Consider the following 57,136-nt stretch of genomic DNA (forward strand, 5'->3'; position numbering starts at 1 on the left):
CGCCGTGGCGACGGTCTCGTGCCACCACAGGTCGCGTGGTGAAGTCCAGGCGACGTCGGAGTCGGTGCGCTTGACGACGAGGACGTGTTCGATCGATGCCGCTCCGTCGACTGCTTCGTCGACGGTGTCCTTGATGGGGGCAGGTTTGCCGCGTCGCCACTGACCGTCGGTGGTGATGACGAGCTTGGCTTCGGCGTCGTCGATGCGGGAGCGCAGCGCGGTGGCGGAGAAGCCGGCGAAGACGACCGAGTGCGTCAGGCCGAGGCGTGCGCAGGCGAGCATCGAGACGATGGCCTCGGGGATCATGGGCATGTAGATCGCAACACGGTCACCGGAGACGAGGCCGAGTTCGGTCAGGGTGTTGGCGGCCTGGCTGACCTCGGCGAGCAGGTCGGTGTAGGTGACGTCGCGGCTGTCGCCGGGTTCGCCTTCCCAGTGGATGGCGACCTGGTCGCCGTGGCCGTCGAGGACGTGGCGGTCGACGCAGTTGTAGGCGACGTTGAGCTCGCCGTCGGCGAACCACTTGGCGACTGGGGCGTCGGACCAGTCGAGCACTTCGGTGAACGGGGTGTGCCAGTGGAGCCGGCGGGCCTGCTCGGCCCAGAACCCGAGTCGATCCTTCTCCGCGGCGGCGTAGAGATCCGCCTGAGCGTTCGCCTGAGCCGTGAACTCGGCCGAGGGTGCGTAGGAAGCAACCGCGGTCTCGTCGGTTCCGGAGGTACTGGTCGTCATCTCGAATAGCTCTCTTTCGTCCGATGCTTTTCGCCCATGAAACGGCACTCAACAGCCGGTCTCGAGCCCCTAGTGAGGGTAGTCACATGTGATGGCGATCGCACCGTTGCAATCGCCTGCAACCCCCTGATCTGCGGTGATCGGTAGTTTCTGCACGATGGGCGGTCATCAGGGCGCTCGGGGAGTCGGCTCGGCAAGGCTGGAGTCCGCACTGTGAGAAATCGACTTGCTCAAACGTTTCGATCATGTTTCCGACTTACTCGCGGGTCAGCAAAATCTGGGGGAGTTCACATGTTCGTTTCAGGATGTGTCTAAAGTCCATCCCATCAGATCGTTGGAACGGCTCACATGCCGTGCCATGCGGTCGCCCACGAAACCCCCGGGCGTCGCGCCCGAGGAACTGAGCACGGATGACCCCGTGTTCACATCTGGATGGAGGATTTCCTTGCGTATCAAACGTGCCGCGGTAGTCACCACGGCTGTGCTGATGAGTGCGAGCCTGCTCGCCGCCTGTGGCGGTGGTGGCTCGAGCTCCGGCGGCAGCGCCGACGGGATCTACAGCATCTACATCGGCGAGCCCGAGAATCCGCTGGTTCCCGGCAACACCACCGAGAGCGAAGGCAGCCAGGTCCTCAAGGCACTTTTCACTCCGCTGGTCACGTTCAACGACGAAGACAACAGCGTCGAGTACAACGGCGTCGCCGAGTCCGTCGAGTCCGAGGACAACGTCACCTGGACCGTCAAGCTCAAGGACGGCTGGACCTTCCACGACGGCACGCCGGTCACCTCGGAGTCCTTCACCAAGGCGTGGAGCTACAACGCATTGAGCACCAACGCTTTCGGTGCTTCCTACTTCTTCGAGAACATCGAAGGCTACGCAGATCTGCAGGGCAGCGACACCGCCGCGCCCGCCGCGACCGAACTGAGCGGACTGAACGTCGTCGACGACACGACCTTCACCGTCAAGCTCAACGGACCGTTCGCGATCTTCCCGTTGACGCTCGGCTACACCGCGTTCGATCCGCTGCCGGAGGCGTTCTACGCCGACCCGACGGCATTCGGTGCGCGCCCGATCGGTAACGGCCCGTTCAAGGCCGACTCGGACTTCGTCCCCGGACAGGGCTTCACCGTCACCAAGTACGACGACTACGCAGGCGACAACGCGGCCAAGTCCGCAGGCGTCAACTTCAAGGTCTACACGGAGCTGAACACCGGCTACAACGATATCCAGGGCGGTGGACTCGACATCATGCTCGATCTGCCCGAGGATGCTTGGGCCACTGCGCGTGATCAGTTCGGTGATCGTTACGCCGACCGCGCTCGTCCCGATATCACCTCGCTTGGCTTCCCGACGTACGACCCGCGGTTCCAGAACCCGAACGTGCGCAAGGCATTCTCGATGGCCATCGATCGCCAGGCCATCGCGACGGCGATCTTCACCGACACCCGCACCCCCGCAGACTCCTTCGCCTCTCCCGTGGTCGAGGGCTACCGCGCGGACGCGTGTGGTGCTACCTGTGAGCTCAACGCCGACGAGGCCAACCGTCTGCTCGACGAGGCCGGCTTCGACCGCAGCCAGCCGGTCGACCTGTGGTTCAACGCCGGTGCAGGCCACGACTCGTGGATGACGGCCGTGGGCAACCAGATTCGCGAGAACCTGGGCGTCGACTACGCACTGCGCGGCGATCTGCAGTTCGCTCAGTACCTGCCGCTGCAGGACGCCAAGGGTATGACCGGCCCGTTCCGCTCGAGCTGGATCATGGACTACCCGTCGATCTACAACTTCCTGTCCCCGCTGTACTCGTCCGCGGCACTGCCGCCGGCCGGTAGCAACGCCACCTTCTTCAGTGACCCGGCATTCGATGCCGCATTGGCAGAGGGCAACAACGCCGAGGACATCGAAGCTGCGACGGCGGACTACCAGAAGGCAGAGGACATTCTGTTCCAGCAGATGCCCGCTACCCCGCTGTTCTACGGCCTGAATCAGGCAGTCTGGTCCGATCGCGTCTCCGACGTCAAGATCGACAACACCGGCGACATCGTCCTCGAGGACGTCGTAGTCAGCTAATAACGGACACCGGTGGGTGGCAACGGATGTGACTCCGTTGCCACCCATCGGTTCGTTTCGGCGGTGGGCTCTACGCCCGCCGAAGACCTGCGTAAGCGAGACCCGATTCGCAGGATCGCCGCATCCAAGGAGAAACCACAGTGGGTCGCTACATATCCCGCCGATTGCTGTTGACGATTCCCGTCCTGATCGGCTCCTCTTTTCTCATCTTCGCCATGGTGTACGCATTGCCCGGTGATCCCATCCGCGCCCTTGCCGGTGATCGCCCGCTCGCCCCTGCCGTCGTCGCGCAGCTGCGAGACGAGTACAACCTCGACGACAACCTGTTCGTCCAGTACTTCAAGTACATCGCCGGATTCTTCCAGGGCAACTTCGGCACCGACTTCTCCGGCCGCCCCGTGCTCGACACCATCGAGCGGGCCCTGCCCGTCACCATCAAGCTGACGATCGTCGCCGTGGTCTTCGAGACGGTCATGGGCATTGCAGCCGGTGTCCTGTCGGCCCTGAAGAAGGGGTCGTTCTTCGACAACCTCGTGCTCATTTCGACGACGTTGCTGGTCTCCGTCCCGGTCTTCGTGCTCGGCTTCATCGCGCAGTTCACGCTGGGGGTGAAACTGGGTGTCTTCCCGATCTCCGGTATCAACAACGGGTGGTCGAGCTACCTGCTCCCCGGCCTGGTGCTCGCGTCGCTGTCGATGGCCTACGTCGCCCGATTGACTCGCACGTCCGTGGCGGAGTCGATGGCGGCGGACTACATCCGCACCGCAAAATCCAAGGGAATCAGCAACCGCCGCATCATCGTTCGCCATGCGCTCCGTAATTCGCTGATTCCCGTCGTCACCTTCATCGGTGCCGACGTCGGCGGTCTGCTGGGCGGTGCGATCGTGACGGAAACGGTGTTCAACCTGCCGGGTCTCGGCCGCGCTATCTACGACGCACTGGCGCGTCAGGAAGGTGCCGTCGTCGTCGGCATCGTGACGCTCTTCGTGTTCTTCTACATCTTCTTCAACCTCGTGGTGGACGTTCTCTACGCGGTTCTCGATCCAAGGATTCGCTATGAATAAGGAAGATACGAACGCAGCTCACCACGCCGCGGACGAGGGCCAGCCAGGCAACGTCATCACCGGCGAGGCCGTGGATCTGGTCGGCCAGGCCAGCCTGTGGGGCAACGCGTGGAAGTTCTTGCGCAAGAGCCCCTTCTTCATCATCGGGTCGTTCCTGCTCGCTGTGCTCCTGGTGATGGCAGTGTTCCCGCAACTGTTCGCTCGGGGCATCGACCCACGGGTGTGCTCGCTGTCCGACTCGCGCCAGACCCCCAGCGCCGAACACTGGTTCGGCACCGACATTCAGGGGTGCGACTACTACGCCAACGTCATCTACGGTGCGCGGATCTCGCTGTCGATCGGCGTGCTGTCGGTCATCGGCGTGCTCATCGTCGGTGTGCTGATCGGTGCTCTCGCAGGCTATTTCGGCGGTTTCATCGACAGCATCCTGGCTCGGTTCACCGATGTGTTCTTCGGAATCCCGCTGCTGCTCGGTGCTCTCATTCTGTTGACCGTGACCGCACAGCGCACGATCTTCACCGTCTCGCTCGCTCTGATCGTGTTCGGCTGGATGACGGCGATGCGACTGGTCCGATCGAGTGTCATCGCGATCAAGAACAGCGAGTACGTCCAGGCCGCCCAGGCGCTCGGCGCGTCCACGTACCGAATTCTGGTGCGGCACATTCTGCCCAATGCCCTTGCGCCGGTGATCATCTACGCCACCATCTCGGTGGGTACGTTCATTGCGGCCGAGGCGACACTGACGTTCCTCGGAATCGGACTGCAAGCTCCCGAGATCTCGTGGGGCCTACAGATCAACCTCGGTCAGAACGTGTTCCTGACGGCACCGTACCTGGTGCTGTTCCCGGCCGCGTTCCTCTCCGTCACGGTGCTCGCGTTCATCATGCTCGGCGACGCACTCCGTGACGCACTCGATCCGAAACGGAACTGACATGAGTATCCAGAAGGACACGGTTCTGACCGTCACCGATCTGACGGTCGAGTTCGAGGTCGAGAAGGTATGGCGCAAGGCCGCCGATTCCGTCTCGTTCACCGTCGCGGCCGGTGAAGTACTGGCCATCGTCGGTGAGTCCGGATCCGGTAAGTCGACCACCGCCATGGCCATTCCCGGTCTGCTGGCTGACAATTCGCGCGTCTCGGGCAGTATCGTGCTCGGCGACAAAGAATTGGTCGGGCTGCCGGAGAAGCAGCTGGCTCCGATCCGCGGCAAGAACGTGGCGGTCATTTTCCAGGAGCCTATGACGGCGCTCAATCCGGTGTACTCCATCGGGTGGCAGATCACCGAGGCCATCCGCGCGCACACCTCGCTGTCGAAGAAGGAAGCGAAGGCGCGGGCCGTCGAGCTGCTGAAGCTCGTCGAGATGCCTGATCCGGAGACTCGGGTGGACTACTACCCGCACCAGCTCTCCGGTGGTCAGCGTCAGCGCGCCATGATCGCCCAGGCGCTGTCCTCGGATCCGTCGCTGCTGATCGCGGACGAGCCGACCACCGCATTGGACGTCACGGTGCAGGCCGAGATCCTCGACCTGATGCGCGACCTGCGGAACCGCATCGACGCGTCGATCGTCCTGATCACCCACGACATGGGTGTGGTGGCCGACATGGCCGACCGCATCGCGGTGATGAAGGACGGCGTCATCGTCGAAACCGATGCTGCACGAACAATTTTCAAGAACGCGTCGCATCCGTATACGCAGCAGTTGCTCGCCTCGGTTCCGCACCTCGGCAGCAGCATCGAGTCGGTGGCCGCGGGGACCATCGCCGAGCCGAGCGCCGTCGAGGACACCCGCGCACTGAGCATCGTCGACGGCGTCATCGACTACCCGGGCCGCACGGTCTTCCGGGCTGTCGACGGGGTCAGTCTCGATATCGAGATGGGTGAGGTGGTCGGTCTCGTCGGCGAGTCCGGCTCGGGCAAGTCCACGATCGGCAAGGCCGTGGTGGGCCTGAACAAGCTCACCGGCGGCTCGTTGTCCATTGCCGGCGTCGACATCACCAACATGTCGAACCGCGAACTGCGCGCGGTGCGCAGCAAGGTCGGCATCGTGTTCCAGGATCCGGGTTCGTCGCTGAACCCGCGCTGGCCGATCGGTCAGTCGATCGCCGAGCCGATGCTGTTGCACACCGAACTCGGCGCATCCGAGCGGAACAAGAAGGTCGAGGAGCTGCTCGACCAGGTGCACCTGTCGCGAACCATGCGCAATCGGTACCCCCACCAGTTGTCCGGTGGGCAGCGCCAACGAGTCGGTATCGCACGGGCGCTGGCCCTGGAGCCGACGCTGCTGGTGGCCGACGAACCGACGTCCGCGTTGGATGTGTCGGTGCAGGCGAAGGTGCTCGAGCTGTTCAAGGAACTGCAGCGTGAGTACGGTTTCGCGTGCTTGTTCATCAGTCACGACCTCGCTGTGGTGGAGGTGCTGGCCAAGCGCATCGCGGTGTTGAACAAGGGCAAGTTGGCCGAATTCGGTACGACGGACCAGATCCTGCGTCGTCCGACCAACGAGTACACCAAGCGGTTGCTCGCGGCCGTCCCGGTGCCGGACCCGGCCGAACAGGCCAAGCGTCGCCAGGCCCGCGCCGAGCTGTTGGCGGCAGGCGCAAAGTAGGGGTGAGGGGAGGGGGTACCGTCGTCTGTCGTGACGGACCCCCTCGCCCCGCTGCTGGAACTGCCCGGAGTTCTCGACTCTGCCGAACGTGCGCGCGACGCTCTGGGCGCAGTGCATCGACACAAGACCAACCGTCGCGGCTGGCCGGCCAACGCGGCCGAGGCTGCTGTGCGTGCAGCTCGGTCGTCGTCCTCGCTCGAGGGTGGTTCGATGGATTTTCCCCGCGAGGGTGAAGAAGGCGACCCCATCCTTGCCGGCGCACTCCGCGTCGCCGCCGCCCTGGACGGTGACGCTCTGCAGAACACACTGTCGACCTGGAAGCGCGCCCCGTTGCAGACCCTTGCTCGTCTGCACTTGTTGGCCGCGGCCGACCTCGTCGACGACGCCTCCGCCCTCGGTCGCCCTCGCGGCGATGCGGGAGTCGGCGAGCGACTCGATCTGCTCGCTCAGCTGGTGACCGGTGGCACCTCTGCACCCGCCCCGGTGATCGCGGCAGTGGTGCACGGTGAGTTGTTGACGCTCAAAGCTTTCGGATCTGCCGACGGCATCGTTGCGCGCGCTGCATCGAGACTGGTGGCAGCATCGTCGGGATTCGATCCACACAACCTCGGCGTGCCCGAGGTGAGCTGGATGCGTCGAGCGAACGCGTACCGAGACGGCGCATCGGGATTTGCCGAGGGCACCGCGACCGGCGTCGGCAGTTGGGTGATCCTGTGTTGTGGAGCTTTCGAAGCCGGTGCGGCAGAAGCGACTTCGATTGCCGAGGCTGCGCAGTAGTGAGCACGTAAAAGGGCGGCGATGCCGACTCGCGTCGACGTCGCCGCCCGTTAGCACGGAGCGCCTGGTTACCAAGCGTGCACAGGTGGGCTGTGATGGACTACCACGTGGCCTCGGCGAGGATCCGACAGTGATGAGGTCATCCCTGCAACCGGTGCAGGGTTCTTGCTGATCATTGGCGAATTTCGCAGGCCCACAGCGCTTCTGCCATTAGGTGGCAAGCTCCGCGTGGGTGCCGGTGTCCGTGCTGGGAATCCCGGTCGGGAGAGCGAATCTTCTCTTCCGATTCGTTCTTGGCCTTGCGTTCTTCCGTACGTCCTTTGTACCCCGTGACGCGCCTCACATCAAGGGTTTGTGCCTCATCGTTTTCTACGAAGCAGCCCGTAGGTGATCACACCTGCGGCAAGAGCGCTGAAACTTGCTGCGGCACTGACCGCTACGGTCTTTCCGGACGGGGTCTGGATGCGCGATCGCAGCGAGACCGGGTTGGAGAACGTGAGAATCGGCCATCCGTTGGAGGCGGCTTCCTTGCGCAGTGCGCGGTCGGGGTTGACGGCAGTCGGGTGCCCGACAGCGCGCAGCATCGGTACATCGGTGATCGAATCCGAATACGCGTAGCTCGAAGCCAGGTCGTAATCATGTTGCGCTGCCAGGGAGTTCATGGCGTCGACCTTGCCCTCGCCGTAGCAGTAGAAGTCGACCTCGCCGATGTACTTGCCGTCCACGGTCACCATCGTGGTCGCCATGCTGTGGTCGGCTCCCAGCAGTTCTGCGATGGGATGCACGATTTCGTCGCCGGACGCCGATACGATCACGACGTCGTGCCCTCTGAGCTTGTGGTCGGCGATGAGGTCGGCCGCCTCGGCGAACACGAGGGGATCGACGATGTTGTGCAGGGTTTCCGCAACGACTGCACGTACCTGTTCGACGTCCCACCCGGCCGTCATGCTCGCGATGTGGGCGCGCATGCGTTCCATCTGGTCGTGATCGGCCCCGGAGAGCAGGAACAGGAACTGCGCGTAGCTGCTTTTGAGCACTGCCCGCCGGTTGATCAGACCTTGGTCGAAGAACGGCCTGCTGAATGCCAGCGTGCTGGACTTCGCGATGATCGTTTTGTCGAGGTCGAAGAATGCCGCGACGCGCGCTGGGCGTCGGCCGGCGGGGGCGTCGTCGTTGCTCGCGCTCTGGGTCACGTTTGTCACCATAGTGGCAGGTGGTGACCGGAGGATGTCCTGTGGTGGCACTGGCGGACTCGGCCGAAGTTCGTCCAGAAAATCCGACAGTTGAACTTGCAAACAAGGACATCCACGGGTGTAGTATTTTCTATGAGCCCGGTTCATCCCGGGCGGTGTTCAGCCCGACCCCCCGGGGCTGAACCAGACGACCCTCGCCTCCTCCCCCCCTGGCGAGGGTCGTCCTCTTTTCAGGGGTAGGTCGAAAAGTGGTACAAAGGTACCGGTATTCATCCACAAGGCCGAATCTATCCACATTTCCCCAAGTCGCGCGCATCTCGAGCAGATTCTCACGCAGGCTTGGCTCATGAAAACGGACCGGTTACAGCACAGCGCACACTCGTCCGTCGCGATGTCGATCGAACTTCGCGGTCTGCGTGAGGACGTGTATCGAATTGCGGCGGCCGCGGATTGTGTTGTGGAAGAGCAGAACTTACTGGTCGGTATCGATTCGACACGGTCGATCTGGGATCACGCCGGGACAATTTTGATCGATTTCGCGTCCGCCGAGACCGCGCTGTCGATCGGATATTCGCGACGAGCGGGTGTCGTTCTCGTGACTGCTGCAACGCCGGCACTCGACGACTGGCGAACCGCCACCGCGCTCGGTGCCGAACAGGTGATCTCGCTGCCCTCGGACGAGGATGCATTGGTGCGCCTGCTGGGCGAACCGGCGTCCGCACCGACAGGAGACGGTGGCGTCATCGCCGTGGTCGGCGCGCGGGGTGGAGCAGGATCGTCGACGCTCGCCGCTGCGCTCGGTCTGAGTGGTAGCAGCGCGGGTCGGCGTGCATTGCTCGTGGAGGGCGACCGGTACGGCAGTGGACTCGATCTGTTGCTCGGCTGGGAGAACACGCCCGGTCTGCGGTGGTCCGGGTTGGTCGTCGAAGGTGGTCGAGTATCCGCCGACGCCTTGCACGGTGCACTGCCCTCCCGGGACGGGCTGTCCGTGTTGGCCCTCGGCAGATCCGAGAGCCGGAGCCTCGGGCTGACTGCCGTCGCTGTGACGGCTGTGCTCGACGCAGGACGCGCAGCGGGCGATCTGGTGGTGTGCGATGTCCCGCGTCATCCCGGCGACACCTCCGACGCTCTGTACGCCGCCGCGGACCTGGTGGTTCTGGTGCTGCCGGCCGAGCTGCGCGCCGTCACGTCCGCAGAAGCGATTGCAGCGCACGTAGCAGATCGAAATGCCAACGTCGGCATTGTCGTTCGAGGACCTGCGCCGGGCGGGCTGCGGGCCGATGATATTGCCGTTGCCCTCGATCTACCGCTGTTGACGTCGATGCGCGCCGAGCCGGGATTGGCCGAACGACTCGAGCGGGGCGGCCTCGTTCTCGGCCGGCGTTCTCCCTTGGCGGCAGCGGCGAGCGGCGTGCTGGAGACCTTCGCGCAGAAGCCCGGCGCACGGCGGTGGGCGGCATGAGTGCCGTCGTCACTGCGGATCTGTTGGACCGCGTCCGTGATCGCCTTGCGGTATCTGCCGCCGCTCCCGTTCCGGCGACCGTGGCCGCGGCCATCCGAGCCGAGGCAGGCGGTGTCATCGGTGACACGGATATGCTTGCGGCGCTGCGGGTTCTGCAGACCGAGCTGACCGGAGCGGGCCCGCTCGAGCCGCTGCTGTCCGAGCCGGGAGTGACCGACGTGCTGGTCACCGCACCGGATCAGGTTTGGATCGATCGTGGGCGCGGACTCGAACGCACCGAGATTCGCTTCGCCGACGAAGCGGCCGTGCGTCGGCTGGCGCAGCGGCTCGCACTGTCGGCAGGTCGGCGATTGGACGACGCGCAACCCTGGGTCGACGGTCGGCTGCCCGGAGTGGGTCGGGACGTGTTCGGGGTCCGGCTGCACGCTGTGCTGGCACCGGTGGCGAGTGGGGGAACGTGTGTGTCGCTTCGGGTTCTGCGACCCGCGACGCAGGGACTCGCAGCGCTGCGTGCATCGGGCGCCGTGACCGACGCCGGCTACGAGCTGCTGCGTCGAATCGTGTTCGGACGCTTGGCCTTCTTGGTCGTCGGTGGTACCGGCGCCGGAAAGACCACACTCCTTGCCGCGCTGTTGGGCGAGGTGGATCCGGCCGAACGGATCGTCTGCGTGGAGGACGCGGCCGAGTTGGCACCGGCACATCCGCACGTGGTGCGTCTGGTTGCCCGCGCGCCCAATGTCGAAGGGGTGGGGGAGGTATCGGTGCGACAGCTGGTGCGTCAAGCACTGCGGATGCGCCCCGATCGGCTGGTCGTCGGTGAGGTACGCGGTGCCGAGGTCATCGACCTGATGACGGCTCTCAACACCGGGCACGACGGCGGAGCCGGAACGATCCATGCGAACTCTCCCGCCGAAGTGCCGGCGCGTCTCGAAGCCCTTGCAGCGCTGGGCGGAATGGGACGCGATGCGCTGCACAGTCAGCTTGCCGCGGCCGTTCAGGTGGTGCTACACGTTCATCGCAGCGCGGACGGTACGCGACGGTTGCGGGAGATCGGGGTGGTCGACGTCGATCCGACCGGACGGGTGCACATCGTGCCGGCCTGGTCTGTGGACAGCGACGCACTGCCGGGTGAGAGACGACTGGTCGAACTGCTGGACCGACGCTGCGGCGATGCCCGATGACGGCCGTACTGGTGCTCTTCGCAGTCGCAGTTCTGTTGTGGCCGAACAGTTCCAGGGGACTGGCGCGAGGGAAGCGCAGGGTATCGACGGTGCCGCAATGGCTGGTGCCGAGCTGCGCTGCGCTGGTTGCGGTTGTCGCGGTGTGGTGGCTCGGCGGCGTCTGGGCCGTGGGCGCAGCGGCGGTGGCGGGAGGTACCGGGTGGAGTCGCTACAGGCGGCGGCTGGAGCGCGATCGGCGTGCGATCGAATTGCAGTGGTTGGCAACCGGAGTCGAGGTCATCGTCGGCGAGCTTCGCGTGGGATCCCACCCCGCCACGGCCAGTGCGGTGGCGGCCGACGAATGCGGCGGAATTGCCTCGGCTGCGTTGCGCGGTGCGGCATCGCGGTCCAGGCTCGGCGGCAGGGCTGCCGACGGTATTGCCGCGTCCGATTCGCTGCTGGACGCCGAGCTCGGCCGGCTGGCCGCAGCGTGGCACGTGGCCGACGAGCATGGGCTCGCGCTCGCTGAACTTCTGGACGCTGTTCGCGACGACATGCTGGGACGCAGACGGTTTCGCGAAAGAACCGAGGCGTCGCTGGCCGGTGCGCGGGCTACCGCGCTGGTGCTGGCAGGCCTGCCGATCCTCGGTGTTGCGCTCGGCCAGTTGATGGGTGCGAATCCGCTGCAGATTCTGCTCGGCGGTGGGGTGGGCGGCATTCTGCTGTGTATCGGAACGGCACTCGGCTGCGCGGGCCTGCTGTGGACCGACGCGATCACCGGCAAGGTGACCACATGATGTGGGCTGCAGTCCTCTGCCTGGCAACGGCGTTGGTCGCTGTCCCTTCGGTCGGCGGCGGACTACGCAGACATGCAGCCGAGCGCCGCGCCGAGACCGACACCGTCGATGTTTCGAGACCCGACCCACTCGCGGTGGCAACGACATTCGACCTGCTCGCCGCGTGCTTGCGATCGGGCCTTCCGATCGCAACGGCCGCTACGGCGGCAGCGCAGTCCGCTCCCGCCTCGTTCGGGATCGCGTTGCGCAAAGCTGCCGATCTGCTCGAACTCGGGGCCGATGCCGAGACCGCATGGGACGCCATCGCTCACGATCCGGAAACCGAGGCGTTGGCGCGAATGGCACGCCGATCTGCACGGGCGGGCTCGTCCATGGCGTCGGCGATGACGGAACTGGCTGCGACACAACGAACTCGCGCCGAGGACGCGTCGGCCGCTGCGGCCGAACGCGCGGGCGTGCTGATCAGCGGGCCGCTGGGTCTGTGCTTTCTGCCTGCCTTCATCTGTCTCGGGATCATCCCCGTGGTGATCGGACTGGCGGGCAACGTACTGGGTGGCGGTCTGCTGTGACCGCCGCGCCGACAATCTTCCGTTGCGGAACTGCCGCGTCGGAGAACAGGGAGGGGAATCGAGATGATCGAGAACGCATTGCAGGAGTTGAAGACTCGAATCGTGCTGTTCGGTGTGGAGGACGATGGCATGTCGACCGCGGAGTACGCGATCGGCACCATTGCCGCCGCGGCGTTCGGGGCGGTGCTCTACACGGTGGTGACGGGGGACAGCATCGTGTCGGCGTTGACGGGAATCATCGATCGAGCGTTGAACACTGCCGTCTGATCGCGACCGATGATAACGGTGCCGTGACGGTGGAGGCGGCGTTCGCGATCGCGTCCATCGTCGCGGTGATCGTGGTGTGCATCGGGGCGATCGTGTCGGTGACGATGCACATCGGCTGCGTCGATGCGGCCAGAGAGGCGGCTCGATTGGCGGCCAGAGGTGATGGGGCCCGGGCTGTGTCGGTGGGGGAGAGGGTTGCGCCGGAGGGGGCGCGCATCACGGTGACCGAGGATGGCGAGTTCTTCGTCGCGCGGGTGGAGGTGGAGAGTCCGCTGCCGGGACTGACGTTGTCGGCCGAGGCGGTTGCTGCTGCGGAACCGGTTGCAGTGGAATGAGAACGGGCCTGCGTGACGACCAGGGTGGCGCGACGGTGCTGGCGGCGCTCGCAATGTCAGCGTTGATTGCGGTCGTGGTGATGGTGATGCACGTCGGCTCGGCGGTGGGTGCTCGTCATCAGGCGCAGTCGGCGGCCGATCTCGCTGCGTTGGCGGGTGCGGGCGCACTGGATCGTGGGGTGGCCGACGCTTGCGAGTCGGCGCGATCAGTGGCGAGCAGGATGTCGACCGATTTGCGGAAGTGCACGATCGAGGAGTGGGACGTGATCGTGACGGTGGGGCAGCCGGTGTTCCTCGGGCGCTTCGGAATGTCCGACGCCATCGCCTCGGCGCGGGCGGGTCCGGGGTGACGGCTCGCCCGTCCGCCTGCTCGACTGCCCTAATCCGCAAACGCGCGCGCGTTTGCCAGGTGCGAGCGGAATCGCCTCGTCTGGCCAGCGATTTCGCGAGCGTTCAGCGAATGCGCGCGCGTTTGCCTCGAACCCCGGCCTCGACGTTCCGCCTGCAGCGTTCAGCGTGGCGTCACTGTGCGGGCCCCGGACTGCAGCGGGGCGAGCCGGGTGAGCTGGGTGACGTGCTCCGGGGTCAGCTCTGCAAGCGAATTGACCTGCAGCAGTTGCATGGTACGCACGATTTCTTCGCGCAGGATGTCGATCATGCGGTCGACGCCCTCGCGACCTCCTGCCATCAGGCCGTAGAGGTACGCCCGGCCGACGAGCGTGAACGACGCACCCATCGCGATGGAGGCGACGATATCGGCACCGTGCATGATGCCCGTGTCGACGGCTACTTCGAAGTCGGAGCCGACTTCCCGGACGACCTGAGGCAGCAGGTGGAACGGAACGGGAGCGCGATCGAGTTGTCGACCTCCGTGGTTGGACAGAATGATGCCGTCGACTCCCAGTTCGGCAAGACGTACCGAATCTGCCACCGATTGAACACCTTTGACGACCAGCTTGCCGGGCCAGATCTCCCGGATGACGTCGAGATCCTCGAACGAGATGGACGGATCCATCGCTGAGTTGACCAGCTCTCCGACCGTGCCGCCGGTAGAAGACAGTGACGCGAATTCGAGCTTGGCCGTGGTGAGGAAGTCCCACCACCACCACGGACGTGGAATGGCGTTGGCGATCGTCGACGCGGTCAACTGCGGCGGGATGGAGAACCCGTTGCGCTTGTCACGCAGTCGAGCTCCGGCGACCGGTGTGTCGACCGTGAACAGGAGTGTGTCGAAGCCTGCCTTCGCGGCGCGTTCGACCAGCCCGAACGAGATGTCGCGGTTGCGCATGACGTAGAGCTGGAACCAGTTTCGCCCATTCGGGTTGGTGGCCTTGACGTCCTCTATCGACGTGGTGCCCAGGGTCGAGAGGCAGAACGGAATTCCCGCAGCTCCGGCTGCGGCAGAGCCGGCGTATTCGCCCTCGGTCTGCATGAGTCGAGTGAAGCCCGTCGGGGCGATGCCGAACGGAAGCGCAGACGGCCCGCCGAACACCGTCGTCGAGGTGTCGACGTGGGAGACGTCGCGCAGGATCGAGGGATGGAACTCGACGTCGCGGAAGGCCTGACGAGCTCTCGACAGCGAGATCTCGGCGTCGGCGGCACCGTCGGTGTAGTCGAATGCCGCGCGCGGGGTGCGTCGACGGGCGATGGTGCGGAGATCGTCGATGGTGAGTGCGGCGTTCAGGCGTCGTCGACGCAAATTCAGATCGGGCTTCTTGAACGATAAGAGGTCACGGAGATCGGAGGGGTTGGGTATCTGCCGGGTGATGGGCATGTGACGGTCTCGATTCTGTGGGCTGATCCTCTCCCCACCACACCACCCGAGGTGTTGGCAACGACGAGCAGGGTGGCGTGCCCGTGCCGCGGCCCGTCAGCTCCGCATCAGCTTGTGCAGCGCATCGGCGATGTCGGGATCGGTGTATCCACCGGTCCGGGCCACGAAAGTCGTTCGGGTGACTGCCAGTACGTCGCCTCGCTGATCGGTGAGGGTGTTACTGGTGACCATCACGTCGCTTCCCGAGGATTGCCGAAACGATTCCAAACACAGGTCGGAGCTGACGCGGTCGCCGACCTGCATCGGTCGGCGGATCAGGATTTGTTGATCTGTGTGCAGAACGTCGCTGACGGAATAGCCGATCAGCAGGTGGGCGAACAGTTCGGGCAGCAATCGGGTGCCGATGACGCTGACGAAGGTGACCGGAGCGATCAACGTGGCGTAGCCGAGCGCAGCGGCCGCGATTTCGAGGCGATGGGCGGGATGGTCGTCGTGGACGGAACGGGCGAATTCGCGAATTTGTTCGCGACCGACCTCGTAATCGTGCGGTGGGAGGTAGTGGTACCCCACTTTTTCGACAATGGCCGGAACAGTCACTTGGTCGATCACCGTCATGTCGAACCTCCAGAGGCTCCGAGCCTGTGCCGAGTCACCAGAATTGGAACAGCCTCAGAACTGACACGCCGTCAGAGTTGCGCATATTTGCGATCGATCACAGTCGAGTCGACGGTGTGCTGGAGATTCGCCAGGGCTCCTCTTGTTGCCGGGTGCGGATGACAGCGCGCGTCGCCTCCAGACCTCTGACAAATGCGCGCGCGTTTGCCAGAGGCGCGCGGAATCGCTCCGTTCTGGCCGCAACTTTGCGCGCGTTCAGCGAATGCGCGCGCGTTTGCGGGCGAACCCCGCACTCCGAACCCCGCACTCACACCGAAGCGCTCGGGACCCAAGCCGGGTCAACCCTCTCGAGTGATGGCCGCCAAGACCGCGGTCAACACTCGAACAGCACCGTCTTTGTCCAGTGGATCGTTGCCGTTTCCGCATTTGGGGGATTGCACGCAGGATGGGCAGCCGGTCTGGCATTCGCAGGAGACGATGGCGTCTTTCGTAGCCGCGAGCCAATCGGCGATGGCCACGTGACCGCGGTCTGCGAATCCGGCTCCGCCGTCGTATCCGTCGTAGACGAAGACCGTCGGCAGCCCGGTGTCGGGGTGTAGAGCCGTCGACACTCCGCCGATGTCCCATCGATCGCACGTTGCGACCAAGGGCAGCAATCCGATGGCGGCGTGTTCGGCTGCGTGCAGAGATCCGGGGAATCGTTCGTACGGAACCCCGCTGTGCTCCAACAACTCCGGGGTGATGGTGTACATGACGGCTCGGGTGTCGAGGGTCTGTGCAGGCATATCGAGTTCGATGGAATCGAGAACCTCGCCCGAGAGCAGGCGTCGGAGATATCCGACGACCTGATGGGTGACGTTCACCTGCACCAGCGCGACGCGCACCTCGCCGTAGTCGACGGATTCGTGCACCGCAGTGATCGAGATGTCGGTGATCTCGCGGGCCGAGGTGTTCCATTCGGGTTGCTCCGCGTGCACCAACGCCAGGCCGGCGTCGAGATCGAGTTCGTCGACCACGAACGACTCGCCCTGGTGGATGTGGACGGCACCGGGATGTGCAGTGGCGGGCGCTCGTCCGCCGTCGACCGTACCGAGCATGCGGCCGGACTCACCGTCGACAATGGCGACCTGCACACCGGTGCCGCCGCGGATGTTCACCGCACCGTGCGGCGAGAGTTGCTGGCCCTCGGGCGTGATGAACCATCCGTGCGGCCGCTTGCGCACGTAGCCCTTCAGCTCGAGCTCTTCGAGCACCGATTCCGCGCTCAGTTCCTCGGCCTCGGGCAGGGTGATCGGCAGTTCGACTGCAGCGCAAAGCAATTGCGGAGCCAGAATGTACGGGTTCGTGGGGTCGGTGACGGTGGCCTCGACGGGCTTGTCCAGCAGGGCCGCCGGGTGATGCACCAGATACGTGTCGAGTGGATCGTCGCGCGCCACGAGCACCAGCAGCGATCCTTCTCCGCGACGTCCGGCGCGGCCGCCCTGCTGCCAGAACGACGCGACGGTGCCGGGGAAGCCGGCGACGATCACCGCGTCCAAACCGGCGATGTCGACGCCCAATTCGAGTGCGTTGGTGGTGGCGACGCCCAACAACGTGCCGTCGGACAGATCCGATTCGAGTTTTCGCCGGTCCTCCGCCAAATACCCTGCGCGATAGGCGGCGACGCGTCGCACCAATTGCGGGTCGACGTCGGCGAGAATCCTCTGAGCGCCCAGTGCGGTGACCTCGGCTCCGCGCCTGGAGCGTACGAATGCCAGCGTACGGGCACCTTCCACCAACAGATCGGCCATGATGCGCGACGCCTCCGCGCCTGCGGATTTCCTTACCGGAGCACCGTTTTCGCCGGTGATCTCTTTCAGCAGCGGTGGTTCCCACAGTGCGACGGTGCGGGCTCCGTGCGGGGAGCCGTCCTCGGTGACCTCTTCGCACGGCGCTCCGATGAGGCGGCTCGCAGCCCGCCCTGGCTCGGACGTGGTGGCGCTGGCGAGCACGAACACCGGGGATGCACCGTAGCGAGCGCAGAGGCGTCGTAGCCTGCGGAGCACCAACGCGACGTTGGATCCGAAAACGCCGCGGTAGTAGTGACATTCGTCGACAACCACATAACGAAGATTGCGGAGAAACCGAGACCAGCGCTCGTGCGAACCGAGAATGCCCAGGTGCAGCATGTCGGGGTTGGTGAAGATCCACCGCGCATTGGTGCGTGCCCACTGGCGAATCTCGATCGGAGTGTCACCGTCGTAGGCGCTGGGGAACACCTCTGCGAGTTCGCCTGACAGTTCCCGCAACTCGTCGGTGATCGAGATGGTGGTGCGTAGCTGATCGGCACCGAGGGCCTTGGTGGGAGCCAGGTACAGCGCCGTCGCCCGAGCGTCGGCAGACAGCGTCGTCAGAATGGGAAGTTGATACGCCAACGATTTGCCCGACGCGGTGCTCGTCGAGAGCACCACGTGATTGCCCTCGGCGGCGAGCGTTGCCGCACGTGCCTGATGCGTCCACGGTTGTGCGATCCCACGAGAGGTGATCACCTGCACCACTTCCGGGCCCACCCACGACGGCCAGGAGGCGAACTGCGAGGCCCGTGCCGGCAGTTCGGCGACGTGGGTCAGCGGGCTCTCGTTCGCGGGCGAACCCGCCTGTACCCGATCCAACAAACGCTGCCCGTAGCTCGCGCCATCCGCACCGTCCAGCGGATGCTTCTCGCTCACTGCCAGTCTCCATGCATTCGTTCGATCTACAAGCGCCGTCGGGCTCTTCGCGACCTGGGATCCCCATGCTATCGCGGGCCATCGACGGCTCGTTCGTGCCCTGGTGGGAGCCGCAATTCATCCGTCTCGTGTTGTGCGTTTCCACAAGTCTCGTGTTGTGCGTTTCCACAACATGGGCAAATTGTTCGAAAAGGGTCGGTTTTCGACTGTTGCGAACGTGGAGTTCATGGTTCACTTGACGCGGTCGCAGCTTCTGTGTTCGTTCTACGCTTCGCAGGATCTCATGTTGCGGGCGCGGTACTGGGAGAGCTCGTCCATCAGGGGGAATCCTGAGGGGGATTCGTACAAGTGCAGCGGTCGGAACCGGCCCGATGGATCGAAAGTGCGCTCCATCGAATCCGGTGTTAGAAAGAGAAGGAAAAGCATGGCACAGGGAACTGTGAAGTGGTTCAACGCCGAAAAGGGCTTTGGATTCATCGCACCAGAAGACGGCTCCGCTGACGTTTTCGTCCACTACTCCGAGATTCAGGGCAGCGGTTTCCGCACCCTCGAGGAGAACCAGCGCGTGGAGTTCGAGGTCGGCCAGGGCACCAAGGGTCCTCAGGCAACGGGCGTTCGCGCAGTCTGATCCGAGTCGAGAACTGTCATCCCCCTTTCGCGGTGGGCTCCGGTGGAGTCGATCGTGGGAGGGGGATGACTCGTATCCGAACCACCCGAGTGCGGCGAAAGCCGTGAGCGTGGCCGCCGATGTCCTAATGTCCTTGCTGTGAACCAGCTGTCCTTCTTCTCCGCCGAATCGTTGCCGCCCGCGGTGACCGATCTCAGTGGGCTGCTGGCTGCCACCGGCCACGTCGTCACCTCCGCGGGCTCGGCCCGTATTTCTGTCGTCGTCGACGCGCAGTGGCGCGCGGAGGCCATCGCCGAACTCATCGCGCAGTGCGGTTTGACTGCAGAGTTGGGGCGATCGGAGGAGAACCGGCCGTTGGTGCGTACCGCGTCGGTGCCCGAACTGTTCGCACTGGCGTCTCTGTGGACCAAGGGTGCTGTCAAAGCCGTCCCTCCCGGGTGGATACCGGGTTCGCGCGAGCTGCGCGCCTGGGTGCTGGCGGCCGGTCGTCCCGAGGCCGAGGGTGAGCGGTACGTGCTCGGACTCGATCCTCACGCACCGGACACCCATTCCGTCCTCGCGCAGTCGTTGATGCGTGCTGGCATCGCGCCGACGCTGATCGGCACTCGCGGCTCCAATCCGGGGCTGAGAATCACCGGTCGACGACGGCTGTTGCGTCTCACCGAGAACGTCGGTGAGGCTCCCCGGAACGTGGACGCACGTACCATTTGGCCGCGCGCGGAGTAGGCCGATATGTGACTGATCTGCGAGTATTTGGTCGACGTATGTCAGTCTGTTAGTAGTGGGACAGGCAAATCTGCCTGTGAAAACGCACTAGGGAAGGTTCGGCAGCAAGGTGGCAGCACGTAAGAACGGCACGGGGGACAGCTCCGCCGAGCCGCGTCGTCTGGTCATCGTCGAGTCTCCGACCAAGGCAAAGAAGATCGCCCCGTACCTCGGGAGCAACTACGTCGTCGAAGCCTCCGTCGGCCATATTCGCGACCTTCCCCGCGGTGCCGCGGACGTCCCCGCCAAGTACAAGGGCGAGCCCTGGGCGCGTCTCGGTGTGGACGTCGACCACGATTTCGAGGCCCTCTACGTCGTCTCGCCCGAGAAGAAGGGCAAGGTCGCAGAGCTGAAAAGCCTGCTCAAAGACGCCGACGAGCTGTATCTCGCCACTGACCCCGACCGCGAGGGTGAGGCCATCGCCTGGCATCTCCTCGAGACCCTGAACCCCAAAGTCCCTGTTCGACGCATGGTCTTCCACGAGATCACCAAGCCGGCGATCCTCGCGGCCGCCGCCGACACTCGCGACCTCGACCAAGACCTGGTCGACGCCCAGGAGACCCGTCGTATCCTCGACCGTCTCTACGGCTACGAAGTGAGCCCGGTGCTGTGGAAGAAGGTCATGCCGAAGCTGTCGGCGGGCCGAGTGCAGTCCGTCGCCACCCGCATCATCGTCCAGCGTGAGCGCGAGCGGATGGCATTCCGCAGCGCCGAGTACTGGGACATCTCCGCCACGCTCGACGCCGGTGCCGAGGCGAGCCCGCGCAGTTTCGGAGCCCGGCTGGTCAACGTCGACGGCAATCGCGTCGCCGCCGGTCGGGATTTCGGTGCCGACGGCAAGCTCAAGACCGAGTCCGTCACCGTGCTGGACGAACCGCGTGCCCGACGCCTCGCCGAGGCTCTCGAAGGCGTCGATCTGACGGTCGCGTCGGCGGAGGACAAGCCGTACACCCGTAAGCCGTACCCGCCGTTCATGACGTCGACGCTGCAGCAGGAGGCCGGCCGCAAGCTGCGCTTCAGTTCCGAACGGACCATGCGTGTGGCGCAGCGTCTGTACGAGAACGGCTACATCACCTACATGCGTACCGACTCGACGTCGCTGTCCGCGTCGGCGGTCTCCGCGGCACGGGCGCAGGCAACCGAGCTCTACGGCCCCGAGTACGTGCATCCGACTCCGCGGCAGTACACCCGCAAGGTCAAGAACGCGCAGGAGGCGCACGAGGCCATCCGCCCCGCGGGTGACGTGTTCCAGACTCCCGGTCAGCTGCACTCGGCGCTGCAGACCGACGAGTTCCGGCTGTACGAGCTGATCTGGCAGCGCACGGTGGCGTCGCAGATGGCGGATCTGCGCGGCACCACACTGACGCTGCGCATCACCGGAACCGCAGGCACAGGCGAGGAGTGCACGTTCTCCGCATCGGGTCGCACCATCACGTTCGCCGGCTTCCTCAAGGCCTACGTCGAGAGCGTCGACGACGAGGCGGGCGGTCAGACCGACGACGCCGAGTCACGTCTGCCCGCGCTGAAGGCCGGCCAGGCAGTGACGGCCACCAAGCTCGATCCCGACGGTCACACCACCAATCCGCCGGCTCGATTCACCGAGGCATCGCTCATCAAGACGCTCGAAGAGCTGGGAATCGGTCGGCCGTCGACGTATTCGTCGATCATCAAGACCATTCTCGACCGCGGTTACGTCTACAAGCGTGGCAGTGCTCTGGTGCCGTCGTGGGTGGCATTCTCGGTGATTGCTTTGCTGGAAGCGCACTTCGGGCGTCTGGTGGACTTCGATTTCACCGCCGGCATGGAAGACGATCTCGACGCGATCGCGGGAGGCCGTGAGCGACGCGGCGATTGGCTGCAGAACTTCTACTTCGGCGGCGAGACCGGTGCCGAGGGTTCGGTTGCGCGCTCCGGCGGCCTGAAGAAGATGGTGGGTCAGAATCTCGAGGAGATCGACGCGCGCACCATCAACTCGATCCGTCTGTTCGACGACTCCGAGGGTCGCGAAATCCATGTGCGCGTTGGCCGTTACGGTCCGTACCTGGAGCGGATGGTCAAAAACGACGACGATCCCGACGGCGACCCGATCAGCCAGCGCGCCAACCTGCCCGACGATCTGCCGCCGGACGAGTTGACCCTCGACTTCGCCGAAAAGCTCTTCGCCACACCACAAGAGGGCCGCAAGCTCGGTGTCGATCCGTTGACCGGCCACGACATCGTCGCGAAGGAAGGCCGTTTCGGCCCGTACGTCACCGAGATCCTGCCCGAGCCGGAACCCGAGCCGACGCCGCCTCAGCCCGACATCGTGCCGATCCCGACCGGTAACGACGGTGATGGGGGCGGTGGCGTCAAGACTGCGGTGAAGAAGGCTGCAGCCAAGAAGGCACCGGCCAAGAAGGCCGCCGCGAAGAAGGCCACCGGCCCCAAGCCGCGGACCGGCTCGTTGCTCAAGTCGATGGATCTGGCGACGATCACGCTCGAGGATGCCCTCAAGCTGCTGTCGTTGCCGCGCATCGTCGGCGTCGATCCCGAGTCCAAGGAAGAGATCACCGCGCAGAACGGTCGCTACGGCCCGTATCTGAAGAAGGGCACCGACTCTCGCTCACTCGCGGACGAGGATCAGATGTTCACGGTCAGTCTCGAAGAGGCTCTGAAGATCTACGCCGAGCCCAAGCGTCGCGGACGTCAGGGGGAGGCCAAGCCGCCGCTGCGAGAGCTGGGCGTCGACCCGATCAGTGAGAAGCCGATGGTGATCAAGGACGGCCGATTCGGGCCGTACGTCACCGACGGCGAGACCAACGCGAGCCTGCGCAAGGACGACGAGGTCGAGTCGATCACCGACGATCGCGCGTCGGAGTTGTTGGCGGACAGGCGTGCTCGCGGCCCGGTGAAGAAGAAGGCACCGGCCAAGAAGGCGGCCGCCAAGAAAGCCCCGGCAAAGAAGACTGCGGCGAAGAAGGCGCCGGCCAAAAAAGCTGCTGCCAAGAAGACCGCCACCAAGACCACTGCCGCGAAGAAGGCCCCGGTCAAGAAGGCTCCTGCGAAGAAGACCGAGAGCGAATAGCCCGACGAGCTCGAAGTTGTGGACGGAAAGACAGCCGAAAGCCGCCGTAACTTCGAGTTCGGCGATCGGCGGGAACATTCGGTCGACGGGATGCGTCGAACCGTCGTGAAGCGCGGATTGATCGGCCTCGTAACCCTCGGATGCGTCGTTGCAACGTCGACGGGCTGCTCTCAGGTGGTCCAGGGCCGAGCGACGGCAGCCGAGCAGGGTTCGGTGACTCCGTCGGTGTCCAGGCCGGACGTGCCGGCAGGTGAGCTGTTCGATCCGTGTTCGTTGCCGCTCGCGAGCTTGGATCCGAAGGGCGCGCTCGAGTTGAAGGACTCGCTCACTCCAGGGATACCCGATACATCCGGCGTCTGTGTGTGGTCGAGTTCGGACTACTCGCTGTCGGTGACCATATCCGTTACCGAATTCCTGATCTTCTCCGATCCGAAGTCGACTCCGGATTTGGAGGACGTGCGGTCGGAGAAGGTGGGTGCCTTCACCTTCGACGTGTTTCGAATCGGTTCGACCCTCGACGACGACGGGAAGAGTCAGTCGTGCAATGCACAGACCACGACGTCCGGGGGAAACGTGAGCTTGAATGTGTTCGAGATCGACTTCGAGCCCACGGAACCGATCGATGCATGCGCGACGACCGAGAAGATTCTTCGGTCGCTCGAGCCGTACCTGCCCGCGCCGAAGTAGTCGGTCCCAACCATTAGGGTTGGCGTCATGGCGGGTGTGTTCGATCGGTTGGTCGGTCAGGAAGATGTCGAGGCCGATCTGACGGCTGCCGCGGTGGCTGCTCGTACCGGTGTCGACTCCTCGGCGATGACGCATTCGTGGCTCTTCACCGGCCCTCCCGGATCGGGGCGCTCCGTAGCTGCTCTGTGCTTCGCTGCGGCCCTGCAGTGCACCACCGAGGGTGTTCCCGGGTGCGGTCACTGTCAGGCGTGTTCGACGACGATGGCCGGTACCCACGGCGATGTGCGACGCGTCGTACCCGAGGGCCTGAGCATCAGCACCAAGGAGATGCGCGACATCGTGTCCATCGCCTCGCGTCGTCCCAGCACCGGGTTGTGGCAGGTGGTCGTGGTGGAGGACGCCGACCGTCTCACCGAGGGTGCCGGAAACGTGCTGCTGAAGGTGGTCGAGGAGCCGCCTGCGCGGACGGTGTTCCTGCTGTGTGCACCGTCGGTCGATCCGCAGGACATCTCTGTGACCTTGCGCTCGCGATGCCGTCATGTCTCGTTGGTGACGCCCACGGTGCCCGCGATCGCGCAGGTGCTGCAGACCCGCGACAAGCTCGACGCGGAGACGGCGGAGTGGGCCGCGTCGATCAGTGGCGGGCACGTGGGCAGAGCGCGTCGGCTCGCCACCGACGAGGACGCGCGAGCGCGGCGCAAACGGGCGCTGGCTCTGGCGTCGGCCGCGGCCCGGCCCAATCAGGCCTACCTCGCGGCCGAGGAACTGGTGAAGGCCGCCGAGGACGAGGCCAAGGAGATGAGTGCCTCCCGCGACGAGGCCGAGACCGAGGAACTGCGAACGGCTCTGGGTGCTGGCGGAACCGGCAAGGGTGCAGCGGGGGCGTTGCGCGGGTCTGCCGGTGTGCTCAAGGACCTCGAGAAGCGGCAGAAGTCTCGGGCCACCAGAACCGGTCGCGATTCACTGGATCGGGCATTGATGGATCTCGTCGGCCTGTATCGAGATGCACTCGCCCGCTCGTACGGATCGACCGCGACGGCCACTCACCCCGACATGGCCGAGCAAGTCGAGCGGATGGCGAAAGCTGTCTCGCCCGAGGCATTGCTGAAGAGCATCGAGGCGATCCTCGAATGCCGAGAGTCGTTGGCGGTCAACGCGAAACCGAAGTTCGCGATCTACGCGATGGTGGCGACTCTGGGCGACGTGCTGCGTTAGTCCTTCGCTCTTTTCCGTGCCCGCGAAGCACGAAGATTGGCAACGTTGCCGCAGGTCTTGACGTCGTGCCAGACGCCACTGTTGTTGCGGGAGCGGTCGTAGAAGGCAGATCCGCACAACTCGTTCTTGCATCGCTTGAGCCGACGCCACGTATCTGCCTTCTGTGCGAGAAGCACTTCGGACCAGATCTCCGACGCGATGTACTGGGCCCCGCTGCCGGTGGGCGAGAGTCGGATGGTGCCATCGGTGTCCGCTATCAATTCGACGCTCACCGCTGGGATCGGCGGTAGTTCTCCGGCGAGGGCTGCTTCGACGTTCGCTCGCAGCGTTCGGAGGGCCGCCGCGTCGTCGTCCGACAGCGGCGTTTCCCAGGTTGTGGACGCTGCCTCACCGTCGGCGATGAGGTCGGGAAGTCCGTACACGTCGATAGCTCGCGTGTTCAACAGATTCTGAACCACCTGCAGGCCGTCGGGTGCCGGTGCGAGGTGAAAGCGCTCTGTCGGCGACTGTGACATAAGTGAACAGTATTTGACTATGTCGAACTGGTCAACTAAGACTGACATAGTCAAAAGCTTTTAACCTCTGTCGTAAGGATGAGTTCGATGGTGTCGATTTCGGGAGCAACAGTGTTGGTGACCGGCGGTCAGCGCGGTCTGGGCAAGGCGACGGTCGATGCGTTGCTCGAGCGTGGGGCAGCGAAGGTGTATGCGACTGCGCGGAACCCACGCGAGGACTCGGATCCTCGTATCGTCCCGGTAGCACTCGACGTCACCGACGCGGATTCTGTTGCAGCGCTTGGTGATATCGCATCCGATGTGTCGATTGTGTTCAACAACGCAGGCGCTCCAGGAACAACACCGTTGCTGACGACATCGATCGACGACGTGCGTGCGGTGTTCGAGACCAACGTGTTCGGGGCCCTGCGGATCGCGCAGGAATTCGCGCCGATCCTGAAAGCCAACGGCGGCGGAGCACTGATCGACATCCACTCGGTGCTGTCGTGGCTGGGCGGTGCGGGCGCGTACGGGGCATCCAAGGCGGCGATCTGGTCGGCGACCAACTCGCTGCGGCTCGAGCTGGCCCCGCAGGGGACGCTGGTCGTCGGAGTCCATCTGGGATACACCGACACCGACATGATCGCCGAACTCGACGTCCCGAAGAACGACCCACGTGACGTGGTGCGCCAGGTTCTCAACGCCGTCGAAGCGGGCGAGACCGAAGTGCTCGCCGACGACCTGACCAGGCACGTCAAGTCGATCCTCGGCGGACCGGCGGAGGGCCTGGGCCTCGCAGGCTGACCGCCGAGGGGAGGCGATTTTCGTTTCGATGTGATGCTCCGTTAGACTCACCAACGCCGAAAGGCACGCCGCCTTAGCTCAGTCGGTAGAGCATTTCACTCGTAATGAAAAGGTCAAGAGTTCGATTCTCTTAGGCGGCTCCACCAGCAGGCCCCTGACATGCAACAGCGTGTCGGGGGCCTTTTCTGTTGCTCGATTCGGGCCGGATCGACCTGGTCCACGCGTCGATCCTGCAAGATCGGTTCATGCGAACCGACGAGGTACACGGTGCCGGGCTGATGACAGCGGTCGTCACCACCGGCACCGGTGGATACGACAAGCTCGTCGTCTCCGAGGTGCCGAGACCCGTGCCGGGTCCGGGTGAGGTGCTCGTTCGAGTGTTGGCGGCAGGGATGAACAACACCGAAATCAACACGCGCATGGGCTGGTACCAAGACGGTGGGTGGAACGACACGACACCGTTTCCGCTGATTCAGGGCACGGACTGCTGCGGGATCGTATGTGCGGACGCCGAGACCGACGAGTCCATCGTCGGTCGCCGTGTCCTGGTTCGATCGTGCATGCGTGTCGACGGATTCTCGTCGGGCGAGACGCGCTGGTTGGGATCGGACATGAACGGTGCGTTCGCCCAATTCGTCGTCGTTCCGGCGAGCGAGGTCTTCGCGGTCGAGTGTGGGTGGGCCGACGGCGAGCTGGCGACGATCCCGTGTGCGTACGGCACGGCGGAGAACATGATTGCTCGCGCGGGAGTCCGTCGAGGGTCGACGGTGCTGATAACCGGCGCGTCGGGCGGGGTAGGTTCTGCCGCAGTGCAACTCGCCGTTCGGCGAGGCGCGCGCGTGATCGGTATCGCGAGCCGTGCCAAGCACGATCAGCTCCGCGAACTCGGCGTCGACGAGGTCTACGGACGCGACGTGGACGTGGTGGACACCCTCGGCAAGCGCAGCGTCGATGTGGTGATCGACAACGTCGCAGGCACAGGGTTCGGTCCGTTGCTCGATCTTCTCGTTCGTGGGGGAACCTACGTGTCGTCGGGTGCGATCGCAGGGCCCCTCGTCGAGTTGGATCTACGGACGATGTATCTGAACGACCTCACGCTCCTCGGGTGTACAGCGTGGGGCGAGGACGTGTTCCCGAACCTCGTGTCGTACATCGAAGCCGGTGAGATTCGGCCGTTGCTGGCCGATTCTTTTCCGCTCGAGCAGATCGCGGCGGCGCAGCAGCGCTTCGTGGAGAAGGACCACGTCGGAAAGTTCGTGCTCGTTCCGCCCGCGGTTCTCGATCAGGCGTGATCGGCAGCCGCGCCGGCACCGTGGCAATGCAGTATTCGCCGTGCACGCCCGAAACTAGCTCACCAGCTCGAAGTCCGCGCGGCCATAACTCACGCCGTTGATCTGGAGCTCGATCGCGTGAGGGCCGGGGTAGTACTTGCGTGTGGTCAAGGTCCTGAACGAATGGTTCCGCCGGACGTCGATGCTCTCACCGGGCGCGATCGTTGTTGTCTTCAGTTTGAACGTCTTTCCTGTCACCCCACCGTTGGCCTTCGTGTGGTGAACGATGTAGTCGATCACTACCTTTGCGGGTTCGAGGCCGAGGTTGCGGATCGATGCGCTGAATTCCAGGCTTTCCCCGATGGGCAGCTCCGCGACGTCGAGGGCCGGGCCTGTCACTTCCAGTTCGGCCGGCGCGAACCCCAGTAGAGCAAGCGCATCGGTGTTTCCGTTCTTGATCACCGTCCGAAGCGCATGTCGAACGAGCCGGCCGGTGTTCGCATCCGGGTCGTCGAGCCACCGCGCTGCGGCCTGGACGACGATGTCCGGGACATCTCGGCTGAAGTCGTTGAGATGGTTGGCAACCGAACGCCGAACGTACTCACTGTCGTCTCGGTACAGCCTGTCCAGAATCGGCACCGTGACGCCCGGACGCTCGAGGATCTCGGGGACCCGCACCGACCACGGAAGGTACGGGCGGGTCCCTTCCGATGCCAGACGGCGCACGTGCTCGTCCGAAAATTGCGTCCATTCGAGCGCGATGGCGAGAGAGCGATCCAGATCGGCTCGGAGGAAAGTGCGGATGGCGAATTCCGAACTGAGTCGGCCGGTGAGCTCGGCGAGCAACGACATCCCGTCGTCGAAGGCGCTCGAGGTCTTCTCCTCGACGGCCTTCGACGCAACAGCGCTCGTGACGGGCCAGACCAACCAACCCTGGAAGTCCGGATCCGTGGCTGCCCGTCGGATGGTGCCGGCGAACTGGACGTAGGTGCCAGGCAGTCCGGTCAGAAGCGCATCACGCAGCAGATCGGCGCGCGCTCTGAGCGCGAGTGGGCCCAGCAGACCTGCCGCAGCATCGAGTAACGACAGATCAGCGCTCGGTGCAGCGCTGTGTATGGCGCGGAACAGCGAGCGGGCTGTGTCCGGTCCGATGAGTTCGTCGGCAAAGGGCATGAGAGGTTCTTACCCTGAAGCAGTGACATCGTAGGGATGCTAGCTGTTTGCGGTAATTGGGCTGAGGGGCGAGATCGGCTCCGATCGTCGTCGTCGGGCACATTGAGGTCCGAAATGACCGAAGCGACACCCAAATTCGGGCCGCGCGAACATCAGCGCTTCGAATCGGACTGGGATAACCTTCGCGGATCAACATGCGCTGGGCTGCTGGTCGACTGGAGTTCTCCGGCTGGACCGGCCCCTGTGCACCATGGGCCATAACCCTGGGGGGTCGCGTCGTGCCCGTCGTCCGTGTCGAGTTGCATCGGGGTGCGTGTTCCCGGCACCGTTCCGGAGAACGTTCACTGTGAGCGGGTGGCTTTCGGTGGTGATTCTCAACGGAATCACCGCTGCTGCGTATCTGGGGATCGTGCTGTTCATCGTCCGGGGGCTGCTGCGAACAGGGCAGCTCCGAACCAACCGGTTGGCGGTCGCGACGGCAGCGATCTTTCTGACGTGCGCCGCTCATCACCTGGTTCATGCGCTGCACTTGCTGGCGGGGTTCGACAGTCATGCCTCGCATCTCGCCGCAGGCTCCGACACGGGCATGCTCGACGCGATGCGCGAGTCGATGGGAGGAAGCGTCGACGTTGCGGTGACGGCGTCGACCGCGCTCGCCGGTGTGATCTACCTGGGGATGCGTCGCTTCTACGGTCCGTTGCTCGGCTCGCCGGCGATGTTCGACCATGCGAGCGAGGCCCGGTATCGGCAATTGGCGGCGAACTTACCGCACACGTCGGTGCTGCTCGTGGATTGTGATCTGCGGTTCGTCCTCGTCGAAGGTGGCGGACTCGTCACGGAGGGTTACGACCCGCAGCGGATGGAGGGCCAGCTGTTGCGGGATGCGGTGCCACCGGACGTCTACACCCAACTCGAACCGCACTACCGAGCTGCGGTGGAGGGCAACGAGTCTTCGTTCGACACCGTCGGCCACCGAACGGGCGCGATCTTCCAGGTCAAGACCAGACCTTTGCGCGATGGTTCGGGCCGGATCGTCGGTGCGATGGTGCTCTCCGAGGACGTCACCGCCGAGCGGCAGGCAAGATCCGAGCTCGAGCAGGCGCGAGCTTTCCGTGACGCAGTATTGACGGCGTCACCGGACATCACCACGGTGACCGCTGTCGATACCGGCCGCGTGACGTGGGCTTCTCGTAGTCTTCGATCGCTGCTGGACGGGCCGAATGCGGACGGGTCGGTAGACGACGATCGGCCGTCGTGGAGCGGGCTCGGTAGGCCCGACGACGCGACCGAAGGGGACGATCGACTGGACGGGGTGGTGGAAGAAGATATCGATGTCGTTCGTGCCGCGGACCGGGAAGCGGCATCGCTGCCGGAGGGGGAAAGCGTCAGCATTCGGTATCGGGTACGGGCGTCCGACGGCACCCTGCGGTGGCTTTCACGACGCACCACCCCGTTTCGGCACGGGCCATCGGGTGCAGTGGCGGAGGTGCTCTCGGTGGTGCGAGAGGTGACCGACGTCGTGGAGGCGGAGCGCGCCCTCGAGCGGGCAGCCTTGCAAGATCCGCTGACCGGCCTCCCGAACAGGATGATGCTGCTGGACCGAATCGGTTCGGCGATCGAGCGTGGCGCGAGTACGGGGGCTGCTGCGGCGGTGCTCTTCTGTGATCTGGACGGGTTCAAACGAGTCAACGACACCGGTGGGCATGCTGCCGGTGACGCGGTTCTGGTGGAGGTTGCCCGGCGTTTGCGGTCGGTGCTGCGAGCCGATGATTCGATCGCCCGAGTGGGCGGTGACGAGTTCGTTCTCGTCATCGAAGCGCTGCCCGCCGAAAGTGGATTCGACAAGCGAGTGGGCGGTGGATTGGCCGAGCGCGTCGCCGAGCGAATCCGGACGGTGCTCGCGGCACCGATCGTTCACCGCGGTCGCCAGTACGTGGTGTCGGCCAGTGTCGGGATGGTGCTGGTTCGCAAGGGTGCCAGTGCGCAGGAAGTGCTGCGGGACGCGGACTCCGCGATGTACCGGGCCAAGCAGCTCGGCAAGGACAGGATCGAACTGTTCGACGACGCGTTGCGCGCGAACGCACTCGAGCGTGCCTACGTCGAGCAGACTCTGCGGAGTGCGCTCGATTCCGGACGACGTGGTGCCGCGACGCTGAGCGTGGCGTATCAGCCCGTCTACGATCTCGAGAGCCGGCAACTCGCGAGTTTCGAGGCTCTGGCCCGCTTGCGTGACGACAGCGGCGCAGAGATCACGCCCGACAGATTCATCCCGGTTGCGGAGGACACGGGGCTCATTTCGGAGCTGGGCGAGCGGGTGCTCGACGATGCGCTCAGAACTCTCGCGCAGTGGCGGTTCGCGAACCCGCCCACCTCCGTGTCGAACGCCCCCGTCACTGTCGCGGTGAACTTCAGTGCCCGGCAGGCTCAGCACGTCGACATGTCAGCGGCGGTGGGTGCTGCCCTCGCTCGGCACGACATGGCACCGGTGGATCTCGTCCTGGAGCTGACCGAGTCGGTGCTTCTCGAATCCGGTTCCTCGATGCTGCGTCAGCTGGGCGAACTGCGCGCACTGGGCGTTGGAATTGCCATCGACGACTTCGGCACCGGGTTTGCGAGCCTGCGGTACCTCGCCACTCTCCCGGTCAGCGCGGTGAAGATCGATCGTTCGTTCACGGCCACCATGACCAGCGATTCGACGAGCAGCAGCATCGTTCGGGCGATCATCAACCTCGCCCGCGATCTGAATCTGGGTTGTGTGGTCGAAGGCATCGAGACTCTCGACCAACTCGACGCACTGCCGAGTTCGGTTCAGGGACAGGGCTATCTGTTGGGCCGGCCTGCGAAGGTCCCCGCTGACACGTGGGGTTCCTGAATTTCTCGCCCGAGCTGCGGCAACCGGGAAGCATTGCGCTAGCCGGTGCGTTGAAGAGAAGTAATGGATGATCTTCTGGTTGCCGCCACCCGACTCTGGACGCCCTCTCGTGTCCTGGTCACCAAATCCGCGTCCGAATTACCGCACACCGCAGAAATTCTTCGCCGTTGCGAGGCGGCCGGGGTCGTTGACATCGACATCCTCCCAGGCGATCGCTTGACAGGGTTGCGCGGTGAGTCCGAACGAGAGACCTACGCGCGAGCCAAGACGACGATGGCCGTGGTGGTGGCACCGCCGAGTGTGTTGAAACCCCGACCCATTCCGCCCAGTGCGGACTGGCGCATCGATCTTGCGAAGGGGTGCCCGGCGCACTGCCAGTACTGCTATCTGGCGGGCTCGTTGTCGGGGCCACCGATCACCAGAGTGTTCGCCAACCTCGACGACGTCCTGGCCGGTATCGGCACTCATGCGGGCCGTGGTTCCATCACCTCCGGCACCGAGGAGCGGGGCCACGAGGGCACCACCTTCGAGTTGTCTTGCTACACCGACCCATTGGGGATCGAACACGTGACAGGGTCCCTTGCGGAGGCCGTTCGTAGAGTGGGCGCGGGTGTGTACGGCGACGACGTTTCGCTGCGTTTCACCACGAAATTCGACGACGTCAACGAGCTGGTGACGCTGGACCATGGTCGCCGCACCCGAGTTCGGTTGTCGGTCAACGCAGATGACATCGCACACCGATTCGAGGGTGGAACCGCCCGCATGCCGGCTCGGATCGAGGCACTGCGGCAGCTGGCGTTGGCCGGTTACCGAGTCGGGCTCACCATTGCCCCGATCATGCCCATCCCGGAGTGGCGAGAGCAGTACGGGCGATTGCTCACCGATGTCGCCGACGCGTTGCGTGATGTCCCCGATCTCGATCTGACTGCCGAAATCATCACTCACCGGTTCACGCCGTCGAGCAAAGACGTGCTGCTGAGCTGGTATCCGGGAACGAAACTGGAGATGGACGAAAATGCGCGCACCGCGAAGAGAAACAAGTTCGGCGGAGTGAAGTACGTCTACCCCAAGGACACGATGGCCGAGATGCGCAGCTGGTTCACCGACGAACTTCGCGGCGTCCTGCCCGACGCGCAGCTGCTCTACTGGACCTGAAGTACCGGCCGCGCTTGTAAGGCGCTGCGCTGCTTCATCTTTCCGGAGGTCGCCTTGGATAGGAGAGCGTCCCAGGTCGAGACTCCGTTGGCGGCGTGTTATGGTACGAAACGTGCCGTATCGTAATGGGAACGACGAACCTGAGCAGCCGCCCACGTCTGTCGGGCGTCCGCGGGACGCGGAGCGGGAAGCAGAAATCCTGAACGCAGTCATCGGCCTGCTGGGTGGAGTCGGCTACGACGCCGTGACGTTCGAGGGGGTCGCACGTCGAGCCGGAGCGTCGAAAGCAACTCTGTACCGACGCTGGAAGACCAAGCGCGACATGGTTATCGCAGCTGTCAAAGCCGGTCCGGCGCAGCGCGTCGACTCGGACGAGATCGACACAGGAACCTTGCGCGGTGACCTCCTGGCGCTGTGTGCACGCCTGCGGCACAGCATGACCGCCGCCGACAGTTCGTTGCCGTTACTACTCCTCCAAGCCGGGCTCGAGGACCCTGACCTGTGCGAGGAGATCGAGCGAGCGACCGGCCCCACCGGTTCGCGGCTCCCAAATTCGGTACTCGATGCTGCGATACGTCGCGGTGAGCTACCCGAGGGGGCAGACCCGTTTCCATTCGAGGAAGTGGTCGGCTCGGTGGTTCTGCTTCGGCGCCTCAATGGGCTCTCGATCGATGACAGCTACCTCGAATCACTGATCGATTCAGTTGTCATCCCCGCCTTGAAGGCCTCGGCACTCACGACCCGCCGGCTTCCACCCGGGATCTTCTCCGGCCACCCCGATCACAGAACGAACGAGGAGCAACGATGACCGACATGAAGATCGACGATTTCGACTACACGATGATTCCGGTCGACGAAGAGATCGAATCGAGCGTCGCCGTAGCAGGCAGTGGTCCCGCTTTGGTTCTGCTGCATGGCTTTCCTCAGACCCACTACATGTGGCGAGATGTCGCGCGTGAACTCGCGTCCCGCTTCACCGTCATCGTGCCCGATCTCCGGGGCTACGGGGCCAGCTCGAAGCCGGCCGAGCGCGATGCAGCGACCTATTCGAAGCGCACCATGGCGGGGGACGTCGTGCGGGTGACGCAGGCACTCGGGTTCGAGCGGTTCGGGTTGGTGGGCCACGATCGCGGCGCGCTCGTGGGCGTTCGTGCGGCACTCGATCACCCGTCGACGGTGCAGTACCTGGGCATTCTGGATGTGTTGCCGACGGCGGATACGTGGGAAGTTCTGCGGGGAATCGACGCGAAGGTGGCCTGGCATCTGTACTTGATGGCGCAGCCTGCGGGGATGCCGGAGCGAATGATTCGGGCAGTGGCTGCCGAATTCTTCGGTTCTTTTCTCGACGCGTGGGACCCCGACGGCTCGACGTTCTCGGCCGAAGTCCGTCAGCACTACATCGACAGCTCGGTGGCGGCAGTCGACTCCATCGTTGCCGACTACCGAGCGACTGCCGGCATCGACCTCGAGATGGATCTACAGGACCGCATCGACGGCAGGCGTCTCGCCATGCCCGTAGGGGTGATATCTCAGGACTGGGGTTCGCAACTGGGCTTCGACGCGGCCGCGCTGTGGGGTGCCTGGGCACCGGATCTGACGTACGAGGCCATCGACGCAGGCCACTTCATGGCGGAGGAGAAGCCTACAGAGATCGCGCGCTTCATCACCCGTTTGTCCGAGCGCGCCGAGGTGTCATCGGTGCCGTCATAGGGCATCGAATCGGTCTCGCGCTCGGTCTATGTCGTCCATATGCGCGGTTGCCCACGCCAGCAGTACGTCGACGGGGGCCCGAAGCGTTTTGCCCAGGGGGGTGATTCGATATTCCACCGCCACCGGGCGGGTGCTCAGAACCGTGCGTTCGATGATCCCGTTGCGTTCGAGCTTCCTCAGAGTTGCGGTGAGGGACTTCTGAGTCACCTCAGGAATCGCGCGGCGGAGATCGTTGAATCGGCAGGGGCGCTCGCACAATTCGTTCAGTACTTGCAGCGACCATTTGTCGAGCACCTGATCCAGCAGTTCACGATGCGGGGCGGTGATCGTCAGTTCTGCGTTGCCGTCGGCGGTATCGGTCATGAAACCAGGTTCCCTTGAAGTGTCCTTTGTGTACCAGGTATCAACGTTATACCTGAATTTCTACGACGAAGGGATCACCTTGAGCGTCACCCGATTCACCCCGTCCGGCATGATGCAACCCACCCCGTATCACCACGTGGCGGTGGGTCAGGGTTCTCGGCATATCCACGTCAGCGGCCAGATTGCGCGGAACGGTGACGGGTCGGCGGTCGCCGAGAACGACCTGGCCGGGCAGGTCGCGCAGGCGCTCCGCAATACCGCGATCGGATTGACCGGTGCCGGAGCTACATTCGGGGACGTTCTGCGGTTGACGTTCTACGTCACGCATTGGGCTCCCGAGCTGATCGGCGAGTTCATGGACGGCGTCACGCGCGTCGCCGACGAGATCGGACTGCCGACTCCGATGCCCCCGGCATCGCTGATCGGAGTGGACTATTTGTTCGAGCCCGACGTACTCGTCGAGGTCGAGGCGACGGCCATTCTGGACTGACCCGCCGACCGGTGACTTCTCGTCGGCGCGTAGGTCGATACTGACAAACCGACCCGACCTCAGGAGTGACATGGCCATTCTGACGTACAACATGATCGTTTCCCTCGATGGCTACGTCGAGGACTCCGCAGGCAGTCTCGATTACGCCATGCCCGACGCGGAGACACATCGATTCTTCAATCGTCAGACGGAGGAGACCGCGGCCTTCCTGTTCGGCCGTCGAATGTACGAGGCCATGGAGGACTTCTGGACGGCCCCGGAACGCGCCGACGGCGAGGATATCGAGGCGGAGTTCGCACGGCTGTACGTAGACACGCCGCGCACGGTCTTCTCCGACACCCTCGACTCCGTTGCCGACGGGTGTCGGTTGGTGCGCAGTGCCGATGCAGTCGCCGAGGTGCAGCGGATCAAACGAGAGACCGAGGGCACCATAGCCGTCGCCGGTGCCGCACTGGCGAAGTCGCTGGTCGACGAGATCGATCAATTCGAGGTCATCCTCCTGCCGACCATCCTCGGCGGCGGGAAGCCCTACTTTCCGGCCGGGCAGCACCTCGACCTGGCTCTGGAAGAGCACCGAGTGTTCGCGGCCTCCGGGTGGGTCTACATGCGCTACAGCGTCTCTCGCTGACTTCGGCCCAGTCCATCGAGCACAGCGCACAATGAACACATGAGCTCCGGACATCGTCGCACTTGGTGGACCCTTCCCTCGCATCAGTTGTGGCTCGACACCGAATCGTCTCGTCTTCTCGATTTCGGAACCTCACTCGACCACCCGGCCGGTGGCGCGGCGTGGTTGGACGACCGCGGGAACCCCGATCTCGATCACCCGGCGCTGACGTACATCACCGCACGGATGGCGCACGTGCACTTCCTGGCGTCGGTCCAGGGGTATCCCGGGTCTCGCAGGAAAGCCGATCGAGTGTTCGACGGCCTACTGACGACGTTGCGGGACAGCACGAACGGCGGCTGGTTCGAGTCCAGCGCCGACGCGACCTCGCCCGATGCTGTCAAGAACGCGTACACGCATGCATTCGTGGTACTGGCCGCTTCGGCTGCCGCCGCCGCGGGGCACCCTGATGGTCGGGGTCTTCTCGGCGAAGCCCTCGACATCGTGGCCGCACGTTTTTGGGACGAGAACTACGGAATGTGTGCGGACACATGGACTGCCGACTGGACCGAACTCGACGACTACCGCGGAATCAACGCCAACATGCACATGGTCGAAGCGCTGTTGGCTGCCGTCGATGCGGGTGCGCCCACGATCTGGCGTGAACGTGCAGTATGCATCTGCGACAACGTGTGCACGTGGGCTGCGGCCAACGACTGGCGCATTCCGGAACACTTCACTGCAGAATGGATTCCGCAGCTCGAGTTCAATTCGGACGACACCGCCAACCAGTTCAAGCCGTACGGGGCGACGGTGGGTCACGGATTCGAGTGGGCACGACTTCTGGTGCAGGCCAGCATGGTTGCGACCAGCGTCCACGGCCACGACTACGTCGAGTCGGCGAAGTCTCTGTATCACCGAGCGGCGCAGGATGGCTGGCAGCCGGGCCCGACCCCGGGGTTCGTGTACACCACCGACTGGTCCGGACGCCCTGTGGTGACCGAGCGACTGCACTGGGTGCTGTGCGAGGCGATCGCCGCCGCCGCGACGCTGGGTCGTCACACCGGAGAAGATCGGTACCACAACGACTATCGCGAATGGTGGGACGTTGCGGCCGACTCCTTCATCGACCACGTCGGCGGCTCCTGGCATCACGAACTCGATTCCGACAATGTTCCAGCGGCGACGGTGTGGAGCGGCAAACCCGATCTTTATCACGCCGTCCAAGCGACGTGGATCAGTCGATACGAGCTTCGCTCGAGTCTTCTGGCCTCATTCGGATAGCCTCTCGCCGCACGCGCTCGCGTCAGATCAGGGTGTTCCCGGATATGCGTCACCGTCGTGTCGGACCATTATGGAGGCATGGCTCGAATACTGCGTCCACGTACCGCGCATCGCACCGTCGCGTACTTTCTCGCACTGTCGAGCGCAGTCTTTGCCGCTGTGCACGTAGCGTGGGCTGCCGGTTGGCGCGGTGGTGTTCCAGCGGAGCTCGCGCCCATCGGTGAACGGCCGGTGTTCCTCGCCTACGACCTCGTCGCGACCGCGATCATCGCCATTGGAGCGGGGCTGTTCGCCTGGTTCGGAACCGGCATCGAATCGACCGTGTGGCATCGGCGAGTGACGTGGGCGATGTCGGTCGGATCGTGCTTGGCTTTGGCTCGCGGTGTCCCCGCGCTGATGCTCGATGTCTTCACGCTCGCACGAGGTGATCAGGTGCAGACAGTCGGGATCATCGCCGACCTCTGGTTCGGTGTAGTCGGCATCGGAGGATTCGTGATCGCCAGATCAGCGCGGAAGCTCCAGTCGACGCGCAGTTAGAACGCGCTGTCCAGAAGTGCACCGTCGGCACGTCTCGACCGAGAATGCATCAGCTGGACGTCCGGTGTTCAGATGTTGTTGTGTGCGCTCTATACCCTGGCGAGATCATCCCCCATCTCGAAGGGCAGATCATGGAGCTCAGGCATCTGACGGCGTTCATTGCCATCTCCGAAGAACTGCACTTCGGACGCGCCGCCGCCCGACTGCACCTCACCCAACCGTCGTTGAGCGCCCAATTGCAGAAGCTGGAGAAGTCGCTGGGAGTGACGTTGGTGGCCAGGACGTCGCACGAGGTGACGCTGACACGAGCGGGTCGCGAATTCGAGAGTCAGGCGCGGCTCATAGTTCGACAGATGGACACGGCGGCCAGGGTCACCCGGGCGGTCGCGACCGGTGAGGAACGGTCTCTCAACATCGGTTACAACTTGCCGGCCAGCCGGCACGTACTGCCCGACGCCCTGGCCCGGATGAATCGCGATCACTCGGACGTCGTGGTTTCGCTGTGGGAGAAGCGAACCGGCCCACAGTTGACGGCTCTGAAAGACGGCACTCTCGATGTTGCGCTCGTCTACGGCCGCCCTGGATCGGGGGAGTTCAGGCATCGCCGGGTGCTGCAGGGTTTACCGCTTGTCGCCGTGGTCGGCAGGAAACACAGTTGGGCAGGTCTGTCCCGAGTTCCGTTCGCGGACTTGGCAGGTCAATCCTGCATCTTGTTCGACCGAGAGCAGTGCCCGGCGATGTACGACTCCATTTTCGCGGCGGCCGCCGACAACCGCATCGGACTCCATGTGGCTCAGACTGCCGATGACCCAGGTGCGACGGCTCACGTGGTGTCGGTGAAGCCATTGGTCGGGTTCGCGTCGTGGTCGCGGGCGACCTCGGCGGGGATGGGAGCCGTTGGGTCGAACACAGTGGCCGTCAAGCTGTTCGATCCAGTCCCGACAATCGATCTGTATCTCGTCTGGCGAGGCAACGAGTGCAACCCCGCAGTCGACGCTTTTGTGCGTTGTATCGAACCGGCGTGATCACTTCAGGCCCGACCTGACGAACGCGTCGACGATGTGCCGTTGCAGAACGACGTAGAGCAGGAACACCGGTAGGCACGCCATTCCTGCGACAGCCATCATCGGTCCCCAGTCGGTGCCCTCGGTGCCCATGAAGCTACGCAGACCCAGTTGCAGGACGGCGTTGCTTCGCTGCAGTACCACTGCAGGCCAGAAATATTCGTTCCAGGAGTTGACGAACAACAGGATCGACAGGGCTGCGAGTGCGGGCCTGAGGTTGGGGACCACCACAGTCCACAGGATCGACCACGAGGAACGTCCATCCATTTGAGCGGCCGAGATCAGCTCTTTCGGAAAGCCTGCCATGTGTTGACGAAGCAGCAGCACGGCCAATGCTGAACAGAGTGTGGGTACGACGACGCCCGCGAGGGTGTTGATGAGCCCCAGCTGATACAGCAGAACGTAGTTCGGCAACATCGTCACCTGGAACGGCACCAGCCACGTGCCGACGAACGCGAGGTACAGCAACTTCTGGAACCGGAACGTGTACATCGCGAAGGCGTACGACGCCAAGACAGCGATCAGCAGCTGCGCCGTCGACGACGCGAGCGCAACGGCAAACGTGTTGCCCAACAGACCGAACAGGTCCACCTTGTTCGCCGCGTCGACATAGTTGGCCACTGAGAGGGGCCACGGCACGGGGGAGAGCGAATAGACGTCGTCGGGGCGGCGCAACGACGTCGCGAACAACCAGTAGATCGGAAACGCGCACGCCAGCGCGGTGATGCCAAGAATCAGATGTCCGCGTACGCGGCCGATATCAATCGTCATGAAAGGCAACCTTTTCCGACAACCACACGAGACCGCCGGCAAGCGCACCGAATCCCACGAACAGCACGATGCCGGCGGCCGCGCTCAGGCCGGCATCGAAAGTGCGGAAGCCGTAGTCCCACAGCAGGTAATAGATGTTGGTGGTAGACCGAGACGGACCGCCCTGAGTCAGGGTGTCGATGAGCGGGAACGTCCACTGAGCGCTCAACAACACAGTCATCAGGGCGAGGAACACCAACGTCGGCGACAGCAGCGGCAGCACGATCCACCGGTCGATCTGCCATTTGGACGCACCGTCCGACTCCGCAGCCTCCTGGTACGACGTGTCGATACCGGCCATCCCCGCGGACACCACCAGAACTGCGAAACCCAGGAAGTGCCAACCTGTGATCACGATGACGACGAACTGTGCGGTGTCGGCGTCCTGAATCCAGTTGCGATCGGAGCCGATGACGCGGTTGACGATGCCGGCACCTGGGTCGAGCAGCCACTGCCACACGGCCGCTCCGGCGACGGGCGCGATGAGGAACGGCGCGAAGACGATGCTCTGGTAGACAACCCGTGCGCGTCCGTTCACCTTTCGGGTGGCGAACGCGATGGTCACCGGAAGTACGATGGAGAACGGCAACAGCCCGATGATCAAAATCACTGTGCGCCGGAGGGAATCTCCGACGGCCGGTAGCTCGAGCAGTCGTCGATAGTTGTCGGCACCGACCGGAACCATCGGTGTGGTCGGCAGGAGGTTCCACGAGTAGGTCGACAGTTCCGCGGCCTGCACCAGTGGTCGGTACGTCCACACGATCAACAGGCCGACAGCCGGTGTCAGATACAAGTACGGCTGCGCCGACCGGATCACCCGCCGCCACCGGCCCTGGCGAAAGAGGGGCCCTGCATTCGTACCGACGACGGTCTCGAGCGGTCGATCCTCCACGGCGATGAACACCCCTTCTCACCCGGCCTGGTGTGAGAGATGGGCGAGCTTGTCGAGTACCGATTGCCGAGACTCGTCGTACACAGTGGCGGCAGGCGCCACCTCGACGGCGGTTGCGGTGAAACCGGATTCGAGCAGGTCTATGCGAGTGAAGCCGAACCCGGAGAGGCCTCGGTGCCGCCCGGCCGGGGGAAAGGTGTCGACACGGTACGACATCGCAGGACCGACCCACACCGGAACACCGCCGACGGACCCTGCAGCTGTGTGGTGGGCGTGGCCGCAGACGATCACCCGCACGTCCGATCCCGCAATCGCGCACTCGAGGTCAGCAGGGTTCTGCAGCCTCAGATAGTCGACCGTCACCACCGGCGACGAAATGGGCGGGTGATGCAGCACCAGGATCGTGCCACGAAGTGATGGCACCGCCAATACCTCTGCAAGCCAGAGTAGTTGATGTGGATCTATCCGGCCGTCGTGTCGCCCCGGTGTCGAGCTGTCGAGGACGACGATGCGAACTCCGTCGACGACCTGCACCGAGTCGAACGTGCGATCCGGGTCCGACGCCCGAGGGTCGTCGAGTAACTCGCGACCGAACGCCGCCCGCTCGTCGTGATTTCCCATCGCGTAGATCGTTGCTGCACCCAGTGATTCGGCCACCGGATCGACAGCACCCCGCAGTCGACGGTACGCGGCCGGATCACCGTCGTCGGCCACGTCACCGGAGAAGATCATCGCGTCGATGCGCTGCCCGGAGGCCGCGAGCATGTCGAGAACACACGTCAGATTGGCAAATGTATCGACACTTCCGTGGACAAGTTCTCCTTCGGCCCGCAGATGCGTGTCGCTCAACTGCACGAGCGTGAATCCTGCCCCCTTGGGTCGTTCCGCGGGCTCCACTCCTGCCTGCTGGGGTCGTTCCGCGGGCTCCACTCCCAACCCCCTCATGACGCGGGCAAAAGTGTCGCGGCCTGCTCGCGAGCGGCAGTCAATGTCGCAGCCGGGTCTGCATCCTGGTACACGATCGATTCGACGGCGTCCATCATGCCGTCCCGGATCTGCAGATAGTCGTTGCCCGGCATCGACACCCACGGCTCCATCGTTTCCAGCTGCGTCAGGTTGGGTTCGATCAATGGGTTGGATTCGGCCCACTTCTTCAAACCGTCGGGATCGTCGACGAGACCGGTACGCAAGGGCAGGTAGCCGATACCCTTCGAGATCGCGATGTAGGACTCTTCGCTGGTAAGGAACTCGATCAGCTCCCAGGATGCACGCTGCTTCGCGGGGTCGGAGGCGAAGGTGAACAGTGACGCCCCGGAGTTGGTCGGTACGACGGGCTTCGAGCCGAACGACGGCATCGTGGTGGCCCGCAGGTCCCACTTGTCCTTCGCGCCCTTGATGAATGTGCCTTGTATTGCGCTCGTTTCGAGGATCATTCCCATGTCGCCGCGGGCAAAGGCTTCGTACCCCTGTTGCTGGCTGAGCTTCGGCGTGGCCCCGGCGTCGACGAGTCCGCGGGCCATGGCGGTGGCGTCGACGGCAGGTTCTGCATCGAACTCGAGCGTCGACCGGTCCTGCGATATCGCTCGACCGCCGTTGGACCGAACCAGGCTCTGGAAGCACCAGTCCTTGGCCGATTTGGTGAGGCAGTCCAGATACACCCCGCCCTTACCGGTCTTCGACGCGATGGTCGATGCGGCAGTGGCCACCTCGTCCCACGTGGTCGGCGGAGTCGCCGGGTCGAGACCGGCCTGCTCGAACAGTGTTGCGTTGTAATAGAAGACAGGCGTGGAGAAGACGAACGGCACTCCATATGTCGTGCCGTCCCAGTCGGCAAGTGCTCGCGCAGTAGGGGCGTACGGGTGCCGTACGCCGTCGAAGTTGCGCTGTACCTCGTCCTTGCCGACGAGATCGTCGAGCGACTTCGCGCCCAGCTGGTGGATGGTGAAGTCGAGGTCACTGAAACCGAGCTGCGCCACGTCCGGCGGTGCCCCGGCGACCATCTGGCTCTGGATACTCGACACGGTGTCGGTGGCGGGATTGGGGCTGTTGCCCTGAGGCTTTTGCGCGGTGACGGTGATGTTCGGATGTTGCTTCTCGAACTCGGAGATCAGGGCGTCGAACGTGTCCGTCCAGGCGCCGGCCAGCCCGTAGTTGTAGCTCTCGAAGACGACAGATACCGGTTGATCAGGGGCGAGTTCTGGAATAGATGCCGGTACTGCTGTCGAGGTGGGGGCGGAGGTACTGCCGAGTCCTCCGCAGGCAGTCAACAGCAGAGCGCTCACTGCCAGCGCTCCCGATCCGATGAGAATGCGTTTCACTGTCTGCACTTTCCGTTCGATGAGACGAGAGGGATGGTCAGGCGACGTAGAGCGGTGATCGGTCTCGGGCAGGTGTGTCCTCGGGTGCCCAGATCAGGCGTCGCCCGGTTTCGGGGTCGAACAGATGCACGTCCGTGGGCTCGACCCGGATGGAGATCGGGTTTCCCACGCAGGCCTGGGACGGGCGAGATGCTCTGATGCACAATGTGTTCAAGCCTGCTAGAACGTGGACGAGCTCCTCGCTGCCGAGGTTTTCCACCGTCGTGACGTCGGCATGTAGGCGAGCGGGTGCGTCCGTGATGTGCATCTTCTCCGGCCTGATGCCGACTGTGACCGGCTGATCGGTATGTGCGCCCGCCTCGATCCCCAGGGGAATGTTCACTCCTGGAGCCACGGCGTGAAGTTCGCCTCGATGCGCCGTGACGGTGGCGTCGAACAGGTTCATCGGCGGGGCACCGAGGAATCCGGCCACGAAAACCGATTTCGGGGTGTCGTAGAGCTCGGAAGGTGTGCCGACCTGTTCGATGCGGCCGTTGTCCATCAGTGCGATTCGCGTCGCCATCGTCATCGCTTCGACCTGATCGTGTGTGACGTAGAGGAAGGTGGTGCCGATCCGCCGATGCAGTTCGATCAACTCGGTGCGGGTGGCGCTGCGGAGCTTGGCGTCGAGATTGGACAGGGGCTCGTCCATCAGAAATGCGCCTGGATCTCGAACCATGGCCCGCGCCAAAGCAACTCGCTGCCGCTGCCCGCCGGAGAGCTCGGCCGGTCGTCTGTACAACAGCTCACTCAGATCGAGGGCTGTGGCAACGGCGGCCACCGAATCCGCAATACGGCTACGGGAGAATCTGCGTGACCGAAGCGGGAAGCCGATGTTCTTGGCAACGCTCAGGTGCGGATAGAGCGCGTAACTCTGAAACACCATCGCAAGGTCTCGGTCACGCGGCGGCACGACGGTGATGTCTTTGCCGTCGAGCAGGATTCGGCCGCCGGTCGGCTGGGTCAGGCCTGCGACCAGTCGAAGCAGGGTCGACTTCCCGCAGCCGCTCGGTCCGAGTAGAACCAGGAATTCGCCGTCGGCGATATCGAGATCTATCTCCGTCAACGCATCGCTGCTGCCGAACTTTTTGGATACGGACTCGAGCTGTATACGGCCCACCGCACAACCCCTCACCTAGTGCTGTCGAATCGATGGCCATATGCCAACACCCGCTGGTGTATCGGAGGTGAACGCAACGCGGTCGTCGCGGCGAGCAGAACGCAGAGCAACCTCGTTGAGCCGGAACGATAGGTTGTCGCACTCAACCGATCGTCAACGCAACAGCGCCGAAACCTTCCTCTGGGTCTGGATTGTCGTCTCGTGCCCGACAGTAGAAGATACAATGCGATCATCCAGATCTCTGTCATCGTCACGGTGGTGGCCCTCGGGTGAGCGCGGCCGGCCTGCTTCGATCACCGGAGTCGGCTGTGTAGTCAGTGATTCCGATGTTGTGTCCGAGCCGATCGACGTATCCGGTGAAATTCCCGGGCTGTTCGGAGGTCGGGCTGCCCCCGTCGAGTGAGGGTGCAATCTCGATCCCTACGATCCAGAGTCCGCGTACGGCCCCGAAAGCTATGACGCCGACATAATGAACAGCTTCGTCTCCGAGGACGGCACCACACAGCTCACGCGTTCGGTGACGGTGACACGACCGTCCGGGGTGCAGGTGTCGGTCCGCTCGACGGTCGACCTCGACCCCACCCAGTACGCACCGCTGGTGTTGCCGGAACCACTGTCTTTCGAGGTGCTCGATGCTGTGGCGCAGGCTCCGATTGCGCAGTGGCCATGACTGATTCGCAGAGAAGGTCCACCATCCGCGCCGGAGTTGCGGTGGCTGTTGCCGCCGTATCCGTCGTCGCCGCAGTCGTCGTGGTATCGATGCAGGATGTTCCCGTCGAACAGCCGTCGGACGTCCAGGCTATGACACCGACGTTCTCGGAGGAGACGACAACCACGCAGGCATTGGCCGGGCCCGTCCTCGAACCGACGTGGCAGATCGATGCCGAGGCCGTCTACGGACGCCAATTCGCCGCATTCCGTTCTCCTGCATCAGATCTGCAATTCGATTCGAGTGTCGCCGAGGTGATCGACGCCGGTGATGTTCTCGTCACTGCCGCGGGACTGCCGAATCCTCGGTCGTATTCCGTGGATTCGATCGAGTTCGTGGCCATCGATGCCGAGGACGGGAGTATCCGGTGGTAGAAGTCACCCGGCAGTGTCGACCAGTGCGCAAGCGAGCCCGTGGGTAACGACATCGTCTGTCTGGATTCGTATTCCGACGTCCCGTCGATCGTGAGGATCGGTGTGGACGACGGGGAGGCACGGAGAACGCCGATCTCCGAAGCCTGGTTCCCGTACGCCATCGAGAGCGACGGGCAGTCCGTCTTCCTGCTCGAGGGCAACCCCGAGGACGGCGAATCGGTATTGCACGGTGGTTCGCCGGACGCTCTCGATCGAACGTGGTCGCGCCCGATCACGTCCTTCGCGGGCTGGGACGGCGTGGAGGCCGCTGATTCACGTGTCCGACGGACGAGGCCTTGTCACCCTCGGCGGTGAGGCCACATTCTTCGATCCCCGTACCGGAACGCCGCTCGACGGTCTCGAATTGACCTCCGACACAACCGTCGTCGACGCAGGCGGTGCGGACGTGTGGACGCTGCGCGGTCCGTACGCGTCCGAGACGACCGTCGGCAACACCGCTTGTTCGTTCGAGGAGAACGCGCTCGTGGCCACCACAGAATCGAACGACGTGCGGTGGCGATGGCCACTGCCCGAACGGTCCGATGGATTCACTGAGTCGGGTCGATCGTCGAGACCGCGTCGGGGGTGTCCTTTCTCGGAACCGATTCGAACGTCCGTCTCGAATCGGTGCCATCATGACCTCGTGATTCACCGAAAGCACAGTACGTCGAACTATTCGCGGTGCGGGGTTCGCTCACCGGTGTTCGGGTCGACGTCGAACAATTGGTCGGTGCTGTCGGGTGCGTAGACGACCGTGTCGATTTCACGAGCGCGGCGTCGGGCACCGTCTCGAACGGCGAAGAACGCGGCACCGAACAGCACGACGACGGTGACACCGGCAACGATGGCCCACCCTTCGAAGCCGCCCGCCAAGGCGGCGATCAGACCGCCTGCGGCCGCGATTCCAGCGAAAATCAGGATGACGGCCAACATGTTCTCGACCGCACGTGCCCAGCTTGTCTTGGAAGGCCTTTTCTCGACCATGGGGGATGTTCCTCTCGCTAAGTTCCATCCCCGGATACCCGGAAGTCCGTCGACTATGCCGTCGGCCTTGCGAAGCGCTCCGCTACTGGGCCTTACGTGCGCGGTAGGCGGCAACTGCCGCTCGGTTGCCGCAGGTCGTGCTGCAGAACCGGCGTGAGCGGTTGCGTGAGAGATCGAGAACCAACCCGTTGCAGTCCGGATCTGCACAGACGTCGAAGCGGGACAGCTCGTCGGCGCGGATGACGTCGATCATCGCCATCGCAGTTTCGACAACGATGCGGGTGGCGAGCGGACTGTCGTCGGCCACAGCGTGAACGTGCCAGTCGAGGTCTCCGTGGCGGACCAGTCGCGGCAGGGCCGAGGACTCGGCCAGCAGTCGGTTGACCTCGACCACGGCGTCTTCGCGGCTGCTGGTGAGCAGAGCGCGCAGGGTCGGCCGTAATGCCCTCACCGCCTCGAGCTCGGCGTCGTCGCCGTCGAAGCGGCCGGAGTAGCCCTGCTCGGTGAAGAACTCGGCCAGCTCGTTGCGTGTGGTCAACGTGTCCGGATCCTCGGCGGAATTGACCAATGCCACGGCGGACAGAAGCGACAGTTCTGCGTCATGAGCAAAAAGCATGTTGACACCTTACCAAGTCGGTCTCTACTGTCACATGTCATGACGGCTTACACTCATGACACGACGGTGGACCTCGCGGCCACGCATGACGCTGCTGCGCGCTCGCGCCGGCTTTCGGGGCTCGGGTTCGCGTTGCTCTCGGCCGCGTCGTTCGGGCTCTCCGGTTCGCTGGCCACGGGATTGCTCGATGCCGGCTGGACTGCAGGCGCAGCGGTGACCGCGCGAATCCTGCTCGCCGCCGCGGTCTTGCTGATTCCGTCGATCCTGGCGCTGCGTGGACGCTGGAGCTTGCTGGCCAAGAACTGGAAGCTGATCGCGGCGTACGGAGCGTTCGCAGTCGCCGGCTGTCAGCTCGCCTTCTTCAACGCGGTCGGGCGCATGGAAGTGGGTGTAGCGCTGCTCATCGAGTTCACCTCGCCGGTAGCCGTCATCGGGTGGATGTGGTTCCGCCATCACCAACGCCCCGGCCGCTCGACCCTGGTGGGTGCGCTGTTGGCCGCAATGGGTCTGGTGCTCGTGCTCGACCTGATCTCCGGTGCCGACGTCGACACTGTCGGCGTGCTGTGGGCGCTCGGCGCGATGGCCGGTGCTGCCGTCTACTGGGTGCTCTCTGCCGACGAGACCAATGGACTTCCGCCGATCGTGCTCGCAGGCGGAGGGTTGCTCACGGGCGGGCTGATCCTGCTCGTCGCCGGACTCGTCGGCATCGTGCCGTTCGCAGCCCCGCTGACCGACGTCACCTTCGTCGATGCCGTCGTTCCGTGGTGGGTTCCGATCGTCGGGCTCGGAGTGGTGACGGCAGCGCTTGCCTACGTCCTCGGGATCGCAGCCGGTCGACGTCTCGGTTCGCGGTTGGCGTCGTTCATGGGTTTGATGGAAGTTGTTGCGGCACTTGTGTTCGCGTGGCTGCTACTCGGTCAAGCGCCGGCGCCGATCCAACTCGCCGGTGGCGCGCTGATCCTGCTCGGCGTAGTCGTCGTCAAATCCGGCGAACGATCCACCGCGGATGCCCCGGTGGAGCCGCTGCAGAGCAGAGCCTGAGCTTTCCGGTTCCGACCCTGCCGCTAGCCGTCGACGCGTCCGAACACCACCGCGGCCAGGATGGTGTGGGCGCTCGCGATCACGGATTCGAGAGGTTCGCGTTCGGGGGACAGCAACCATTGCTGAGCAATGGTGAGGACCGCGCCGACGAGGCCCATCGCCAATGTTCGACGGTTCGGCCCGGCCAGGCCGCGGCTGGCCCCGACGGTCTCGGCCACCTGTAGCACGGTCGTGGAGAACGAGGTGGTGGTCTTGCGGTACAGCGCGTCGACGGTAGGGGACACGCCGAGGATTTCCACGAAGGCAATGCGAGCCGATTTCGGCTGCTCGGCGACGAACGTGAAGAAGCCGGTGAGTGCCCCTCTGAGCACCTGTTCGCTGGAATCCCGCTCTGCGGCTGCTCCGACGAGGATGCTCTCGCGCATCGCGTCGGTCGCCCGGGCGTAGGTGGCCATCAACAAGTCCTCGCTGTTGGTGAAGGACTCGTAGAAATAGCGCTTGGTCAGCCCGGCCTCGTTGCACACCTTCTCCACGGTCGCCGTCCGGTATCCGGTGGTGCCGAATACTTCGACGGCTGCGTCGAGCAGGCGGATCCGACGCTCCTGTTGCCGCTGCTGCGGATCGGCACCTCGGTAGGTGCGGCCGACTTCACTGTGATGGATGGTCACACACAGATCTTGACACCGCTCGGTATCAGATGCAAAGTGTTCGCAGACAAGCATTCGGATCGAGGGGGAGCACATGGCGGCGTCGACGCTACGGAACAAGGTGGTTCTGATCACCGGAGCAGCACGGGGAATCGGTGCCGCCACTGCGCGCGACCTGGCCGGCAAAGGTGCCCGGCTGGTCCTCGTCGACGTCGACGAGGCCCCGCTGCGAGAGCTGGCGACGCAGCTGAAGGCCGAAGCGTTCGTCGCCGACGTCCGAAATCTGGACGACATGCAGCGCGCCGTCGACGGCGGGATCGAGGCGTTCGGAGGCATCGATCTGGTGCTCGCCAACGCAGGAATCGCCAGCTACGGCTCGATCATGCAGGTGGACCCGGCCACGTTCCAACGCGTCATGGACATCAACGTGATGGGCGTGTTCAACACCGTCCGCGCTGCGTTGCCGTCGTTGATCGAACGCAACGGCTACATCCTCGTCGTCTCCTCGCTGGCCGCGTTCACCCCCTGCCCCGGTCTGGCGGCCTACAACGCGAGCAAGGCTGCGGCCGAGCATTTCGCGAATGCGCTTCGGCTGGAAGTGAACTACCGAGGGGTCGATGTCGGCTCGGCTCACATGGCGTGGATCGACACCCCGATGGTGCAGGACGCCAAATCCGATCTCACGGCATTCCAGGACTTGCTTGCGGTACTGCCCGGCCCCCTCGGCAAGACAATGACCGTCGAGCAGTGCGTCGACGCCTTCGTCGACGGCCTGGCCAAGCGCAAGCGTCGCGTGTACGTACCGCGCTGGGTGGGTGCAGCGTCCTGGTTCAAGGCCGTCATCACCTCGCGCGTCGGCGATCGCAGCATGCTGGCGCACGTGCCGACCATCCTGCCCAAGATGGACGAAGAAGTAGCTCGCCTCGGTAGGTCCGAGAGCGCTCGCAACAAGACCAGCTGACCCCCCACCGAAGGAATCGTTGCTGATATGACTGCCGTACTGACTACCCCCGAGGTCGATGTCCTCATCATCGGTGCCGGCCTGTCCGGTATCGGGGCCGCGCGTCACCTCGGGCACGATCTGCCCGGGAAGACGTACACCATCCTGGAAAGCCGCGGGGCGATCGGTGGAACGTGGGATCTGTTCCGTTACCCCGGCATTCGCTCCGATTCCGACATGTACACCCTCGGGTACAGCTTCAAGCCGTGGATGGGCGAGAAGTCCATCGCCGACGGTACCGACATTCGCAACTACATCGTCGAGACTGCCCGAGAAGCCGGCGTCGACAAGCACATTCGGTACCACCACAAGGTCGTCGCCCTCGAATGGTCGTCCGAGCAGCAGTTCTGGACGGTGACTGCGCAGCGTAGCGACACCGACGAGACCGTCACGATCACCGCGTCGTTCGTGTTCTCCTGCAGTGGTTACTACAACTACGACAAGGGATTCAGTCCCGAATTCGTCGGCCAGGAGAACTTCGGTGGGCAGGTGATCCACCCGCAGCACTGGCCCGAGGATCTGGACTACGCGGGCAAGAAGATCGTCGTCATCGGCAGTGGGGCAACGGCGATCACGTTGGCACCCAATCTCGCTCGCGATGCCGAGCACGTGACCCTGCTGCAGCGCTCGCCGAGCTACATCCTCTCGCTGCCGTCCAAGGACCCGATTGCGCAGGCATTGCGGAAGCGACTGCCGAAGAAGTTGGCGTACAGCGTGACTCGGCTCAAGAACGTGTCGATGGCCATGTTGATCTTCACCTTGAGTCAGAAGTACCCGGAGTTCATGAAGAAGCGGATCCGGAAGCTGCAGGAGGGCTGGCTGCCGAAGGGATACGACCTCGACACCCACTTCACCCCGTCCTACAACCCGTGGGATCAGCGCTTGTGCCTGGTACCCGACAACGATCTGTTCCGGTCGATCCGCAAGGACGAGGTGTCGATCGTCACCGATCACATCGACAGCTTCACCGAGACCGGCCTGAAGCTGAAGTCCGGCCAGCACCTCGACGCCGATATCGTGGTCACTGCAACGGGATTGAACCTGTCCGCACTCGGCGGCGCGACGTTCCGCGTCGACGGTGAAGACGTGGACCTGCCCAGCACCATGGCCTACAAGGGCATGATGCTCACCGGCATCCCCAACTTCGCTTTTGTGGTCGGATACACCAACGCGTCGTGGACACTCAAGGCCGACATGGTCTCGAACTACGTCATGCGACTTCTCGCGCACATGGACGAGAACGGGTACAGCACCGTCGAGCTCGAACGCGATCCCTCCGTCGACGAAGAGCCGTTTCTCGACTTCGCCGCCGGTTACGTACTGCGGGCCGTGGACAACTTCCCGAGGCAGGGCAGTGAAACTCCGTGGAAGCTGCGGATGAACTACTTCCGTGACCTGCCGGTTCTGCGGTACGGCAAGCTCGTGGACAAGGCGATGAAGTTCGGGCGGCCCCGCTCGAAGGTCGCGGTCGGTTCCTGACGGGAATAGATCCCGTCCGGGATCGTTTGTTCCGGACATGAAAATTGGCATCATCGGAACTGGACAGATCGGCGGCACGCTCACGCGCCGACTCGCAGCACTCGGTCACGAGGTTCGGTTCTCCAACTCGCGTGATCCGGAGACTCTCGCCGACCTGGCGGCGGAAACCGGAGCGACCGCGGTGTGGGCCGCGGATGCCGCGCAGGATGCCGACCTCGTGATTCTGAGTATCCCGCAGAAGAACGTTCCGGATCTCGCTCCAGGAATCACCAGTGCTCGCAAGCCCGGAGCGCCGATCATCGAAACGAACAACTACTACCCGCAGCAGCGCGACGGGCTGATCGAGGAGATCGAAGGCGGAACACCCGAAAGTGTCTGGGTCGCCCAACAACTCGGTGAGCCGGTGATCAAGGCCTTCAACGGAATTTGGTACAAGCACTTGCTCGAGAAGGGCGTACCGGCCGGGACCGACGGGCGCATCGCGCTTCCGATCGCAGGCAACGACGACGACTCGAAGAAGTTCGTGTTCTCGGTCATCGACGAGCTCGGCTTCGACCCGGTCGATGCCGGAACCCTCGAAGAGTCCTGGCGACAGCAGCCGGGTTCGCCGGTCTACGGCAAGGACTTCGGAGTCGACGCCACCGTCGAGGCGCTGAGCAAGGCAACCGAAGAACGCACCGAGGAGTGGAAAGCCTGACAGCTGGGCTGACTACAGGTCTGTGTCGACTACAACTGCCTTGAACTACCTGACGCGGCCCTCGCGGAGTGTGCGCTCCGCGAGGTCGCGTAAGGGCCCGGTCAGGGCAGAATCCCCGACTCGGCACGAATGCTCGCCCACCGACACGCTCCAGACGAATGTGTCGCGGGCGTTGGACTCGGCCGCGTCGGTGGCCTGCTGATCGGCAAGGTACGGCTGCGCGGCCTCGACCAACGACTGCCATTCCGGCTCGTCGGTCTCGACGATGCCACGCTTGGACATTCCAGCGACGCCGCCGGTTCGTAGTACCTCGATGCGCAGGCTCATCTGCCCTCGATCACACCCGATCATCGTTCGGCTTAGGTATGGGCTCGACCCCGGTTGTCTTCACCCCCACGGTAGACCAACCCGTGGCCACAGCCTCGGCAACGTCGGACCCGGCTCCGAATCGCTTGTTCGCCGCCGCGAGTGTTGCGGCGGCAAAGCCGGCGAAGTCCACTGTCGGTGCGAGTCCGCCGACGGTCATCGTGTCGAACCAGACCTGCCCGACGCGGTCCCACGCCGGACCTCCCAGAGTGGTCGCGGCAACGGCGAACGCCCGGTTGGGAATACCCGAATTGATGTGCACCCCGCCCTCGTCCTCGGTGGTGACGACAAAATCGTCCATACTCGCCGGCTGCGGATCCTTGCCCAACACATCGTCGTCGTACGCGGTGCCGGGCTCGAGCAACGAGCGCAGAGCCTTCCCCTGAACGGCGGGAAGGAACAGACCTTCACCGATCAGCCACGACGCGTCCTCGGCGTTCTGCTTCGCGGTGTACTGCTCGACGAGTGCGCCGAAGACGTCGGAGATCGACTCGTTCAGTGCGCCGGCCTGGTCCTTGTACTCGAGCGGAGTGGTGTACTGCGTGAACCCGTGCGCGAGCTCGTGCGCGATGACGCCGAGTGAGACGGTGAATCGAGCGAACACCTCGCCGTCACCGTCGCCGAACACCATGCGCGAGCCGTCCCAGAACGCGTTGTCGTAGTCCTGGCCGTAGTGCACCGTCGCGTCGAGGGGCAGGCCACTGCCGTCGAGACTCGAGTAGCCGTAGACCTCGTCGAAGAACGCGTAGGTCGCGCCGAGACCGTCGTATGCCTCGTCGGTCGCGGCATCGCCGGTGGGATCCTCACCCTCGGCGCGAACCTGCTGGCCCGGGAGGTCGCGAGTCGATTTCGCGTCGGCGATCGTGCGTTCGAGTGTGCCGCCGGTCCGCGGCGCGATGGCGGTACGTGCCTGGACGACTTCTCGCCCCGCCCGCATCTCACGGTCGGCGAGCAGCGTGGCGCGGGCACCGGCCCCCTGGAGCCGTTCGAGCAGAAACGGAGGAACTACAGAATGGAACGTCACGCGGTGACCCCCTAGGTCCGTGGCATATGTGGTGATGTGTTCCAGTGTGCCCGAGGGCACCGACAATTCTCGTTCCTCGGCGCAGAGCTCACTCGCACATCGTCGACAGATCGACGCGGTCCACCTCGCTCGGGGGACGCAGTGCGGTGACGGTCGCCCAGTTCCGGGCCAGTAGGGAGGCGTCGGAATCGTCGTCCTCGGCTCGGATCGCGTCGAACCGGACGGTGACGAAATCTTCTCCGCGGTCTCCTATTTCGGCCTGTACCGCGCCGTAGCGAGCCAGTGACGCTGGGACGATTCCGGCGAAGTCGGCGAGGGGAACGTCGGGAATGTTGACGTTGACCACGGCATCGACCGTCAGGTGCGCGACCATCCATGTCACGGCCAGGTGTGCGACGTGTTCGGCGGTCTCCCAATGCGACGGCCGAGTGGCGAGCGACGACAACGCCATGGCAGGAACCCCGTGCGTCAGGGCAGTCAGCGCCGCACCCACCGTTCCCGAATGCAGAATGGCAGCACCGGTATTGGGGCCGTGGTTGATACCCGAGAGCACGAGGTCCGGCACGTCGCCGAAGGCCCCCCTCGTGGCGACGAACGCGATGAGGGCAGGCGAGGCCTGCACCGCATAGGCCGTCACATCGGGTAGCCCGTCGATCTCGGTCATCTCGATACCGAGGTGGTCGTCGACGCCCATTCCCGTCAACGAAGCGCTGGCACCACTGCGCTCCTCGTGGGGCGCGGCCACCACGACGTCGAGGCCGGCATCGAGGGCGACCCGTGCCAGCAGGGCGATGCCTGCGCTGTGCACGCCGTCGTCGTTGGTGATCAGGGCTCTCATTTCTTGCCCGCCTTGCTGTACGGACGCACGTCCACCGATTCGGTCAGCCCGAGTACCAGATCTTTTCGGCCGCTACCGAGGCCGCGGCGGGTGACGTTGGCGGTGCCCGCGCCTCCACCCAGCCGCAGCGACTCCTGCATCGACATTCCCTGGGCGATTCCGGCGGCGATTCCGGCGCTCATCGAATCGCCTGCGCCGTGGTGGTCGACCATCTGCAGACCCGGGGTGACGATCTCGAGTACGTCGCCCTCCACCAGAGCCAACGCCGGGTCCCCTGCTCGTGAGATCACGACGACCTCGGCACCGGCATCGTGCATCTTTCGCATCGAGTCGATCAGGTGCTTCGGGTCTTCGGACTCGGCACCGCCGTCGGCGATGAGATCCTCGTGACTGACCTTGAGCACCGTGAGACCGCCGGTGAGAGCGGCCTGCATCGTCGGTCCCGACAGGTCGGCTACCACCGGCACATCGAGCGCGCGTAGGTCCGCGCACAGCCGCTCGTACACCTCGGCCGGCACGATGTCGTCGGCATGCGGACCGCCGAGGATCGCGACGTCGCTGCGGGCACCGGTGGCGAGCGCGGCACCGAACAGATCGTCGAGCGCGTGCCTGGCCAGCGGCGGTGGGTCCACCGTGGCCAGTACCTCACGCTTTCCGCTGCGGCGATCGTGCACGTAGGAGCCACTTTCCTGGCCGATATCGATTGAGACGACGGAGATGCCCTCACTCTCGACGATGCCGCGCAGCACTGCACCGATCTCGCCGCCGAAGACCCCCGCGAGCGTGACATCGAGACCGAGCACCGACGCCATTCGCGCGATCCAGTGACCCTGACCGCCCGCGTGGACGTGCAGTTCGGTACTGCCGTTCGGGGCGGCGTCGAGAGTGACCGTCAACAGTGGAGACGGTGCGAAGACGAGGGCAGTGGGTGTACGAGAGGAGGAAGGCACCGATCGCGAATGCCCGATTTGTCAGGTCCGAAACGGACAGAGCGGGAAGGGCCGGTCGAAGAAGTCTTCAGAATCGACGACGCAGGCGCATCCCGATGGGTCGTCCGTCGGGGTCGACGAACAAGCGGTAGGCGAGTGCGGCGAGTCGCTGTTGCCAGACGGGCGGCACCGAGATCTCGTGCCTGCGCAGTCGGCCGACGGGCCGGGACTTGGCGGACGGGTTGCGATGCCAGTTGTCGAGAGCGGTCGCGCTGGCCGAGACCACATCGAAGAACTGCTGCGGGTCGACGAGGTCTGCGTCGTCGCCGTCGGCCCGTCCCAGGTGCTCGCGGATCAGTTCGAGTCTCAGGTTCCGTGCGTGGGTTCTGGCACCGTCGCCGAGGCCTGCCGGGTCCAACGGCGCCCGATCGTCGCGCTGCTCGTCGACGATGGCCGCGGTCAACTCCGAATCATGGGTCCAGGAGCGGCGATTGAAGTTGTCCGATCCCACCGCGGTCCACACGTCGTCGATGATGCAGACCTTCGAGTGCACGTATACCGGTATGCCACGGTCGTTTTCGATGTCGAGTACCAGAACGCGGTCGCCGCCGGCCGCGCGGATGACCCCGAGTGCAGCCGAGTGTCCCAGCAGCGCAGAGGGAATGGTCAAGTTGCTGTCGTCGTCGAGGTGCTTGGGGACCACCACCACCAACTTCAGGTTCGGCTTCCGGCGCAATGCCGCGGCGAAGACGCGAGCGACGTCGACCGACCACAGATATTGATCCTCGATGTAGATCAGCTCGGTGGCCCTGTCGAGAGCTTTGGCGTACGCGCGGGCCGCGCTGCGCTCGCCCTTCGTGGCGAACGGGTAGGCGGGGCGCCGGCGGGGGTAGGTACGTAACAGCTGCACCGAGCACGTGCCCAGGGGCTCCGGGGGTGCCGCCGCGGGAGGGAGTTCCGACGGCTCGCGCGTGACTCCGCGCAGCAGGTCGGGTATCGCGTGCCATGGCAAACGGGAGAGTGCCGCCGGATCTTCCCAGCGTTCACGGAAGACGTCTTCCACGTCCCGCACCGCCGGGCCTTCGATCTGCACCTGCACGTCGTGCCACGCGGGAATCTCGCCGTACTCGGGCGGGAAGGGACGTGAGACAGGATCGCCGAAGTGATCGGCGTCATCGCGTCGGGCACGGGCCAGGTCGATGCCACCGACGAACGCGACGTCGGGCAGATCTTTCCTGCCGTACCGCACGACCACGAACTTCTGATGGTGGCTGCCCAGCGTCAGCACGCGCTGGTCGAGGATGACCTCGCCGCCCGCCTCCTCCAGCCGCAGTGCGAGCTTGCGGTTCTTCGGACCGGTGAAACCGAGGGTCTCCATGTGGGAGCGCCACACCATGCCCTTGACGATGCCACCGCGGTGCGCGACGGCGGCCAGGGCATCTTCGACGGTCACGCCGTCGTCGGTGAGCAGCTGCTCCGGGTCGCCGCGCCAATCGGTGAAGAGCACCAGATCGTCGCGCTCGGTCTGCTCGAGGGCTCGTGCGAGTGCAGCGAAGTAGGTCTTGCCGTGCACCAGATTCTCGACGCGGTTGCCCTCGGTCCACGCCGAAATTCGGGTGTCGTCGTTGCCCCGCTCGGGCGCGGTGAGAAACCACGGGTGCGCGGGGTCGAAGTGGCGCTCGGGGGCAATCAGAGCGGAGGTGGACCGGCCGAACTTCTCGGCAACTCCGTCTACGACGCGCCGGATGCGCTGCACTATCACGCACGCATCATTTCACCCGGTTTGAAGGCGAGAGTGGGCGGGCACCCCGGCGATATGACTCAGGTACCCAACGTCACGCTCAGAAACGGCAAGCAGATTCCCCAGCTCGGCTTCGGCGTCTTCCAGATCGACCCGGAGGAGACCGCGAAGGCCGTCGAAACGGCGCTCGAGATCGGCTACCGACACATCGACACCGCCGAGATGTACGGCAACGAGAAGCAGGTCGGCGAGGGCATCCGTAACTCCGGAATCGATCGCGAATCGGTCTTCGTCACCAGCAAGCTCAACAACGGCTTTCACCGGCCCGACGACGCGCGCAAGGCATTCGACAAGACGCTCAGCGACCTCGGAACCGACTACGTGGACCTCTTCCTCATCCACTGGCCCCTACCCACTCGCTACGACGGCGATTTCGTATCCACGTGGAAGACGTTGGAGGAGTTCGCAGCCGACGGCCGCGCCCGCAACATCGGTGTCTCCAACTTCCAGCCCGCCCACCTCGATCGCCTCGCAGAGGAGACCGATACGGTCCCGGCGGTGAATCAGATCGAGGTGCACCCGTACTTCGTCAACAACGACGTATGGGCCTACGGCCGCGAGCATGCCATCCCCACCGAAGCGTGGTCGCCGATCGCTCAGGGCAACGTCCTCGACGACGCGGAACTGCAGCGAATCGCCGATGCGGCAGGCAAATCCGTTGCACAAGTGGTGCTCCGCTGGCACATTCAGCGCGGCAACATCATCTTCCCGAAGTCGGTGACGCCGGAGAGGGTCAAGGCCAACTTCGAGATCTTCGACTTCGAGCTCAGCTCCGCCGATGTCGATGCCATCACGGCACTGGACAAGGGTGAGCAGGGTCGTACCGGACCGAATCCGGATACGTTCGACATGATTCCGGACTAGCACGTAACACTGTGGGCCCGAACGTCTTCGGACGTTCGGGCCCACAGTTGTTCGAGCCCACTGTCGTTCGATCAGTGCTTCAGGGTCGATCCGGTTGCGGCGGTGACCTGCTCGGTGGTCACGCCGGGTGCCAGTTCCATCAGCTCGAGGGTGCCGTCGCCGACGACGTCGATGACGGCCAAGTTGGTGATGATGCGATCCACGACGCCCTGGCCGGTGAGAGGCAGAGTGCAGGCGTC

General features: G+C 64.3%; 56 protein-coding genes, 1 tRNA gene and 2 pseudogenes. 37 read left to right on the top strand and 22 right to left on the bottom strand.

The annotated features are described in order from the left end of the window. Positions 1-732 (bottom strand): AMP-binding protein (locus CH286_RS11895; RefSeq protein ID WP_141215838.1); only part of this gene is annotated, 732 nt, incomplete at its 3' end. A 445-nt stretch (positions 733-1,177) separates the two neighbouring features. Here CH286_RS11895 and CH286_RS11900 point away from each other — a divergent pair. The 5 genes from CH286_RS11900 (at position 1,178) to CH286_RS11920 (ending at position 7,247) form a co-directional block, all read left to right on the top strand. Further along, positions 1,178-2,800, top strand: a complete 1,623-nt coding sequence (locus tag CH286_RS11900) for a peptide ABC transporter substrate-binding protein (RefSeq protein ID WP_032380685.1) — start codon at positions 1,178-1,180, stop codon at positions 2,798-2,800. A gap of 140 nt (positions 2,801-2,940) precedes the next feature. Further along, positions 2,941-3,864 (top strand): ABC transporter permease, encoded by a 924-nt coding sequence (locus CH286_RS11905; protein WP_032380042.1) that lies wholly within the window; start codon positions 2,941-2,943, stop codon positions 3,862-3,864. Continuing rightward, complete coding sequence (locus tag CH286_RS11910; protein WP_094609308.1) at positions 3,857-4,795, top strand: ABC transporter permease; 939 nt, start codon at positions 3,857-3,859, stop codon at positions 4,793-4,795. Before CH286_RS11905 ends, CH286_RS11910 begins: the two co-directional genes overlap by 8 nt. Position 4,796: 1 nt before the next feature. Then, entirely contained in the window at positions 4,797-6,470 is a 1,674-nt protein-coding gene (locus tag CH286_RS11915) for an ABC transporter ATP-binding protein (protein WP_032380043.1), read from the top strand. Between the two features lie 30 nt (positions 6,471-6,500). Next, positions 6,501-7,247, top strand: a complete 747-nt coding sequence (locus CH286_RS11920) for an oxidoreductase (RefSeq protein WP_094609309.1) — start codon at positions 6,501-6,503, stop codon at positions 7,245-7,247. Positions 7,248-7,606: 359 nt separating this feature from the next. Here CH286_RS11920 and CH286_RS11925 read toward each other — a convergent pair whose 3' ends face one another. Beyond that, the gene (locus tag CH286_RS11925) at positions 7,607-8,452 is read right to left on the bottom strand and encodes an HAD family hydrolase (protein ID WP_230592590.1); all 846 of its coding nucleotides are present in this window, start codon (positions 8,450-8,452) and stop codon (positions 7,607-7,609) included. Positions 8,453-8,786: 334 nt separating this feature from the next. Between CH286_RS11925 and ssd the strand changes: the two genes are divergently transcribed. The 7 genes from ssd (at position 8,787) to CH286_RS11960 (ending at position 13,380) form a co-directional block, all read left to right on the top strand. After that, positions 8,787-9,902: a septum site-determining protein Ssd gene (ssd, locus tag CH286_RS11930; protein WP_176458216.1), complete on the top strand. Its 1,116-nt coding sequence runs from the start codon at positions 8,787-8,789 to the stop codon at positions 9,900-9,902. Beyond that, the gene (locus CH286_RS11935; protein ID WP_094609331.1) at positions 9,899-11,083 is read left to right on the top strand and encodes a TadA family conjugal transfer-associated ATPase; all 1,185 of its coding nucleotides are present in this window, start codon (positions 9,899-9,901) and stop codon (positions 11,081-11,083) included. Before ssd ends, CH286_RS11935 begins: the two co-directional genes overlap by 4 nt. After that, on the top strand, positions 11,080-11,859 hold the full coding sequence (locus CH286_RS11940) for a type II secretion system F family protein (protein ID WP_037149928.1): 780 nt from the start codon (positions 11,080-11,082) through the stop codon (positions 11,857-11,859). Before CH286_RS11935 ends, CH286_RS11940 begins: the two co-directional genes overlap by 4 nt. Next, complete coding sequence (locus CH286_RS11945) at positions 11,856-12,428, top strand: type II secretion system F family protein (protein WP_094609310.1); 573 nt, start codon at positions 11,856-11,858, stop codon at positions 12,426-12,428. Before CH286_RS11940 ends, CH286_RS11945 begins: the two co-directional genes overlap by 4 nt. Before the next feature lie 63 nt (positions 12,429-12,491). Next, complete coding sequence (locus CH286_RS11950) at positions 12,492-12,695, top strand: DUF4244 domain-containing protein (protein WP_032380048.1); 204 nt, start codon at positions 12,492-12,494, stop codon at positions 12,693-12,695. A gap of 23 nt (positions 12,696-12,718) precedes the next feature. Further along, positions 12,719-13,030, top strand: coding sequence for a TadE family type IV pilus minor pilin (locus CH286_RS11955; RefSeq protein WP_094609311.1), 312 nt, complete (start codon positions 12,719-12,721; stop codon positions 13,028-13,030). After that, the gene (locus tag CH286_RS11960) at positions 13,027-13,380 is read left to right on the top strand and encodes an Rv3654c family TadE-like protein (protein ID WP_094609312.1); all 354 of its coding nucleotides are present in this window, start codon (positions 13,027-13,029) and stop codon (positions 13,378-13,380) included. The genes CH286_RS11955 and CH286_RS11960 overlap by 4 nt, the downstream gene beginning before the upstream one ends. Before the next feature lie 161 nt (positions 13,381-13,541). On the opposite strand, the gene CH286_RS11965 is transcribed toward CH286_RS11960, so the two are convergent. The 3 genes from CH286_RS11965 to CH286_RS11975 all read right to left on the bottom strand — a co-directional run bounded on the left by CH286_RS11965 (position 13,542) and on the right by CH286_RS11975 (position 18,127). Further along, complete coding sequence (locus CH286_RS11965; protein ID WP_094609313.1) at positions 13,542-14,804, bottom strand: alpha-hydroxy acid oxidase; 1,263 nt, start codon at positions 14,802-14,804, stop codon at positions 13,542-13,544. A 96-nt stretch (positions 14,805-14,900) separates the two neighbouring features. Then, complete coding sequence (locus CH286_RS11970; RefSeq protein ID WP_094609314.1) at positions 14,901-15,419, bottom strand: FAS1-like dehydratase domain-containing protein; 519 nt, start codon at positions 15,417-15,419, stop codon at positions 14,901-14,903. 338 nt (positions 15,420-15,757) lie between these two features. After that, complete coding sequence (locus tag CH286_RS11975) at positions 15,758-18,127, bottom strand: DEAD/DEAH box helicase (RefSeq protein ID WP_176458217.1); 2,370 nt, start codon at positions 18,125-18,127, stop codon at positions 15,758-15,760. Positions 18,128-18,551: 424 nt separating this feature from the next. On the opposite strand from CH286_RS11975, the gene CH286_RS11980 reads away from it, so the two are divergent. From CH286_RS11980 to CH286_RS12000, 5 genes are all read left to right on the top strand, one after another. Further along, on the top strand, positions 18,552-18,755 hold the full coding sequence (locus CH286_RS11980) for a cold-shock protein (RefSeq protein WP_005248460.1): 204 nt from the start codon (positions 18,552-18,554) through the stop codon (positions 18,753-18,755). 138 nt (positions 18,756-18,893) lie between these two features. After that, a complete protein-coding gene (locus CH286_RS11985; RefSeq protein ID WP_032404600.1) occupies positions 18,894-19,481 on the top strand; it encodes a hypothetical protein in 588 nt (195 codons plus the stop codon). A 109-nt stretch (positions 19,482-19,590) separates the two neighbouring features. After that, entirely contained in the window at positions 19,591-22,584 is a 2,994-nt protein-coding gene (gene topA, locus CH286_RS11990) for a type I DNA topoisomerase (protein ID WP_032404601.1), read from the top strand. 18 nt (positions 22,585-22,602) lie between these two features. Beyond that, a complete protein-coding gene (locus CH286_RS11995; protein ID WP_094609315.1) occupies positions 22,603-23,271 on the top strand; it encodes a DUF3558 family protein in 669 nt (222 codons plus the stop codon). A gap of 27 nt (positions 23,272-23,298) precedes the next feature. Beyond that, positions 23,299-24,486: a DNA polymerase III subunit delta' gene (locus CH286_RS12000; protein ID WP_037149133.1), complete on the top strand. Its 1,188-nt coding sequence runs from the start codon at positions 23,299-23,301 to the stop codon at positions 24,484-24,486. Here CH286_RS12000 and CH286_RS12005 read toward each other — a convergent pair. After that, complete coding sequence (locus CH286_RS12005; RefSeq protein WP_094609316.1) at positions 24,483-25,001, bottom strand: CGNR zinc finger domain-containing protein; 519 nt, start codon at positions 24,999-25,001, stop codon at positions 24,483-24,485. The two genes, CH286_RS12000 and CH286_RS12005, sit on opposite strands and share 4 nt — an antisense overlap. A gap of 87 nt (positions 25,002-25,088) precedes the next feature. Here CH286_RS12005 and CH286_RS12010 point away from each other — a divergent pair, with 87 nt between their 5' ends. The 3 genes from CH286_RS12010 (at position 25,089) to CH286_RS12020 (ending at position 27,076) form a co-directional block, all read left to right on the top strand. Further along, positions 25,089-25,784, top strand: a complete 696-nt coding sequence (locus tag CH286_RS12010; RefSeq protein WP_094609334.1) for an SDR family oxidoreductase — start codon at positions 25,089-25,091, stop codon at positions 25,782-25,784. A 67-nt stretch (positions 25,785-25,851) separates the two neighbouring features. After that, positions 25,852-25,927, top strand: a tRNA-Thr gene (locus CH286_RS12015). Between the two features lie 102 nt (positions 25,928-26,029). Further along, positions 26,030-27,076: a zinc-binding dehydrogenase gene (locus CH286_RS12020; RefSeq protein ID WP_255182636.1), complete on the top strand. Its 1,047-nt coding sequence runs from the start codon at positions 26,030-26,032 to the stop codon at positions 27,074-27,076. A 54-nt stretch (positions 27,077-27,130) separates the two neighbouring features. Here CH286_RS12020 and CH286_RS12025 read toward each other — a convergent pair whose 3' ends face one another. Beyond that, entirely contained in the window at positions 27,131-28,228 is a 1,098-nt protein-coding gene (locus tag CH286_RS12025; protein WP_094609317.1) for a DNA alkylation repair protein, read from the bottom strand. Positions 28,229-28,574: 346 nt separating this feature from the next. Here CH286_RS12025 and CH286_RS12030 point away from each other — a divergent pair, with 346 nt between their 5' ends. From CH286_RS12030 to CH286_RS12045, 4 genes are all read left to right on the top strand, one after another. Beyond that, entirely contained in the window at positions 28,575-31,100 is a 2,526-nt protein-coding gene (locus CH286_RS12030; RefSeq protein WP_176458218.1) for a putative bifunctional diguanylate cyclase/phosphodiesterase, read from the top strand. Between the two features lie 63 nt (positions 31,101-31,163). Beyond that, complete coding sequence (locus CH286_RS12035; RefSeq protein WP_094609319.1) at positions 31,164-32,255, top strand: spore photoproduct lyase family protein; 1,092 nt, start codon at positions 31,164-31,166, stop codon at positions 32,253-32,255. 112 nt (positions 32,256-32,367) lie between these two features. Further along, positions 32,368-33,063 carry a TetR/AcrR family transcriptional regulator gene (locus CH286_RS12040; RefSeq protein ID WP_255182637.1) on the top strand — a complete coding sequence of 232 codons (696 nt, stop codon included), beginning with the start codon at positions 32,368-32,370 and terminating at the stop codon, positions 33,061-33,063. Next, the gene (locus tag CH286_RS12045; protein WP_094609321.1) at positions 33,060-33,965 is read left to right on the top strand and encodes an alpha/beta fold hydrolase; all 906 of its coding nucleotides are present in this window, start codon (positions 33,060-33,062) and stop codon (positions 33,963-33,965) included. Before CH286_RS12040 ends, CH286_RS12045 begins: the two co-directional genes overlap by 4 nt. Here the strand turns inward: CH286_RS12045 and CH286_RS12050 are convergent. Next, positions 33,960-34,328 carry a winged helix-turn-helix transcriptional regulator gene (locus CH286_RS12050; protein ID WP_094609322.1) on the bottom strand — a complete coding sequence of 123 codons (369 nt, stop codon included), beginning with the start codon at positions 34,326-34,328 and terminating at the stop codon, positions 33,960-33,962. The genes CH286_RS12045 and CH286_RS12050 overlap by 6 nt on opposite strands. Positions 34,329-34,437: 109 nt before the next feature. On the opposite strand from CH286_RS12050, the gene CH286_RS12055 reads away from it, so the two are divergent. The 5 genes from CH286_RS12055 (at position 34,438) to CH286_RS12075 (ending at position 38,271) form a co-directional block, all read left to right on the top strand. Beyond that, positions 34,438-34,818 (top strand): RidA family protein, encoded by a 381-nt coding sequence (locus CH286_RS12055; RefSeq protein WP_371828283.1) that lies wholly within the window; start codon positions 34,438-34,440, stop codon positions 34,816-34,818. A gap of 70 nt (positions 34,819-34,888) precedes the next feature. Beyond that, positions 34,889-35,446 (top strand): dihydrofolate reductase family protein, encoded by a 558-nt coding sequence (locus CH286_RS12060; protein WP_094609323.1) that lies wholly within the window; start codon positions 34,889-34,891, stop codon positions 35,444-35,446. Between the two features lie 39 nt (positions 35,447-35,485). Further along, positions 35,486-36,709, top strand: coding sequence for an AGE family epimerase/isomerase (locus tag CH286_RS12065; RefSeq protein WP_094609324.1), 1,224 nt, complete (start codon positions 35,486-35,488; stop codon positions 36,707-36,709). Positions 36,710-36,787: 78 nt separating this feature from the next. Further along, complete coding sequence (locus CH286_RS12070; protein ID WP_094609325.1) at positions 36,788-37,246, top strand: hypothetical protein; 459 nt, start codon at positions 36,788-36,790, stop codon at positions 37,244-37,246. Positions 37,247-37,377: 131 nt separating this feature from the next. Then, on the top strand, positions 37,378-38,271 hold the full coding sequence (locus tag CH286_RS12075; protein ID WP_032404997.1) for a LysR substrate-binding domain-containing protein: 894 nt from the start codon (positions 37,378-37,380) through the stop codon (positions 38,269-38,271). On the opposite strand, the gene CH286_RS12080 is transcribed toward CH286_RS12075, so the two are convergent. From CH286_RS12080 to CH286_RS12100, 5 genes are read right to left on the bottom strand one after another with little or no spacing between them, the layout of a single operon-like run. After that, positions 38,272-39,081, bottom strand: a complete 810-nt coding sequence (locus tag CH286_RS12080) for a carbohydrate ABC transporter permease (protein ID WP_037149115.1) — start codon at positions 39,079-39,081, stop codon at positions 38,272-38,274. It lies immediately after the preceding gene. After that, positions 39,071-40,024, bottom strand: a complete 954-nt coding sequence (locus CH286_RS12085; RefSeq protein WP_176458219.1) for a carbohydrate ABC transporter permease — start codon at positions 40,022-40,024, stop codon at positions 39,071-39,073. The genes CH286_RS12080 and CH286_RS12085 overlap by 11 nt, the downstream gene beginning before the upstream one ends. 6 nt (positions 40,025-40,030) lie before the next feature. Further along, entirely contained in the window at positions 40,031-40,957 is a 927-nt protein-coding gene (locus CH286_RS12090) for a metallophosphoesterase (RefSeq protein WP_080734310.1), read from the bottom strand. Next, positions 40,954-42,330 carry an ABC transporter substrate-binding protein gene (locus CH286_RS12095; protein WP_094609326.1) on the bottom strand — a complete coding sequence of 459 codons (1,377 nt, stop codon included), beginning with the start codon at positions 42,328-42,330 and terminating at the stop codon, positions 40,954-40,956. Before CH286_RS12095 ends, CH286_RS12090 begins: the two co-directional genes overlap by 4 nt. Positions 42,331-42,367: 37 nt before the next feature. After that, positions 42,368-43,489, bottom strand: coding sequence for an ABC transporter ATP-binding protein (locus CH286_RS12100; protein WP_032404613.1), 1,122 nt, complete (start codon positions 43,487-43,489; stop codon positions 42,368-42,370). A 469-nt stretch (positions 43,490-43,958) separates the two neighbouring features. On the opposite strand from CH286_RS12100, the gene CH286_RS12105 reads away from it, so the two are divergent. Genes CH286_RS12105 through CH286_RS28195 form a run of 3 tightly spaced genes read left to right on the top strand, consistent with a single transcriptional unit; the run spans position 43,959 to position 44,926 of the window. Further along, positions 43,959-44,159, top strand: a complete 201-nt coding sequence (locus CH286_RS12105; protein ID WP_032404614.1) for a hypothetical protein — start codon at positions 43,959-43,961, stop codon at positions 44,157-44,159. Beyond that, the gene (locus CH286_RS28190; RefSeq protein WP_255182638.1) at positions 44,156-44,572 is read left to right on the top strand and encodes a hypothetical protein; all 417 of its coding nucleotides are present in this window, start codon (positions 44,156-44,158) and stop codon (positions 44,570-44,572) included. Before CH286_RS12105 ends, CH286_RS28190 begins: the two co-directional genes overlap by 4 nt. Positions 44,573-44,611: 39 nt before the next feature. After that, complete coding sequence (locus CH286_RS28195; protein WP_255182639.1) at positions 44,612-44,926, top strand: hypothetical protein; 315 nt, start codon at positions 44,612-44,614, stop codon at positions 44,924-44,926. Positions 44,927-45,283: 357 nt separating this feature from the next. Here CH286_RS28195 and CH286_RS12115 read toward each other — a convergent pair whose 3' ends face one another. Together CH286_RS12115 and CH286_RS12120 are read right to left on the bottom strand one after the other, a co-directional pair. Further along, on the bottom strand, positions 45,284-45,595 hold the full coding sequence (locus CH286_RS12115) for a hypothetical protein (protein WP_141215839.1): 312 nt from the start codon (positions 45,593-45,595) through the stop codon (positions 45,284-45,286). Positions 45,596-45,677: 82 nt separating this feature from the next. Further along, positions 45,678-46,211, bottom strand: coding sequence for a CGNR zinc finger domain-containing protein (locus CH286_RS12120; protein ID WP_032404616.1), 534 nt, complete (start codon positions 46,209-46,211; stop codon positions 45,678-45,680). 39 nt (positions 46,212-46,250) lie between these two features. Between CH286_RS12120 and CH286_RS12125 the strand changes: the two genes are divergently transcribed. Next, positions 46,251-47,252 (top strand): EamA family transporter, encoded by a 1,002-nt coding sequence (locus CH286_RS12125; protein ID WP_032404617.1) that lies wholly within the window; start codon positions 46,251-46,253, stop codon positions 47,250-47,252. A gap of 23 nt (positions 47,253-47,275) precedes the next feature. Here the strand turns inward: CH286_RS12125 and CH286_RS12130 are convergent, their stop codons facing one another. After that, complete coding sequence (locus tag CH286_RS12130; protein ID WP_032404618.1) at positions 47,276-47,920, bottom strand: TetR/AcrR family transcriptional regulator; 645 nt, start codon at positions 47,918-47,920, stop codon at positions 47,276-47,278. A 73-nt stretch (positions 47,921-47,993) separates the two neighbouring features. Here CH286_RS12130 and CH286_RS12135 point away from each other — a divergent pair, with 73 nt between their 5' ends. The 3 genes and pseudogenes from CH286_RS12135 to CH286_RS12145 form a co-directional block, all read left to right on the top strand. Continuing rightward, a complete protein-coding gene (locus CH286_RS12135) occupies positions 47,994-48,860 on the top strand; it encodes an SDR family oxidoreductase (protein ID WP_032404619.1) in 867 nt (288 codons plus the stop codon). Between the two features lie 27 nt (positions 48,861-48,887). Then, positions 48,888-50,378 carry a flavin-containing monooxygenase gene (locus tag CH286_RS12140; RefSeq protein WP_094609327.1) on the top strand — a complete coding sequence of 497 codons (1,491 nt, stop codon included), beginning with the start codon at positions 48,888-48,890 and terminating at the stop codon, positions 50,376-50,378. A 22-nt stretch (positions 50,379-50,400) separates the two neighbouring features. Further along, positions 50,401-51,075 (top strand): annotated as a pseudogene (locus CH286_RS12145) (NADPH-dependent F420 reductase); the annotation flags it as partial. A gap of 45 nt (positions 51,076-51,120) precedes the next feature. On the opposite strand, the gene CH286_RS12150 reads toward CH286_RS12145, so the two are convergent. The 5 genes from CH286_RS12150 to CH286_RS12170 form a co-directional block, all read right to left on the bottom strand. After that, a complete protein-coding gene (locus CH286_RS12150) occupies positions 51,121-51,402 on the bottom strand; it encodes a protealysin inhibitor emfourin (RefSeq protein ID WP_052065549.1) in 282 nt (93 codons plus the stop codon). A 10-nt stretch (positions 51,403-51,412) separates the two neighbouring features. Beyond that, complete coding sequence (locus tag CH286_RS12155) at positions 51,413-52,465, bottom strand: M4 family metallopeptidase (RefSeq protein ID WP_255182640.1); 1,053 nt, start codon at positions 52,463-52,465, stop codon at positions 51,413-51,415. Between the two features lie 88 nt (positions 52,466-52,553). Beyond that, the gene (gene surE / locus CH286_RS12160) at positions 52,554-53,303 is read right to left on the bottom strand and encodes a 5'/3'-nucleotidase SurE (RefSeq protein ID WP_037149093.1); all 750 of its coding nucleotides are present in this window, start codon (positions 53,301-53,303) and stop codon (positions 52,554-52,556) included. Continuing rightward, entirely contained in the window at positions 53,300-54,253 is a 954-nt protein-coding gene (locus CH286_RS12165; protein WP_032404624.1) for a 1-phosphofructokinase family hexose kinase, read from the bottom strand. Before CH286_RS12165 ends, surE begins: the two co-directional genes overlap by 4 nt. Before the next feature lie 67 nt (positions 54,254-54,320). Further along, positions 54,321-55,994 carry a phospholipase D family protein gene (locus CH286_RS12170; protein WP_094609329.1) on the bottom strand — a complete coding sequence of 558 codons (1,674 nt, stop codon included), beginning with the start codon at positions 55,992-55,994 and terminating at the stop codon, positions 54,321-54,323. A gap of 54 nt (positions 55,995-56,048) precedes the next feature. Here CH286_RS12170 and CH286_RS12175 point away from each other — a divergent pair, with 54 nt between their 5' ends. Continuing rightward, positions 56,049-56,897, top strand: a complete 849-nt coding sequence (locus CH286_RS12175) for an aldo/keto reductase (protein WP_094609330.1) — start codon at positions 56,049-56,051, stop codon at positions 56,895-56,897. Positions 56,898-56,968: 71 nt separating this feature from the next. Here CH286_RS12175 and CH286_RS28200 read toward each other — a convergent pair. Next, positions 56,969-57,136: pseudogene (locus CH286_RS28200) on the bottom strand (succinyl-CoA--3-ketoacid-CoA transferase); the annotation flags it as partial.

Source organism: Rhodococcus sp. WWJCD1 (assembly GCF_002258735.1).
GTDB lineage: Bacteria > Actinomycetota > Actinomycetes > Mycobacteriales > Mycobacteriaceae > Rhodococcoides.

What these genes read in the sequence shown, in the direction of transcription:
- CH286_RS12065 (WP_094609324.1), top strand. Translation starts at nt 35,486, where the DNA reads ATGAGCTCCGGACATCGTCGCACTTGGTGGACCCTTCCCTCGCATCAG.
- ssd (WP_176458216.1), top strand. Translation starts at nt 8,787, where the DNA reads ATGAAAACGGACCGGTTACAGCACAGCGCACACTCGTCCGTCGCGATG.
- CH286_RS12135 (WP_032404619.1), top strand. Translation starts at nt 47,994, where the DNA reads ATGGCGGCGTCGACGCTACGGAACAAGGTGGTTCTGATCACCGGAGCA.
- CH286_RS11970 (WP_094609314.1), bottom strand. Translation starts at nt 15,419, where the DNA reads ATGACGGTGATCGACCAAGTGACTGTTCCGGCCATTGTCGAAAAAGTG.
- CH286_RS12025 (WP_094609317.1), bottom strand. Translation starts at nt 28,228, where the DNA reads ATGCCCTTTGCCGACGAACTCATCGGACCGGACACAGCCCGCTCGCTG.
- CH286_RS11925 (WP_230592590.1), bottom strand. Translation starts at nt 8,452, where the DNA reads ATGGTGACAAACGTGACCCAGAGCGCGAGCAACGACGACGCCCCCGCC.
- CH286_RS11960 (WP_094609312.1), top strand. Translation starts at nt 13,027, where the DNA reads ATGAGAACGGGCCTGCGTGACGACCAGGGTGGCGCGACGGTGCTGGCG.
- CH286_RS11935 (WP_094609331.1), top strand. Translation starts at nt 9,899, where the DNA reads ATGAGTGCCGTCGTCACTGCGGATCTGTTGGACCGCGTCCGTGATCGC.
- CH286_RS12090 (WP_080734310.1), bottom strand. Translation starts at nt 40,957, where the DNA reads ATGAGGGGGTTGGGAGTGGAGCCCGCGGAACGACCCCAGCAGGCAGGA.
- CH286_RS12140 (WP_094609327.1), top strand. Translation starts at nt 48,888, where the DNA reads ATGACTGCCGTACTGACTACCCCCGAGGTCGATGTCCTCATCATCGGT.
- CH286_RS11945 (WP_094609310.1), top strand. Translation starts at nt 11,856, where the DNA reads ATGATGTGGGCTGCAGTCCTCTGCCTGGCAACGGCGTTGGTCGCTGTC.
- CH286_RS12055 (WP_371828283.1), top strand. Translation starts at nt 34,438, where the DNA reads ATGATGCAACCCACCCCGTATCACCACGTGGCGGTGGGTCAGGGTTCT.
- CH286_RS12125 (WP_032404617.1), top strand. Translation starts at nt 46,251, where the DNA reads ATGACGGCTTACACTCATGACACGACGGTGGACCTCGCGGCCACGCAT.
- CH286_RS12060 (WP_094609323.1), top strand. Translation starts at nt 34,889, where the DNA reads ATGGCCATTCTGACGTACAACATGATCGTTTCCCTCGATGGCTACGTC.
- CH286_RS12075 (WP_032404997.1), top strand. Translation starts at nt 37,378, where the DNA reads ATGGAGCTCAGGCATCTGACGGCGTTCATTGCCATCTCCGAAGAACTG.
- CH286_RS12020 (WP_255182636.1), top strand. Translation starts at nt 26,030, where the DNA reads ATGCGAACCGACGAGGTACACGGTGCCGGGCTGATGACAGCGGTCGTC.
- CH286_RS12105 (WP_032404614.1), top strand. Translation starts at nt 43,959, where the DNA reads ATGAACAGCTTCGTCTCCGAGGACGGCACCACACAGCTCACGCGTTCG.
- CH286_RS12050 (WP_094609322.1), bottom strand. Translation starts at nt 34,328, where the DNA reads ATGACCGATACCGCCGACGGCAACGCAGAACTGACGATCACCGCCCCG.
- CH286_RS11965 (WP_094609313.1), bottom strand. Translation starts at nt 14,804, where the DNA reads ATGCCCATCACCCGGCAGATACCCAACCCCTCCGATCTCCGTGACCTC.
- CH286_RS12005 (WP_094609316.1), bottom strand. Translation starts at nt 25,001, where the DNA reads ATGTCACAGTCGCCGACAGAGCGCTTTCACCTCGCACCGGCACCCGAC.
- CH286_RS12120 (WP_032404616.1), bottom strand. Translation starts at nt 46,211, where the DNA reads ATGCTTTTTGCTCATGACGCAGAACTGTCGCTTCTGTCCGCCGTGGCA.
- CH286_RS12035 (WP_094609319.1), top strand. Translation starts at nt 31,164, where the DNA reads ATGGATGATCTTCTGGTTGCCGCCACCCGACTCTGGACGCCCTCTCGT.
- CH286_RS11910 (WP_094609308.1), top strand. Translation starts at nt 3,857, where the DNA reads ATGAATAAGGAAGATACGAACGCAGCTCACCACGCCGCGGACGAGGGC.
- CH286_RS12045 (WP_094609321.1), top strand. Translation starts at nt 33,060, where the DNA reads ATGACCGACATGAAGATCGACGATTTCGACTACACGATGATTCCGGTC.
- CH286_RS12000 (WP_037149133.1), top strand. Translation starts at nt 23,299, where the DNA reads ATGGCGGGTGTGTTCGATCGGTTGGTCGGTCAGGAAGATGTCGAGGCC.
- CH286_RS11950 (WP_032380048.1), top strand. Translation starts at nt 12,492, where the DNA reads ATGATCGAGAACGCATTGCAGGAGTTGAAGACTCGAATCGTGCTGTTC.
- CH286_RS11980 (WP_005248460.1), top strand. Translation starts at nt 18,552, where the DNA reads ATGGCACAGGGAACTGTGAAGTGGTTCAACGCCGAAAAGGGCTTTGGA.
- CH286_RS12175 (WP_094609330.1), top strand. Translation starts at nt 56,049, where the DNA reads ATGACTCAGGTACCCAACGTCACGCTCAGAAACGGCAAGCAGATTCCC.
- CH286_RS12115 (WP_141215839.1), bottom strand. Translation starts at nt 45,595, where the DNA reads ATGGTCGAGAAAAGGCCTTCCAAGACAAGCTGGGCACGTGCGGTCGAG.
- CH286_RS12010 (WP_094609334.1), top strand. Translation starts at nt 25,089, where the DNA reads ATGGTGTCGATTTCGGGAGCAACAGTGTTGGTGACCGGCGGTCAGCGC.
- CH286_RS12150 (WP_052065549.1), bottom strand. Translation starts at nt 51,402, where the DNA reads ATGAGCCTGCGCATCGAGGTACTACGAACCGGCGGCGTCGCTGGAATG.
- surE (WP_037149093.1), bottom strand. Translation starts at nt 53,303, where the DNA reads ATGAGAGCCCTGATCACCAACGACGACGGCGTGCACAGCGCAGGCATC.
- CH286_RS11940 (WP_037149928.1), top strand. Translation starts at nt 11,080, where the DNA reads ATGACGGCCGTACTGGTGCTCTTCGCAGTCGCAGTTCTGTTGTGGCCG.
- CH286_RS28190 (WP_255182638.1), top strand. Translation starts at nt 44,156, where the DNA reads ATGACTGATTCGCAGAGAAGGTCCACCATCCGCGCCGGAGTTGCGGTG.
- CH286_RS12080 (WP_037149115.1), bottom strand. Translation starts at nt 39,081, where the DNA reads ATGACGATTGATATCGGCCGCGTACGCGGACATCTGATTCTTGGCATC.
- CH286_RS11915 (WP_032380043.1), top strand. Translation starts at nt 4,797, where the DNA reads ATGAGTATCCAGAAGGACACGGTTCTGACCGTCACCGATCTGACGGTC.
- CH286_RS12070 (WP_094609325.1), top strand. Translation starts at nt 36,788, where the DNA reads ATGGCTCGAATACTGCGTCCACGTACCGCGCATCGCACCGTCGCGTAC.